This window comes from Arthrobacter sp. 05T423 (genome assembly GCF_056396245.1).
Window position 1 is genome coordinate 1 of record NZ_JBFTLC010000027.1, and the last position, 57,671, is coordinate 57,671.

47 protein-coding genes and 8 pseudogenes (1 of these 55 running past the window's edge) are annotated in these 57,671 nt (G+C 64.1%); 28 read left to right on the plus strand and 27 right to left on the minus strand.

The features are described 5' to 3' along the window. The coding region (locus AC1DFE_RS17635) for a hypothetical protein (RefSeq protein ID WP_476907231.1) at positions 1-162 on the minus strand (162 nt) is incomplete at its 3' end. A 245-nt stretch (positions 163-407) separates the two neighbouring features. Here AC1DFE_RS17635 and AC1DFE_RS17640 point away from each other — a divergent pair. From AC1DFE_RS17640 to AC1DFE_RS17655, 4 genes are all read left to right on the plus strand, one after another. Next, a complete protein-coding gene (locus AC1DFE_RS17640) occupies positions 408-788 on the plus strand; it encodes an ArsR/SmtB family transcription factor (RefSeq protein WP_476907174.1) in 381 nt (126 codons plus the stop codon). Beyond that, positions 785-2,494 (plus strand): SulP family inorganic anion transporter, encoded by a 1,710-nt coding sequence (locus AC1DFE_RS17645; RefSeq protein ID WP_476907175.1) that lies wholly within the window; start codon positions 785-787, stop codon positions 2,492-2,494. Before AC1DFE_RS17640 ends, AC1DFE_RS17645 begins: the two co-directional genes overlap by 4 nt. Further along, complete coding sequence (locus AC1DFE_RS17650; RefSeq protein ID WP_476907176.1) at positions 2,491-2,715, plus strand: hypothetical protein; 225 nt, start codon at positions 2,491-2,493, stop codon at positions 2,713-2,715. Before AC1DFE_RS17645 ends, AC1DFE_RS17650 begins: the two co-directional genes overlap by 4 nt. Before the next feature lie 86 nt (positions 2,716-2,801). Beyond that, positions 2,802-3,824 (plus strand): beta-ketoacyl-ACP synthase III, encoded by a 1,023-nt coding sequence (locus AC1DFE_RS17655; RefSeq protein WP_476907177.1) that lies wholly within the window; start codon positions 2,802-2,804, stop codon positions 3,822-3,824. Between the two features lie 265 nt (positions 3,825-4,089). Here the strand turns inward: AC1DFE_RS17655 and AC1DFE_RS17660 are convergent. Together AC1DFE_RS17660 and AC1DFE_RS17665 are read right to left on the minus strand one after the other, a co-directional pair. Then, a pseudogene (locus tag AC1DFE_RS17660) lies at positions 4,090-4,809 on the minus strand (IS30 family transposase); the annotation flags it as partial. A 60-nt stretch (positions 4,810-4,869) separates the two neighbouring features. Further along, entirely contained in the window at positions 4,870-5,769 is a 900-nt protein-coding gene (locus tag AC1DFE_RS17665; protein ID WP_476907178.1) for a helix-turn-helix transcriptional regulator, read from the minus strand. 310 nt (positions 5,770-6,079) lie between these two features. Here AC1DFE_RS17665 and AC1DFE_RS17670 point away from each other — a divergent pair. The 4 genes and pseudogenes from AC1DFE_RS17670 (at position 6,080) to AC1DFE_RS17685 (ending at position 12,454) form a co-directional block, all read left to right on the plus strand. Next, positions 6,080-7,104, plus strand: a pseudogene (locus AC1DFE_RS17670) (aldo/keto reductase). A gap of 45 nt (positions 7,105-7,149) precedes the next feature. Beyond that, positions 7,150-8,595, plus strand: a complete 1,446-nt coding sequence (locus tag AC1DFE_RS17675) for an MFS transporter (RefSeq protein ID WP_476907179.1) — start codon at positions 7,150-7,152, stop codon at positions 8,593-8,595. 69 nt (positions 8,596-8,664) lie between these two features. Next, complete coding sequence (locus AC1DFE_RS17680; RefSeq protein WP_476907180.1) at positions 8,665-9,888, plus strand: MFS transporter; 1,224 nt, start codon at positions 8,665-8,667, stop codon at positions 9,886-9,888. 2,050 nt (positions 9,889-11,938) lie between these two features. Further along, positions 11,939-12,454 carry an adenylyl-sulfate kinase gene (locus AC1DFE_RS17685; RefSeq protein WP_476907232.1) on the plus strand — a complete coding sequence of 172 codons (516 nt, stop codon included), beginning with the start codon at positions 11,939-11,941 and terminating at the stop codon, positions 12,452-12,454. Positions 12,455-12,474: 20 nt separating this feature from the next. Here the strand turns inward: AC1DFE_RS17685 and AC1DFE_RS17690 are convergent, their stop codons facing one another. Beyond that, positions 12,475-12,873, minus strand: coding sequence for a GNAT family N-acetyltransferase (locus tag AC1DFE_RS17690; protein WP_476907181.1), 399 nt, complete (start codon positions 12,871-12,873; stop codon positions 12,475-12,477). A 55-nt stretch (positions 12,874-12,928) separates the two neighbouring features. Here AC1DFE_RS17690 and AC1DFE_RS17695 point away from each other — a divergent pair, with 55 nt between their 5' ends. Next, complete coding sequence (locus AC1DFE_RS17695) at positions 12,929-13,363, plus strand: GNAT family N-acetyltransferase (protein ID WP_476907182.1); 435 nt, start codon at positions 12,929-12,931, stop codon at positions 13,361-13,363. Between the two features lie 128 nt (positions 13,364-13,491). Here the strand turns inward: AC1DFE_RS17695 and AC1DFE_RS17700 are convergent. After that, positions 13,492-13,770: pseudogene (locus tag AC1DFE_RS17700) on the minus strand (substrate-binding domain-containing protein); the annotation flags it as partial. 3 nt (positions 13,771-13,773) lie between these two features. Here AC1DFE_RS17700 and AC1DFE_RS17705 point away from each other — a divergent pair. Then, positions 13,774-14,019: pseudogene (locus AC1DFE_RS17705) on the plus strand (UDP-glucose 4-epimerase GalE); the annotation flags it as partial. Beyond that, complete coding sequence (locus AC1DFE_RS17710) at positions 14,003-14,878, plus strand: LacI family DNA-binding transcriptional regulator (RefSeq protein WP_476907183.1); 876 nt, start codon at positions 14,003-14,005, stop codon at positions 14,876-14,878. The pseudogene AC1DFE_RS17705 and the gene AC1DFE_RS17710, both read left to right, overlap by 17 nt. Here AC1DFE_RS17710 and AC1DFE_RS17715 read toward each other — a convergent pair. After that, positions 14,820-15,938, minus strand: coding sequence for an ROK family protein (locus AC1DFE_RS17715; RefSeq protein ID WP_476907184.1), 1,119 nt, complete (start codon positions 15,936-15,938; stop codon positions 14,820-14,822). The genes AC1DFE_RS17710 and AC1DFE_RS17715 overlap by 59 nt on opposite strands. A gap of 140 nt (positions 15,939-16,078) precedes the next feature. Here AC1DFE_RS17715 and AC1DFE_RS17720 point away from each other — a divergent pair, with 140 nt between their 5' ends. The 5 genes from AC1DFE_RS17720 to pyk all read left to right on the plus strand — a co-directional run bounded on the left by AC1DFE_RS17720 (position 16,079) and on the right by pyk (position 23,296). Beyond that, the gene (locus AC1DFE_RS17720; RefSeq protein ID WP_476907185.1) at positions 16,079-18,292 is read left to right on the plus strand and encodes an alpha-galactosidase; all 2,214 of its coding nucleotides are present in this window, start codon (positions 16,079-16,081) and stop codon (positions 18,290-18,292) included. A gap of 3 nt (positions 18,293-18,295) precedes the next feature. Continuing rightward, a complete protein-coding gene (locus tag AC1DFE_RS17725; RefSeq protein WP_476907186.1) occupies positions 18,296-19,582 on the plus strand; it encodes an ABC transporter substrate-binding protein in 1,287 nt (428 codons plus the stop codon). Continuing rightward, on the plus strand, positions 19,579-20,442 hold the full coding sequence (locus AC1DFE_RS17730; RefSeq protein ID WP_476907187.1) for a carbohydrate ABC transporter permease: 864 nt from the start codon (positions 19,579-19,581) through the stop codon (positions 20,440-20,442). Before AC1DFE_RS17725 ends, AC1DFE_RS17730 begins: the two co-directional genes overlap by 4 nt. Further along, the gene (locus AC1DFE_RS17735; protein WP_476907188.1) at positions 20,442-21,332 is read left to right on the plus strand and encodes a carbohydrate ABC transporter permease; all 891 of its coding nucleotides are present in this window, start codon (positions 20,442-20,444) and stop codon (positions 21,330-21,332) included. The genes AC1DFE_RS17730 and AC1DFE_RS17735 overlap by 1 nt, the downstream gene beginning before the upstream one ends. Positions 21,333-21,805: 473 nt before the next feature. Further along, positions 21,806-23,296 (plus strand): pyruvate kinase, encoded by a 1,491-nt coding sequence (pyk, locus tag AC1DFE_RS17740; protein WP_476907189.1) that lies wholly within the window; start codon positions 21,806-21,808, stop codon positions 23,294-23,296. Between the two features lie 315 nt (positions 23,297-23,611). Here pyk and AC1DFE_RS17745 read toward each other — a convergent pair whose 3' ends face one another. The 6 genes from AC1DFE_RS17745 to AC1DFE_RS17770 form a co-directional block, all read right to left on the minus strand. Then, entirely contained in the window at positions 23,612-24,580 is a 969-nt protein-coding gene (locus AC1DFE_RS17745) for a 2-hydroxyacid dehydrogenase (RefSeq protein ID WP_476907190.1), read from the minus strand. Continuing rightward, complete coding sequence (locus tag AC1DFE_RS17750) at positions 24,577-25,932, minus strand: MFS transporter (RefSeq protein ID WP_476907191.1); 1,356 nt, start codon at positions 25,930-25,932, stop codon at positions 24,577-24,579. Before AC1DFE_RS17750 ends, AC1DFE_RS17745 begins: the two co-directional genes overlap by 4 nt. A 253-nt stretch (positions 25,933-26,185) precedes the next feature. Next, on the minus strand, positions 26,186-27,502 hold the full coding sequence (locus AC1DFE_RS17755) for an MFS transporter (protein ID WP_476907192.1): 1,317 nt from the start codon (positions 27,500-27,502) through the stop codon (positions 26,186-26,188). Between the two features lie 5 nt (positions 27,503-27,507). Beyond that, entirely contained in the window at positions 27,508-28,656 is a 1,149-nt protein-coding gene (gene dgoD / locus AC1DFE_RS17760; protein WP_476907193.1) for a galactonate dehydratase, read from the minus strand. A 47-nt stretch (positions 28,657-28,703) separates the two neighbouring features. Beyond that, entirely contained in the window at positions 28,704-29,318 is a 615-nt protein-coding gene (locus tag AC1DFE_RS17765) for a 2-dehydro-3-deoxy-6-phosphogalactonate aldolase (protein ID WP_476907194.1), read from the minus strand. Between the two features lie 9 nt (positions 29,319-29,327). After that, positions 29,328-30,350 (minus strand): 2-dehydro-3-deoxygalactonokinase, encoded by a 1,023-nt coding sequence (locus tag AC1DFE_RS17770; protein ID WP_476907195.1) that lies wholly within the window; start codon positions 30,348-30,350, stop codon positions 29,328-29,330. A gap of 59 nt (positions 30,351-30,409) precedes the next feature. Between AC1DFE_RS17770 and AC1DFE_RS17775 the strand changes: the two genes are divergently transcribed. Then, a complete protein-coding gene (locus tag AC1DFE_RS17775; protein ID WP_476907196.1) occupies positions 30,410-31,213 on the plus strand; it encodes an IclR family transcriptional regulator in 804 nt (267 codons plus the stop codon). A gap of 513 nt (positions 31,214-31,726) precedes the next feature. Here the strand turns inward: AC1DFE_RS17775 and AC1DFE_RS17780 are convergent. Further along, a pseudogene (locus AC1DFE_RS17780) lies at positions 31,727-32,373 on the minus strand (IS110 family transposase). 739 nt (positions 32,374-33,112) lie between these two features. On the opposite strand from AC1DFE_RS17780, the gene mscL reads away from it, so the two are divergent. Further along, the gene (gene mscL / locus AC1DFE_RS17785) at positions 33,113-33,520 is read left to right on the plus strand and encodes a large conductance mechanosensitive channel protein MscL (RefSeq protein WP_476907197.1); all 408 of its coding nucleotides are present in this window, start codon (positions 33,113-33,115) and stop codon (positions 33,518-33,520) included. A 179-nt stretch (positions 33,521-33,699) separates the two neighbouring features. Next, on the plus strand, positions 33,700-33,921 hold the full coding sequence (locus tag AC1DFE_RS17790; protein ID WP_476907198.1) for a hypothetical protein: 222 nt from the start codon (positions 33,700-33,702) through the stop codon (positions 33,919-33,921). Between the two features lie 729 nt (positions 33,922-34,650). Here the strand turns inward: AC1DFE_RS17790 and AC1DFE_RS17795 are convergent. The 4 genes and pseudogenes from AC1DFE_RS17795 to AC1DFE_RS17810 form a co-directional block, all read right to left on the minus strand. Further along, positions 34,651-35,094 carry a YncE family protein gene (locus AC1DFE_RS17795; RefSeq protein WP_476907233.1) on the minus strand — a complete coding sequence of 148 codons (444 nt, stop codon included), beginning with the start codon at positions 35,092-35,094 and terminating at the stop codon, positions 34,651-34,653. Between the two features lie 107 nt (positions 35,095-35,201). Beyond that, a pseudogene (locus AC1DFE_RS17800) lies at positions 35,202-35,306 on the minus strand (hypothetical protein); the annotation flags it as partial. 475 nt (positions 35,307-35,781) lie between these two features. Continuing rightward, entirely contained in the window at positions 35,782-36,966 is a 1,185-nt protein-coding gene (locus AC1DFE_RS17805; protein ID WP_476907199.1) for a cation:proton antiporter, read from the minus strand. A gap of 39 nt (positions 36,967-37,005) precedes the next feature. Continuing rightward, positions 37,006-37,401: a hypothetical protein gene (locus AC1DFE_RS17810; RefSeq protein WP_476907200.1), complete on the minus strand. Its 396-nt coding sequence runs from the start codon at positions 37,399-37,401 to the stop codon at positions 37,006-37,008. 313 nt (positions 37,402-37,714) lie between these two features. On the opposite strand from AC1DFE_RS17810, the pseudogene AC1DFE_RS17815 reads away from it, so the two are divergent. Then, a pseudogene (locus AC1DFE_RS17815) lies at positions 37,715-37,825 on the plus strand (CsbD family protein); the annotation flags it as partial. Between the two features lie 74 nt (positions 37,826-37,899). On the opposite strand, the gene AC1DFE_RS17820 reads toward AC1DFE_RS17815, so the two are convergent. Together AC1DFE_RS17820 and AC1DFE_RS17825 are read right to left on the minus strand one after the other, a co-directional pair. Continuing rightward, positions 37,900-38,271 (minus strand): CUE domain-containing protein, encoded by a 372-nt coding sequence (locus tag AC1DFE_RS17820; protein ID WP_476907201.1) that lies wholly within the window; start codon positions 38,269-38,271, stop codon positions 37,900-37,902. Positions 38,272-38,362: 91 nt separating this feature from the next. Beyond that, complete coding sequence (locus AC1DFE_RS17825; protein WP_476907202.1) at positions 38,363-38,611, minus strand: hypothetical protein; 249 nt, start codon at positions 38,609-38,611, stop codon at positions 38,363-38,365. A 240-nt stretch (positions 38,612-38,851) separates the two neighbouring features. Here AC1DFE_RS17825 and AC1DFE_RS17830 point away from each other — a divergent pair, with 240 nt between their 5' ends. Then, positions 38,852-39,790 carry an endonuclease/exonuclease/phosphatase family protein gene (locus tag AC1DFE_RS17830; protein WP_476907203.1) on the plus strand — a complete coding sequence of 313 codons (939 nt, stop codon included), beginning with the start codon at positions 38,852-38,854 and terminating at the stop codon, positions 39,788-39,790. Between the two features lie 112 nt (positions 39,791-39,902). Here AC1DFE_RS17830 and AC1DFE_RS17835 read toward each other — a convergent pair whose 3' ends face one another. Further along, complete coding sequence (locus AC1DFE_RS17835; protein ID WP_476907204.1) at positions 39,903-40,364, minus strand: universal stress protein; 462 nt, start codon at positions 40,362-40,364, stop codon at positions 39,903-39,905. 285 nt (positions 40,365-40,649) lie between these two features. On the opposite strand from AC1DFE_RS17835, the gene AC1DFE_RS17840 reads away from it, so the two are divergent. Further along, entirely contained in the window at positions 40,650-41,273 is a 624-nt protein-coding gene (locus AC1DFE_RS17840; RefSeq protein WP_476907205.1) for a GIY-YIG nuclease family protein, read from the plus strand. Positions 41,274-41,347: 74 nt separating this feature from the next. On the opposite strand, the gene AC1DFE_RS17845 is transcribed toward AC1DFE_RS17840, so the two are convergent. Both AC1DFE_RS17845 and AC1DFE_RS17850 read right to left on the minus strand, forming a co-directional pair. Then, entirely contained in the window at positions 41,348-42,862 is a 1,515-nt protein-coding gene (locus tag AC1DFE_RS17845; protein WP_476907206.1) for a CYTH and CHAD domain-containing protein, read from the minus strand. A 136-nt stretch (positions 42,863-42,998) separates the two neighbouring features. Then, positions 42,999-43,232: a three-helix bundle dimerization domain-containing protein gene (locus AC1DFE_RS17850; protein WP_476907207.1), complete on the minus strand. Its 234-nt coding sequence runs from the start codon at positions 43,230-43,232 to the stop codon at positions 42,999-43,001. 232 nt (positions 43,233-43,464) lie between these two features. On the opposite strand from AC1DFE_RS17850, the gene AC1DFE_RS17855 reads away from it, so the two are divergent. Continuing rightward, complete coding sequence (locus tag AC1DFE_RS17855; protein WP_476907208.1) at positions 43,465-43,860, plus strand: hypothetical protein; 396 nt, start codon at positions 43,465-43,467, stop codon at positions 43,858-43,860. 118 nt (positions 43,861-43,978) lie between these two features. Continuing rightward, positions 43,979-44,185: a hypothetical protein gene (locus AC1DFE_RS17860; protein ID WP_476907209.1), complete on the plus strand. Its 207-nt coding sequence runs from the start codon at positions 43,979-43,981 to the stop codon at positions 44,183-44,185. 512 nt (positions 44,186-44,697) lie between these two features. Here the strand turns inward: AC1DFE_RS17860 and AC1DFE_RS17865 are convergent. After that, positions 44,698-45,047, minus strand: a pseudogene (locus AC1DFE_RS17865) (UBP-type zinc finger domain-containing protein). Positions 45,048-45,088: 41 nt separating this feature from the next. Next, the gene (locus AC1DFE_RS17870) at positions 45,089-46,081 is read right to left on the minus strand and encodes a DUF5996 family protein (RefSeq protein WP_476907210.1); all 993 of its coding nucleotides are present in this window, start codon (positions 46,079-46,081) and stop codon (positions 45,089-45,091) included. Between the two features lie 638 nt (positions 46,082-46,719). On the opposite strand from AC1DFE_RS17870, the gene AC1DFE_RS17875 reads away from it, so the two are divergent. Continuing rightward, complete coding sequence (locus AC1DFE_RS17875) at positions 46,720-46,923, plus strand: hypothetical protein (RefSeq protein ID WP_476907211.1); 204 nt, start codon at positions 46,720-46,722, stop codon at positions 46,921-46,923. A 621-nt stretch (positions 46,924-47,544) separates the two neighbouring features. Here the strand turns inward: AC1DFE_RS17875 and AC1DFE_RS17880 are convergent. Beyond that, positions 47,545-49,416 carry an O-antigen ligase family protein gene (locus AC1DFE_RS17880; RefSeq protein WP_476907212.1) on the minus strand — a complete coding sequence of 624 codons (1,872 nt, stop codon included), beginning with the start codon at positions 49,414-49,416 and terminating at the stop codon, positions 47,545-47,547. 281 nt (positions 49,417-49,697) lie between these two features. Here AC1DFE_RS17880 and AC1DFE_RS17885 point away from each other — a divergent pair, with 281 nt between their 5' ends. The 3 genes from AC1DFE_RS17885 (at position 49,698) to AC1DFE_RS17895 (ending at position 55,680) form a co-directional block, all read left to right on the plus strand. Continuing rightward, the gene (locus tag AC1DFE_RS17885) at positions 49,698-54,161 is read left to right on the plus strand and encodes a carboxypeptidase regulatory-like domain-containing protein (RefSeq protein WP_476907213.1); all 4,464 of its coding nucleotides are present in this window, start codon (positions 49,698-49,700) and stop codon (positions 54,159-54,161) included. Further along, positions 54,137-54,322 (plus strand): hypothetical protein, encoded by a 186-nt coding sequence (locus AC1DFE_RS17890; RefSeq protein WP_476907214.1) that lies wholly within the window; start codon positions 54,137-54,139, stop codon positions 54,320-54,322. The genes AC1DFE_RS17885 and AC1DFE_RS17890 overlap by 25 nt, the downstream gene beginning before the upstream one ends. Before the next feature lie 956 nt (positions 54,323-55,278). Further along, the gene (locus AC1DFE_RS17895; protein ID WP_476907215.1) at positions 55,279-55,680 is read left to right on the plus strand and encodes a hypothetical protein; all 402 of its coding nucleotides are present in this window, start codon (positions 55,279-55,281) and stop codon (positions 55,678-55,680) included. 294 nt (positions 55,681-55,974) lie between these two features. Here AC1DFE_RS17895 and AC1DFE_RS17900 read toward each other — a convergent pair whose 3' ends face one another. Together AC1DFE_RS17900 and AC1DFE_RS17905 are read right to left on the minus strand one after the other, a co-directional pair. Further along, positions 55,975-56,610 (minus strand): DedA family protein, encoded by a 636-nt coding sequence (locus AC1DFE_RS17900; protein ID WP_476907216.1) that lies wholly within the window; start codon positions 56,608-56,610, stop codon positions 55,975-55,977. Positions 56,611-56,754: 144 nt separating this feature from the next. Continuing rightward, positions 56,755-57,671, minus strand: the 3' portion of a protein-coding gene (locus AC1DFE_RS17905; RefSeq protein ID WP_476907217.1) for a sensor histidine kinase. 67 nt of this gene lie beyond the right edge of the window; 917 of the gene's 984 nt are visible here — the last part of the coding sequence; the start codon falls outside the window, past its right edge; the stop codon is at positions 56,755-56,757.

Genomic DNA, 57,671 nt, shown 5'->3' on the forward strand with positions numbered 1-57,671 from the left:
GACGAGTTCGTCAGTGAGGCGGGTGTTTTCTTCCTCTGAGCCGTCGACCCAGTGAATCCGGTCCGGCTGGGTAAGCCCAGCGACCTCTTCAACCCACGCCAGCAGACCGGGATGGGTGGTGGGTGCTTTCTCAAGCAGCGGCAGTCGCGTCAGGTGGGCCATTGCAGTTCCCTTCTTCGGGTTCAGTGGTGTGTGCTAAATGCTAGGGGCGCCTGGACTCGACCCAATTCCCCGTCAGACATGGGATCTGCGAATGCCAAGCGCGGCAAACCCCGCCAGTTCAGGGTTTCATCTCACAAATGGCGCATTTCTCATGACCGAGATCACATAGACCGGTCTAGTCGCCACTTGTTATATTGGATGATGGATCCATAAAATAGTGAAGCAAGCGGCGGATAGGAGGTACGGTGGAGGGTCTTTCGGATTTCCGGGCACCGTTGTATGAGGTGAAGGCCAACCTGTTCAAGGGGCTGGCCCATCCGGTCCGGATCCGGGTGCTGGAGTTGTTGTCGGCGGCCCCGGAGGTATCCGTGACGGAGATGCTGGCCACAACAGGTCTGGAGGCCTCGCACCTGTCCCAGCACTTGATGGTGTTGCGCCGGTACCAGCTGGTCACGGGTGAGCGCCGGGCCTTGCAGATGTTCTATTCGCTGGCGTATCCGCAGGTCGCCGAGCTGCTTTCGGTGGCCAGGCTTTTGCTGAACGACATGCTGCGCACGACGCGGGACCAGCTCGAGTCGTCTCAGGAAGAGTCCTCCGGGTCCGCCACCGAAGCCAGCACGCGGTGAAGGCTTTGGCCGCGGGCCTTGCATTGCTGCCTGGCCGGCAAGACTATGCCCAGCTCCCGCGCACCTGGCAGGGGGATCTGGTTGCCGGTGTCACGGTGGGCATCGTCGCCCTGCCGTTGGCGCTGGCGTTCGGGGTCAGCTCCGGCGCGGGTGCGGCCAGCGGCCTGATCACCGCCGTTGTTGCCGGCGTGGTCGCGGCGGTTTTCGGAGGTTCCAATATCCAGGTCTCCGGGCCCACCGGTGCCATGGTCGTGGTCCTGGGCCCGGTGATCGCCGCCCATGGGATCGGCGCCCTGGCCGCGGTCTCCGTCATGGCCGGGGTGATCGTGCTTGCTGCGGGGCTGCTCAAGCTCGGCCGGGTGGTCACGTTGCTGCCTTGGCCGGTGATTGAAGGGTTCACGGTCGGTATCGCCGCGATTATCTTTCTCCAGCAGTTTCCCGCAGCGTTCGGGTCCAGTTCCGGGTCCGGCGGCAATGCTGCAATCTCGGCCATCCAGGCGCTGGGTACTGTTTCTGCTGCCTCTGCTTTGGCTCCGGCTGCGCTGGTTGCGCTGGTGGTGCTGATCATGGTTGCGGCACCGCGGATCCACCCCCGGACGCCCGGCTCGCTTATCGCGATCATTGTGGCCAGCGTCACAGCCCAGGTCCTGGATCTTCCCGTGGCCAGGATCGGCGCCCTGCCCCAGAGCCTGCCTTCCCCGGTCATCCCTTCCCCGGACTGGGCAACACTGGCCACCCTGGCCGGACCGGCGGCGACCATCGCGGCCCTCGCGGCGATCGAGTCCCTGCTCTCGGCACGGGTTGCCGCCTCAATCTCCGATACCGGCCCCTACGATGCGGACCGTGAACTTCTGGGCCAGGGCCTGGCCTCGGTCGCTTCCGGCTTCTTCGGCGGCATGCCAGCCACCGGAGCCATCGCCCGCACCGCGGTGAACATCCGCTCGGGCGGCAGGACCCGCCTGGCCGCCATCACCCACGCCCTGCTCCTGTTGGCCGTGGTGTACCTGGCCACCGGACCGGTTTCCCGCATTCCGCTCGCCGCCCTGGCAGGGGTGCTGATGGTCACCGCGACCCGCATGGTCTCACCCACCGCGCTGCGCGGCGTGATCGGATCGACCCGGGCGGACACGGTCGTGTTCTTCGTCACCGCGCTCATCACCGTGTCCTTCGACCTGATCGAGGCCGTGGAGATCGGCATCGCCGTCGCTTCCTTCTTTGCCCTGCGCGCCCTGGTCCGCTCCAGCGGCGTCCACCGGGAGGAAATCCCCGGCCCGGTCCACGACGGGGACGAGCACATCGCCATCTTCAGGCTCGACGGTGCCCTCTTCTTCGCCGCCGCCGAACGCGTACTGGAGCGCGTCAGCGCAATCCAGAACGTCGACGTCGTCATCATCCGCATGTCACAGCTACAGACCCTGGACGCAACCGGCGCCAGGGTCATCACCGACATCGTCAACGCCCTTGAACGCCGGGGGATCACCGTACTCATCAAAGGCATCCAGGACCGCCACCTTCGCCTCCTCACCCGGGTAGGAGTCCTGGAATCCCTGCGCCACCACAAACACCTCTTCACCGAACTGGCCCCCGCAGTAGAACACGCCCGCAGCCACGTGGCTCGCGCGGCCAGCGCGCGTGCCACCCGAACCCACGGCCCGGGCCCTGGATCCGCTCCGGCCCCGCCGACGAATGAAGAATCCGCCGAATGAAGAAGATGGAACGACACCTGGCAATCATCCGGACCGCCTCCCTGGAACTGGACACCTCCTTGGTACTGGACAGGCGTCCAGCCCGGCACGCCCAAGCCCACGCCAAACTCATCCAGGTCTTGTGCGAGGCCATGGCAGCACAGATCCCGGCCGCCGATGCCGCGGCGGCCGCCAACATGAGCCTAGGCGAGCTGTTCAACACGCTACGAAAACACGGCTAAGGAAAGTTCACCACCGCGGCTGTGCAGCACTCCACCCCACGACGCCTGACCGCACCGACCACCTGACACCCTTCCAGGAGCAAACCATGACCACAACCCCGCACGCCCCGGCAGAAACCGCCTTGACCCGCGGATCCCGCATCGCCGGTGTCGGTTCCTACCAGCCCGAGAGGATCCTGACGAACGATGACCTCAGCCGACTGGTGGACACCAACGACGAATGGATCCGCACGAGAGTCGGGATCCAGACGCGGCGCATCGCCGACGCCGAGTCCGTAGCGGACATGGCCATCAAGGCCGGCGTCGACGCGTTGCAGGACGCCGGCATCGACGCCGGAAACCTGGACCTCATTGTCGTGGCGACCGTGACCGCGCAGGACCGCTCCCCAAGTACCGCCGGGCGGGTCTCCGCGGCAATCGGCGGCAGCAACCCCGCCGTCTTCGACATCAACGCCGCGTGCTCCGGCTTCACCCACGCCCTCGCCGTGGCAGACCAGGCCATCCGGGCAGGAGCCGCCGAAACGGCCCTCGTCATCGGCGCGGAAAAACTCAGCGACTTCACCGACTGGACAGACCGGAGCACCTGCGTGCTCGTCGGCGACGGCGCCGGAGCTCTGGTCCTGAAAGCCTCAACATCCCCAGGCGTGGGGCCCGTGCACTGGGGCTCGGTCCCGGAACTGGCCCACGCCGTGAGGATCGAACATCCCGAACTGCGCTTCCAGCAGGAAGGCATGTCGGTTTTCCGCTGGGCCATCAGCAAAGCCGCAACGCTGGCGAAGCGTACCTGCGAAATGGCCGGGATCCTGCCGGAAGAACTCGCAGGCTTCGTCCCCCACCAGGCAAACCTGCGCATCATCGAACCCCTCGCCGACCAACTCGGCATCCCCCGCGCCATCACGGCACGCGACGTTGTCACCTCTGGGAACACGTCCTCGGCCAGCGTACCGATCGCGCTGGCCAAACTCGTCCGCAGCGGAGAGCTGCCGCCCGACAGTCCCGTGCTGCTCTTCGGATTCGGCGGCGGATTCTCCTACGCCGGCCAGGTAATCCGGACACCCGCCACCGCGGCAGCGCCACAACCGGTGGATGCCCGAAGCGCTGTGGGGTGACCATGCCCGAGATGTCGTCAGGATGCATAACGCCACCTTCTCATGACGGCGCTCTCGCCATTGCCTTCGCTTCTTCAGTGAAGAGGTGGCCGTGGACCCTCCACACCCCCTGGAGCAATAGCTGTGCACACTGGGGACTGACGTCGGCATCGAATTGAAAGAAAATTACAGTCGCAAGTCAAGCCGATAATTGAATTCTCACGAGTGCGGTTCTGCTGCTGTCCCCAAACTTCAGTCGCATATGACGGTCGGCGGATTCAGGCGGTCATTGCAACAGGAGGTTTTCGATCAGTTCGATCGGTTTCCTGAACTCTAGTCGTTTGCGTGGCCGGTCGTTGAGTTCCTGGGCTACCCAGTCGAGGTCGGCGGCGCTGTGGATGCTCAGATCCGTGCCCTTGGAAAATACTGGCGCAGCAGGCCATTGGTGTTTTCATTGATGCCGCGCTGCCACGGCGAGTGCGGGTCGCAGAAGTCGACCTCGATGCAGGTGTCGATCTTCGGTTTTCCAGTCCTGCATCTCGATGCCCTGATCCCAGGCAAGGGAATGCCGCAACGACTCGGGGAGCGTCTTGATCTTCGCGGACAGTGCATCACGCATCTGCTCGGCCCTGTAGCCGTCCGGCAGGTGCACGAGCATCGTGTGATTGGTGGCCCGCTCGACCAGCGTCCCGATCGCGGACAGGTTTCCCTTGCCGATGATTAGGCGCCCTTCCCAATGCCCCGGCACGGCCCGGTCCTGAACCTCAGGAGGGCGCTCGGAAATATTGATCATTCCCGGGATCCGGTTCTTGCGCTGACCGATCTTGCGGCAGGGCTTCCTCATAGCCCGCCCGGTGCGCAGGCACGCGGTCAGATCACGCTTCAGCGCCCCGCGGAACTGCACATAGAGGGACTCGCAGATCATCTCGGGTGACAGCCTCAGGTCCGGCCCATGGGGGAACTCAACCCGGAGTCGTCCTGCGATCTGCTCGGGTGAGTACCGTTTATTGGACCACTTTTCGCCACCCGCAAGGCAGACTGCGAAGGTCCGACAGGTGGAACGGGGTTAGTCGGCGTGGTCCATCCGGCTGTCTTTGCGGGTCAGGGGAATCCGGTTGGCGGGGGTGACCCAGCTTGCGAGAAGTGTCATCGCCTGCGCGGTGGGCGAGTTGGTTTCGTATGTGTAGGTCAAAAGGGCAAGGTCTTCGTCTTTTGAGAGGTCGAAGGATTCCGCAATGAACTGGATGTCACCGACGAAGGGGTGGTGGTAGTGCTTGAGTCCTTCGCGGTATTTCAGTACGTCGTGGGACGCCCACAGTTCGCGGAACTGTGATGAACGGGTGGAGAGTTCGCCGATGAGCGTCATCAGCTCCTGGTCGTCCGGTGTGCGTCCAGCTGCGGAGCGCAGCAGCGCAACCTGGTTGCGGGCGGCGCGGGCCCAGTCGTCGAAGAATTCGGGCGTGCGTGGATCCAGGAACAGGAACCGGGGCATGCTGAACGGCAACTCCAGGGTGTGGGCACCTTCAGCGTCGGCGTACAGGGCGAGACCGAGTGAGTTCGCGGCGAGGATCTCCAATCGACTGTTCTGCACGAACGCGGGGAGATCGATCGCGTCGAGGACTTTCTGCACTGTCGGTCGAATCGTCTGGCGGGTTCGGGGCTTGGGTGCCCGGACCTGGGCGGGGCGGACGGCGCGGAACAGGTGGCGAAGGTGTTCGCGTTCGACATCGTCGAGTTTCAGGGCGCGGGCGACGGCATCGAGAACTTCCGGGGAGATCCCCGCGGCTTTCCCGCGTTCGAGCCGGTTGTAGTAGTCCACGCTTACCCCGGCGAGGTGCGCGACTTCCTCACGCCGGAGTCCGGGGACACGTCGAACCCCGCCAAATGTTGGTACGCCTGCCTGTTCCGGCGTGATGCGGGCTCGGCGGCTGACGAGAAAGTCCCGGATTTCTGCCCTGTTGTCCATTCCGTTAACGGTATGCGGTTGTTTTCGAAACAGGGAGGTCCTGTCAGGACACCGTTCGCCGGAGGGGCTCGACACAGGGTCTTTGGGACCTCCTGCTTCCTGCGTTGGGTGTTTGTGGGCCGGAACGGGACTCCATCACTGCCGGGACCATTTTTGGGACCGTCCCGAGGTTCTGAGCGGTCTGGGGTGCACTGGCAGACCCTGGTTCGGGGGGAACCAAGGCTGATCCCGGTCTGCCACCGTTCCTCACAGTCCGGTTTTATGAATATGGACGCACCGCACGGGGCGCTGGAGAGACGAGGAGCGAGTTATGGAGTATCGATTGCTGGGCGGCACCGGGGTGAAGGTGAGCAGGCTCGCCCTGGGCACGATGATGTTCGGGCCCTGGGGCAACCCGGATCACGATTCCTCGATCGAGACGATCCACCGTGCCTTGGATGGCGGGATCAATTTCGTTGATACTGCTGACATTTACTCGGCTGGCGAGTCTGAGGTGATCGTCGGGAAAGCGATCGCCGGCCGCCGTGATGACATCGTGCTGGCCACGAAATTTTACGGGTCGATGGGCGAGGATGTGAACCAGGGCGGGACTTCCCGCCGGTGGATCATCCAGGAGGTCGAGAACTCGCTGCGGCGCCTGGGCACCGACTGGATCGACCTGTATCAGGTGCACACCCCGTCCCGGGAGACCGACTACGAGGAGACCCTTGGCGCACTGACCGATCTGGTGAGGCAGGGCAAGATCCGCTACTTCGGCTCCTCGAAGGAGACGGCGGCCGGGATGGTCGAGGCCCAATGGGTAGCCAGGGATCGGCACCTGAACCGCTTCGCGACCGAGCAGCCGTCTTATTCCATCCTCGCCCGCGGCGTCGAGAACGATCTCCTGCCCACCGCCCAGCGGTACAACATGGGAGTGCTGACGTTCAGCCCGCTGAACGGCGGGTGGCTGTCGGGCCGGTGGCACAAGGGCGAAGCCCAGCCGGAGCAGTCCCCGTCGCGGCGTCGCCTGGTGGAGCGGTTCGACATCACTCTGCCCACGAACCAGCGAAAGCTAGACGCCGTCGAGCAGCTCGGAGAGCTGGCCGAGGAGAGCGGGCTGACCTTGATCGAGCTCGCGGTCGCGTTCGTGCTCAACCATCCAGGAGTGACCTCGGCGATCATCGGACCGCGCACCACCGAGCATCTGGAATCGCAGCTGACCGCTGCCGAAATCGTGCTCGATGAGCGGTATTGGACCGGATTGATGAAATCGTCCCTCCCGGCGTGAACCTGAACCCCGCCGACATCCACATGCCCCCTGTTGACCCGTCGGCCCGGCGTCGCCGCTCGAACTGATACCGACCCGCTTCCGCAGCCTTAGAAAGCAGGAAGAAGCACGCCGTGACCACGACTCCCACTCCGCCCCGAGGGCGGGTGAACACCACCGCGATCCTCGCGATCGTGCTGGTGAGCTACTTCATGATCATCCTCGACAACTCGATCATCTTCACCGGCCTGCCCCGCATTCAGGCCGAACTCGGATTCGATGAGCTGGGCCTGTCGTGGGCGACGAACGCGTACACACTCGTGTTCGGCGGCTTCCTCCTCCTCGGCGCCCGGTCAGGCGATCTGCTCGGGCGGCGGCGCATGTTCATCGTCGGACTGGTGATCTTCGCGGCCGCGTCGCTGCTGATCGCCGCCGCCCCGTACGGATGGTGGATGATCACAGCGCGCGCCCTCCAAGGCTTCGGCGGTGCGTTGATCGCACCACTGTCCCTGTCGCTGCTGACAACGAACTTCGCGGAAGGACCCGCCCGTATTCGCGCGGTGTCCTACTACGGGGCGACCGCCGGCATCGGGGCGGCCGCGGGAATGGTTGTTGGCGGTGCACTGGCAGAATATGTGTCCTGGCGGGCCGGGTTCTTCATCAACGTCCCGATCGGTATCGTCCTGGTTATCGCTACGCTCAAGTGCGTACCCGAGACCGCCCCGGAGCGTGGCAGCTTCGACCTCACTGGGGCAATCCTGTCCACCCTGGGCGTCGGTGCCATTGTCCTGGGCGTCATCAACTCCGCCGACTTCGGCTGGGATGCCACTTCGGCCCACATCGCCCTCATCGTCGGGATCATGCTGGTGACAGTACTGATCGTGAACGAGAAACGCGCAGCCCAACCGATCATGCCGCTAACGCTGTTCCAGTCGCGCCAGCGCAGCGGCGCGTACCTCGGCAGGTTCCTGTTCGGGGGGTTCATGATGTCGTACTTCTACTTCCTCACCCAGTTCCTCCAAGGCGTGTACCACTTCACGGCCTTCGAAGCGGGGACGGCATTCCTACCAATGACGCTCGCCTCCTTCGCTACCGCCGTCAACGTCCCTCGACTGACCCGCCACGTCCCCTCCTCGGCCCTGCTCTCGATCGGTTTCGCGCTACTGACGGCCGGGATCGGATGGCTGTCCCTCGTCCGCCCGGACACTCCCTACCTGATCGGGGTCGCGTTGCCGCTGCTCGTGTACGGAATCGGGCAAGGCCTCGCGATCGGCCCCCTCACCGGGGCCGGCGTCGCAGGTGCTACCGGTCAGCTGGCAGGAGCGACATCCGGGATGATCAACACCGCCCAGCAACTCGGCGGCACGGTCGGCATCGCCGCGCTCGTGTCGATCAGCACCGGCAGCGGAGCCCCTCTTTCCCAGCAAGTAGCCACTGCGTTCACCGGCGGCACGATCCTCGCCGCCACCGCCTTGGTCATCACTCTCGTGCTGATCATTCCCGGCGAACGTGCCAGCCGCCGCGCCCAGCACACAGAGTCGCCGGCCCGCACGCCGGAACCAACCGGAACAAGCTCGTAACAGCCGCCCGTGCAGCGGCACGCCGCCGCGCCCGGAATGTCCACCCTTCGTCACGAAAGCAACTCCTCCATGACCGAAACCACATCCACCAAGTTGCCCTTCGTCGTCCTCTTGCTCGCACTGGGCACGTTCCTGATGAACACCACCGAGTTCGTCATCGCCGGACTGCTCCCGGCCATCGCCACCGATCTCGGCGTCGGTGTTGCCCAGGCGGGTCTGCTGATTACCTTCTTCGCCGTCGGCATGATCATCGGCGCCCCCACCATCTCGGTCGCCACCGCGCGTATCCCTAAACGCGTCACCCTTGTCCTGGCGCTGGTGCTGTACGCGGCCGGACACCTCGTCGCCGCCACGAGCGGATCCTTCGAGGTCGTCCTGGCATCCCGTGTGGCCACAGCGATCGCCACCGGCGCTTTCCTCTCGGTCGCCGCCATCGTCGCTACCACCGCCGCCGGCCCTGCCCGAGCTACCCGCGCCATGGGTGTGATGATGAGCGGGATGGGCCTGGCCATCGTTGCCGGCGTCCCGCTGGGGTCCTGGCTGGGCCAGTCAATCGGATGGCGCGGGATCTTCTGGATCCTCGCCGCATTGGCAGTCCTCGTCGCCGCCGTCATCTGGCGCCTCGCACCCCGTGAACAGGCGAGCACGGAACCCGTCACGATCCGTTCACAGGCGAGCATTCTTCGCAGCGGGCGCATGTGGCTTGTCCTCACGGCGACCGCGCTCATCTCCGGAGGCCTACTCGCCGTTTACAGCTACGTCTCCCCACTACTGACCGACGGAGCAGGCATTCCCGAGGCCCTCGTCCCGCTGGTTCTCGTCGGCTTCGGCCTCGGAGCACTCACAGGCACCATACTCGCGGGCCGTTTCGGGGATCGCCGACCGCTGACCACGTTCCTCGCCATCGGCGTTGCCACGACCGTCGTCGTCGCCCTCATCATTCCCTTGACGAGCATCGCCGCCGCCGTGATCCCCCTCATTGTGCTTCTTGGCCTCACCGGCATGGGCGTCGCCTCGATCGCCACGCCTCTCGCCGTCAGGTTCGGCCACCGGGGTCCCGCCCTCGCCGCAGCACTTACCGTTTCCGCTTTCAACGTCGGCATCGCCGCCGGCACATGGCTCGCCGGCTCCGCCCTCGAATCACCGCTAGGCGTCACCGGCCCCGCCCTTGCCGCCGTGGGCATGCTTATTCTCGGCATCATCCCGCTGATAGTACTCGCCGCCCTGCGCGCCACCACCGAGCCAGCCGCCACGCTCACCACGAACGTAGCGCAGGAGACCCCCGCCGCATAACAGCACTACAGCCGTGGGCCGTCAGTCGAATATCTCGTCAATCCAGTTGTTCGTTGGGGTATCTACGACGTCCCCCTTGCGAACGGAGCCCATCCCATACTCATTGCTCTTGGTTAGCAGCCCTGCGTTGTGCTCGTTAAAGTTTTGAGCGAAACTCTCGCCTGCCCAGATTGGATCTGCCCAGCCTCGGCCGGCTTTGTTGGCAAGATGAGCGGCCCGATTGATCACGTCGCCCATGTAAATAACGTCGTTGATGCCGCATGCTCCGCTTGGGCTCAGTCGCAGGAGCTTACGGCTGACCGATCAACGATTTAGCCCGACATATGGGATTATCAGTCTGGGACCCCCATTCCGCTAAGTGTTGCAATCACCGCAAGAACCCAAGGGTCCTTGAGGGCGACACCTCGCAGCTGCTCCCCTGCTGGAACAATCCGCGAGAACACTGCCCTCTCGATAGCCATATGCCCTGCCCTATTTCAGCCGCACTAGGGGTGCCCTTAGGGCTAACACTGGCGGAGATAAGCGCGCCATCCGGTCGTACGTCAGGCATGTCCATCAATTCGCAGGAGCTAACTTCCCGACGGAAGGGACTCATGGCACCCGGAATACCCGCCCACGAAAAGCTTGACCATGCCCTGCAAAATAAATCCGCGCCGCATCGGCCGTCAGCGAATGCCAATGCAGACAAATAGGTTCTCGTCGACTTCGGTCATGCTGTTGTGCAAAGCGTGAGCAATGAAGGGATATGAACAACCAGCAAGGCAGCAGGCACCACCGCCCGGGACGGCTCGCTCCAACCCCCAGCGTCATGTAGTTGGCCTACACGGAGGCAATGGACAGGTATGAAGACAAACAGCGCAGCCGGCCGCCTCACGTCGGAACACCCATCAAAATGCACAGCGTCATTCATTAGACGCCGGAGCTAACGATGAAGAACCAGGAAGACACGACGAACCGGACAGGAGGATCCCAGTGAAAAACCAACGACACGGCAAAGGAATCAGAGCAACATTCTTCTCGGGTCATGTTGCCCAGGCCACGGGCGCCCATGAACAGGTAACCGACGACAAACGATCGACCAACGAAGGCAAGGAGGCAACCGGCCACCAATGAAAAAGGCCCCCGAAGGGGCCCTTCACAACACAAATTGTGCACACTCAGAGGCCTAAAGCCCCTGAACAGGGAAAACACGTGCCCAAGGTGGGACTCGAACCAGCCGCTCCCCCTGAAAATCCGCCACTCCCCCAAAAACCTCCCCAATCCGGCCCAGTCCGAAGCCGATACAACCGAATCCGAAGCCCAAGGTGTGGACACTGTCCACACCCTCCTTTTGTGAGCATTTTGATGCGCCGTATGGCGGCGTGCGCAGCCATTGAGGCCTGGACAATCCTTCTCCACGCCCTCGCTCATTCGGGCCATCGGTGGTGTTTCCGGCAGCCGAAATCCGACGCAGGGCATTGGCTTTGCAGTGGTGTGCGAAGCAGCCCGGGGACTGGGCAAGAGCGAAAATCATAGTGTTTCGACCTCCTTCGAACATCTCATGGGCGGAGACAGTAGAAGAGAGCATGACCAGGACTTCGCCCCCTAGAGCACGGAACATCCATAAGGCCCGCGCCCTTCCAGCACGACGAAATCACAATTATCGGCGTACCAAAACTGGCGGGGGAGTGCTCGCAAAGGGTGCTGTTTCCTGCCGTCGTTCGTGGCGTTTTCTACCCGTGACTTCGGAGGTCAGAACTCTGCTCAGCCAACACCCGGTTCACGGCAGGGATGTCCAGGAAAGCAGGGTCAAAGGGCTCATCCGATCGGGTGATTTCGGCCACCCATTCGGAGTGTTCGGCGTGGTCGGGACGAGCCGGGTCGGCCAAGGCGTCCATGATCTCCTCGTACGGCGCAGTCCGCGGCCGTCCGACCAGCTCTCAGTCGGCCGAATGGCCACATGCGGGGCCTGAGCTTGCCCCGGCCTCCCGACAAGCGACGCTCCGCCACCGGCTTTCAATCCAGATGATTCTGCTTCAGCCAATTTCCTGACGATACTGGAGAGGTGAGCATGCAGAGCGAGGTTCTATTCGTTGGGGGTCGGTCGGGGGTTGGGAAGAGCTCAGTGGCTTTTGAACTGCATGCCCAGCTCAGTGCTTTAAAGGTCAAACACTGTGTGATCGAAGGCGACAACCTCGACTTGGCCTTCCCTCAACCTTGGGAGCACCGTTTGGCGGAGCGGAACCTTGCAGCGATCTGGGCAAACTACCGCGCTCTTGGCTACCGGCGGATGATCTACACGAACACGGTCAGCGTCCGATTCACCCAGGAATTGGCAGCAGCCATGGGAGACAGTCCCAGTATTAGTGCTGTTCTGCTGACCGCCACCGACGAAACATCCTCAGCCAGACTGTCCCGGCGAACCCAGGGCAGCGACTTTCAGGAACATCTTGACCGCAGCAAAGCCGCCGCCAGGCAGCTCGAACTCCTCACACCACAATGGGTCCATCGATGCCCCACGGACAACCGCAGCGTGCAGGAAATTGCTGCTGACCTTCTTGGGCTCACCGGATGGGCAGCCAACTAAGGCGTCCTGCGCCCGGCCAGCTAGCGAAGTTGAATCAGACCAGCATTGGTTGGACGAAACCCGCATGCCTCCAAGTAGAAATTCTGCAGGTGCTCGTCAAAGTCAACATGAAGCCATTCGCAGCCCGCCTCCCGTGATTGCTCCGTTGAAACGGACAGGAGTCGTTTCCCAATGCCCTGGCGGCGCGCCCGGTGTGCCACCAACGTGTCTTCGATGAACGCGTGTGCCTGTCCGTCCCAGATCACGTTGACGAAGCCCACGAGTCCTTGGTCATCGCGCGCCGTGACCCATCCCAGACTCAGGCGCGAGAGAACATCAGTCCAATCGACTTCAACCAATGCATGATCGAAGCCTTCTGCATGCAGCTGGTTGAGCTCTTCGTTCCGAACCATTCCGCGCCATTCAAAGGTGATCGTCATGACGAACAGCATTGCAGATGCCGCCGGCTGCGGAGCGCCCGGGTAATGTAGCCAGATGCCAAACCTCACCATGACGATCAGACGCGCCGCCATCAACGATGCGGACAACGTTTGGCTTCTAGTTCAGGATTTCGCGCCCGCGTTCGCGCCGAAGCGGGAACCCTTTGACCTAGCCTTCCGTTCGCTGCTCCAAGTGCCCCAGACGCTCATTCTGGTAGCCGAACAGAGTGACGGATCCGTCGTCGGCTACCTTCTAGCCCATTGCCGGGCCACCTTTCTTGCCAACGGCCCTGCTGCCTGGGTCGAGGAGGTAATGGTGGCCGAGCGGGTACGACGGCATGGTGTGGGACAGGCGTTGATGGCTGAGGTCGAGTCATGGGCGCAGGCGCAGGGCGCTGCATATATATCGCTAGCGAGCCGACGGGCTGGCGATTTCTATCGTGCCCTTGCATATGAGGACGCCGCGACATTCTTCAAGAAGCCCCTTTGACCCAGTGATGTGGCGACAGCCGAACGTCTGGGTGACCCCACTCGAGTTTCGGCCGGCCGCACGCGATTAGTGGGCTCCGGCGGCGATCCCGGCATTCGGCCGTGTGGACGCTTCGGTGGTTGCGCCTTTTACTGGCAGCCGCAGGAGTTCCGGACGCGCAGGTGCGTGGGGAAAGTCCGGTGCTCCGGTTTTTCTCCGCGTCGGGCTCCGATAAGTGCCGTGACGGCCGCTTCGGCCATGGCCTGTGCGGGCTGTTCCACGGTGGTCAATGACGGCCAGCTGTATTCAGCCTCCGCGGAGCCGTCGAATGCGACCAGGGCCATGTCCTCGGGCACCGACACGCCGGCTTCGTGAAGCGCCCGAAGAATGCCAATGGCCTGCATGTCCGAGCTGGCGAAAATCGCGGTCTCCGCTGGAACCTGGGTTCAGGCAAAGGCTCCTCGGTGCTGGAAGTCATCAGGTCCTTCGAGAAGGCGGCGGGCCAGCCCGTTCCCTACGAGATCACCGCACGGCGACCCGGTGACCTTCCCGCGTTCTGGGCTGACGCCACCTCCGCCCTTGCGGATCTCAGCTGGGCCACCACCAAGACCCTGGACCAGATGTGCGAGGACCACTGGCGCTGGCAGAAAAACAACCCCAATGGCTATGGCAGCTGAAACTGGGAGTCCCGCGGCCAACGCCGGCACCCCTGCGGCCAGCGCAGCGGACACGCACCCGGTCCAGGCTCAAGAGCCCACGGGCATCCGGGAGGTTGCGGCGGCCGCTGGGGTTTCCACCGCCACCGTCTCCCGTGCCCTGCGTGGACTCCCCCGGGTTTCGCGCTCCACACGCGAGAGAATCGAGGCTGCCGCAGCCAACCTTGGCTACGTTGTTTCTTCCGCGGCGTCGGAGCTTGCGCGGCGCCGGGGCGACCGCAGGGCCACGCTCCCGGAGCAGTTGAAGCAGGTAGAACCTTCTGCGTCGGGCACCGCAAAATTCTCCCTGGCCGGCCCCGGCCCCGTGGCAGCTTCCGGACACCCGGCGACACCGGGCCGGGGCACCATCGTCGATGTCAACGGGCCCTTGTCCGATCCGGGCACACCGGATGAACGCAGCGTGCCCGCGCCAGCCGGCATCGAACAAATTGTCCAGTCAATCGCGTCAGCACACGGCTTCACTACGTACGTAAAGTCCTGCAATATCGCAGACATGCCGGATAGTGTCCGGACCGCCGCTGCCTCTGCCGTCGGAATTATCATCAACACGGGCGGCCTCAGCGCCGTATCAACCGAGCTGCACGCTGCGCTGGCCTCCGCGTCCGTTCCGACTGTCGAGATTCGCACCAACAACATCCACCCTGAGCAAATCGACAGCGCTCCTCCGTCCTTCGCCTGCACGGTCCTGATTACCGGCGCGGGTACCTACGGCTACAAACTGGCCATCGACTACCTGGCCTCAGCCGTCCACCCATCCGGATTCAGCCGGACACAGAACGCTGGATGGCGACGGCAGCAGCGCCGCGCGCCCACTGATTGAACCCGAGCGATTCCAGCCGGATATCGACTGGCCCGGCCTCAGGATCCCGGTCGGCGGCCAGGGCTTCGTGCAGGGGCCCGTCAATCAGCTCCAGGATGCCTATTCCTTCTCCGGCCAGGACAACCGTGTTCACCATGGCGAGATTCGCGACCGCGGCTATCATCCTGCCCAATCCGCGTCCTGCCGAGTTCACTACGTAGGCGGCAGCAGGATGGCCTTCCGCGGCCAGACTGAGCACCTCCTGGTATTCCACGGCCCGCCCCAGGGCGGAAGCCGCTTGCGAACAGATGCTGTGGGTCGACAGCAAGGCAGTGGAACAACCCCTGTGCCCGGCCACGCACAGGGGCCCGGCCGGATCGAGCGGAAAGTGCCCTCCAAGTCCCAGACCGGTGTCAGGGACGCTGATAACCCGGTTGTTGATGACTAAGCCGTAGCCAACTCCGGCACCGATGGTGATCAGGGCAAAGCTCTCGACTCCGCGGCCCACACCAAACCACTGTTCAGCAACGGTCAGGGCGACGACGTCATTTTCGATGATTACCGGCAGCCCGAGCTCCTTCTCCAAGGCCGGCCGCAGCGGCACGTAGCGCCACTCCAGAAATGGAGCGCGGAGCACAGTTCCGCCACCGTCGACATGTCCGCCAATGCTGATGCCAATCCCGGATACCGCAATCTCCCCCGATCGCGTCAGGCTTCGGACGCCCTCCACCAGGGCGTGGATCACCCCGTCCAGGCTTCGGTCAGCGAGCTGAAATTCTGCACTTTCCAGTTCTTCGGCCCTCATGTCGGTGAGCACCAAAGCGATCCCGTCGCCAGTGATTTTCGCGCCGATGAAGTGCTGGGACGCCTGCCGGATATCGAGGAGTCGAACGGGGCGTCCCACCGTGCCGTCATTCACGAGCGGGCCCTCAACCAGGAGGCCCGCGTCGATCAAAGGTTTCCCCAACCGGGTGAGACTGGCCATCGACAAGCCGAGCCGTTCCGCCAATTGCCCACGGGACATCGGCCCGTTCACGAGGACGGTACGGGTGAGTTCCCGTACGGATTCTTCAAGTTCCACACCAGCTCCTTAGCTGCAGCACCCCCGACTAGTTTATTTCACTCTGAAGCTAATCAGTTTTAAATGGGGAGTTCTGGCCGCACTTCTACCCAAAGTATATGACCTTTGACACGTAATTTGTTTTGCCGTAAAAATAAAGCATGTCGTCTCCCCTCTATCACCTCCAAGCAGGCGGAACCTCCGTCGTCGTCGATGCATCGGTCGCCGGAATGCCTGCAATCCTTCACTGGGGCCCGGAGCTGGGTCCGCTCGGTCAGGATGAGCTGGACGCACTCAGCACAGCTGCCAAACCCCAAAGGGTTTCCGGAGGAATTGATCACCCGGCGCGGCTGACGCTGCTGCCGCAGGAAGCCCAGGGCTGGCAGGAGACCCCCGGGCTCTCCGGCCACCGCTCCGGTACCGGCTTCGCGCCGGACTTTCAGGTGACCGACATTTCCGGGACCGGCTTCTCACCGGACTTCATGGTCACGGAGACGGCAGGGGCAGGCCGAAGCCTCACCATCACTGCAACGGACCCGCACACGGCAATGAGCCTGACCAGCCGGCTCGAAGTGACGGCATCGGGACTTTTCAAACAGCAGCACACGGTGATCAACACCGGAGAGGGCGCCTATGACCTTGGCTCCCTCGCCCTGTTCTTTCCGTTGCCGCCCGACGCTGCGGAAATCCTGGACACAACAGGGCGGCACCTGAAGGAACGTTCCCCGCAACGGCGGGATCTCACCGTCGGGGCACATGTGCGGGAAAGCCGGCGCGGGCGCCCCGGCGCCGACGCATCACTGCTCATGGCAGCCGGAACCAAAGGCTTCGGCTTCCGCACCGGCCGGGTCCACGCGGTGCATCTGGCATGGAGCGGAAACCACCGCCTCAGCGCCGAGCGAAGCATCAACGCACAGAACTTCCTCACAGCCTCCGAGCTCCTGCTGCCAGGCGAAATGCGCCTGCAGCCAGGCGAGAGCTACAGCACCCCGTGGGCCATCGGTTCCTGGGGCAACGGGCTGGACGAACTGGCCGCGCGCTTCCATGAGGACCTCCGGGCACGCCCGCACCACCCCAACTCTCCGCGTCCTGTCACGATGAACAGCTGGGAGGCCGTCTACTTCGACCATGACCTCCCCCGGCTGAAGGCAATAGCCACCGCCGCGGCTGCGGCAGGAGTGGAACGCTTCGTTCTCGACGACGGCTGGTTCCTGGGGCGCCGCGACGACACCGCCGGTCTTGGCGACTGGATTGTGGACAAGTCCGTCTGGCCCGAGGGTCTCAGCCCGATCATCGACCACGTCCGCGGCCTCGGAATGCAGTTCGGGCTCTGGTTTGAGCCCGAGATGGTTAATCCGGACAGCGAACTGGCCCGGAGCCACCCCGAGTGGATGCTGCAGGTCAACGGTCGGATGCCCGTTTCAGCCCGCCAGCAACAGGTCCTGAACCTGGCCCTTCCCGCAGCCTGGGAGTACATTTTCCAGGCCATGCACAGCATTCTGGATGAGTACCCGATCGACTACATCAAGTGGGACCACAACCGTGACCTGCTTGACGCCGCCAGCGCGGCATCGGGCCAGGCAGCGGTGCACGCCACGACGCAGGCCGTGTACCGGCTGATGGAAGCCCTCAAGGAACGTCACCCCGGCCTGGAAATCGAGTCCTGCGCCTCCGGCGGGGCACGGGTCGACCTGGGCGTGCTGGACAGGACGGACAGGATCTGGACAAGTGACTGCATTGATCCGCTGGAACGGCTGGACAACCAGGCCTACACCGGGCTCCTTGTCCCCTACGAACTGTTGGGAGCCCACATCGGCGGGCCTGCCTCCCATTCCACCCGTCGCAGCCTCAGCCTGGACTTTCGTGCCGCCACCGCCCTGTTCGGCCACTACGGCATCGAATGGGACATTTCCGGTCTCCCACCGGAGGAACTGGCGGCGTTGCGCGGCTGGGTGGACTTCCACAAGGCGAACCGGTCCCTCTTCCACACCGGCGTAAGCGTGCATTCGGATCATCCGGACCCGTCCGCCGACCTCAGGGGTGTGGTGGCCAAAGACCAGCAACGGGCCGTCTTCATCTACACGCAGCGCAGTGCCAGCGTCACCTACCCGTCCGGCATGTTCACGCTGCCGGGACTGGATCCGGACACCCTCTACTCGATTGCCCTCAGCGCCCCGCTGACCGACGCGGCAAGCCCGGGACAGTCCGCACTGGAATGGGCCCAGAAACCTGTACTCCTCAGTGGCCGTCTCCTCGAGACCGTCGGGCTGCAGTCACCTGTGCTCTTCCCGGAAACCGCCGTCATCATCACCGTTGAATCCACGGGCGGCCAGGCAGCTCCGCTCACCCCGCCCTCCATCAGGACCAAGGACTAACACATGTTCCAGCTCAAGCAAGGGCGGGCTAAAGCCCTCACCGCCGCCGCACTTGCCGCAACGTTGCTGGCCGGCTGCGCCCCGCCACCGGCGGGAAACGAGGTGACGCTGAATTTCTTTCAGTTCAAACCCGAAGCAATACAGGAATTCGCCGGTCTCATCGACGAGTTCGAGGCCGCGAATCCCGGCATCCGGGTGCTGCAGAACAACGTCCCCGACCCGGATACGGCCATTCGAACCCTCCTTGTGAAAGACAAGACACCGGATGTGCTGACCCTCAACGGAAACGCCAGCTTTGGCCTCCTCGCGAAGGCCTGCGTGTTCGCCGACCTCAGCCAGGAACCCTCCGCAAAAGAGGTTTTGCCCGCTGTGCAGGACATCCTCAACGCCAACGGGCGGTGCAATGACTCGGAGATCAATGGTCTTCCCATGGCGAACAATGCCAGCGGCATCCTCTACAACCCCGAACTTTTCGCCAGGTACGGGGTTTCCGTTCCCCGGACCTGGGACGAGCTCATTGCGGCGGCCGAAACGTTCAAGGCCCATGGGGTCGCGCCGTTTTACTTGACCCTCAAAGACGCCTGGACCACCTCTCCGGCCCTGGTGAATCTTGCCGCCCAGCTGCAGCCCGAAAGATTCTTCGACCGGCTGAACGCGGCCGGCGCGGACCGGGCCAACAGCCCAGTTTCCTTCAGCAAGGATTACCAGGAAGTCGCCGACAAGCTGCTCGAGCTCTTCAAGTACGCCCAGCCGGGCGCGATCGGGGTCGACTACGCCTCGGGCAACAAGGCCTTCGCCGACGGCAAGGCCGCGATGTATCTCAATGGCAGCTTCGCCGTGCCGGCCATCAGAGCCACCAACCGGGACGCAAAAATCGCCTCCTTTCCCTACCCCGTAACGAATGATCCGGCAAAGACCACGGTGGTGTCCGGTGTTGACGTCGCACTGGCCATGGGCAGGGAGACACCGCACCGGGCTGAAGCGCAAAAATTCCTCAACTTCCTCATGTCCAAGGAAGTGATCGACAGGTACGCCAAAAACCAGAGCGCCTTCGCCCCCATCAAGTCAGCTGCCCCGCAACAGGACCCGGCCCTGAAAGGCCTGGCCAGCTACTTCACCGCCGGGAAGGTCGCCGGCTACATGGACCACCGATTGCCGCCCAGCATCCCACTGGTCAACATCACCCAGCAGTTCGTCCTGGACGGAGACAAGTCCCGCTACCTGAACACCTTGGACAACGAATGGTTCAAGATCGCCGCCCGCACACCCAAACAAGGTGACCAGCAATGACGCATTCCCCCAAGGCCTTCTACTGGATGGCCGTTCCCGCGCTGGTTCTTTTCGTTACCCTCCACACCGTCCCGGTGGTCACCGGCATGTTCTTCAGCCTCACGGACTACGCCGGCTACGGAAAATGGAACTTCGTGGGCCTCCAGAACTACTTCAGCCTTTTCAAGGATGACCGGGTCCTGGCCTCCTACGGATTCACCTTCCTGTTCGCCATCACGGCGACGGTAATCGTCAACGTGCTGGCACTTGCCCTCGCCATGCTGCTGAACGCCAAAATCAAGTTCCAGACGGCATTCCGGGGCCTGTTCTTCATTCCCAACGTGCTCGCGATCCTCGTCATCGGGTACGTCTTCAACTTCATCTTCTCCAACTCGCTCCCCCTGCTGGGCCAATCGCTGGGGATCGACTGGCTTTCGACGTCAATCCTGGCCAACAAGGACCTCGCGTGGCTGGGCATCGTGGCGGTCTCGGCCTGGCAGTCGATCGCGTTCAGCGTCATCCTGTACCTCGCCGGACTGCAGACCATCCCCGCGGAGCTGTACGAGGCAGCGGGCCTGGACGGAGCCAGCTACTGGCGGCAGTTCAGCTCCATCACGTTCCCGATGATCGGGGCGTTCTTCACCATCAACATGGTGCTGGCGCTTAAGGGCTTCATGCAGGCCTTCGACCAGATTGTCGCACTGACCGGCGGCGGCCCCGGCACCTCCACCGAATCAGTCTCCATGGTCATCTTCCGCGGAGGCTTCCAAGGCGGGGAATTCGGCTACCAGATGGCCAACTCCGTTGTTTACCTGCTGGTGATCGTGGCGGTGTCCCTGATCCAGCTCCGGACACTCCAGCGCAAAGAGGCGGACTTCTAATGACTACAACCGAGACCGCATCATCAGCCCGAACCGTACCGGATACCCGCGGCCTGCGGCGCCGAGGCCGGCTAAGGGACGGCGTGAACTGGCCGCTGACAGCCCTGGCAGCGGTCCTCGCGCTGACCGTGCTCATTCCGCTGTACCTCACGGTCGTCACCGCGCTCAAGACCCCGGACCAGCTGGGCGGCTCCGGCTTCGAGTTGCCCACCCGCGTCCGGCTGGAAAACTTCTCCGATGCCTGGAACCTGACCAACTTCCCCCGCGCCCTGCTGAACTCCGCAATCGTCACCGTGGGCGCGGTCGTCCTGACCATCCTGTCCAACTCCCTGGTGGCCTACGCGATTGCACGGAACCTGCACAAGCGCTTCTTCAAGTTCCTCTACTACTTCTTTGTCGCGGCACTCTTCGTGCCGTTTCCGATCATCATGCTGCCGGCCACCAAGGAAACCGCACTCCTGGGCCTGGACAACCCGGTGGGACTGTTCCTGCTCTACACGGTCTACGGGCTCAGCTTCAACGTCTTCGTCTACACAGCTTTCATCCGCTCCATCCCCCGCGAGCTGGAGGAAGCGGCGACCATGGACGGGGCCTCCACCTGGGGCATCTTCCGCCGCATCATCTTCCCGCTGCTCACGCCGATGAACGCCACCGTAGGAATCCTCACTTGCCTCTGGGCCTGGAACGACTTCCTGCTGCCCCTCGTCATCCTCTCGGACCCCGCAACGCGCACGCTCCCCCTGGCACAGTACGTGTTCCAAAGCCAATTCAACACCAACTACACAGTCGCTTTTGCTTCTTACCTGATGGCTCTGGCGCCCTTGCTGCTGGTCTACCTCTTTGCACAACGCTGGGTGATTTCCGGCGTCATGCGAGGCTCCATCAAATGACACCGGCCGCTACCCAAGCGGCCGGACTCAAACCCCGCGCGGGCAGCCCCACGCTCCTTGCTTCTCCGCCATAGCCAAGGACCCGCCACCAAGCCACTACTGCACTGCCCCCTTTGTAAATACCGTCAAACAACCAACCACCTGTTCACAACGGCAGGAAGCGAACAAGCCCCCGAGAAAGGACACAACCGACATGGGACCCCAACTCGCACGCCGGGAAGTACGGATTTCTTGCCCCAGCCAGCTCGAAGAGCTATTGAACGCCGCGGAGAACGACTTGCGAACGAGTGCCATTTGCCGTGGAACGCAGGGCATTTTGGTGACCAGGCGCCGGCCCGACCGGTATTTGCTCGAACTCAGTGATCAAGTTCCTTATGGCCTCACTTACGAAAAGGACTCAGCGCTCTAGGGTTCACGGGACGCTGCAGAGAAACAACCTCGAACTGCTACAAGCAACAGACAAAGGAACGTATATGAGACGCGCAAAGATCGTGGCTACGTTCGGCCCGGCAATTGCCAGCTATGAAAACACCCTCGCGGTGCTGGAAGCCGGCGTTGATGTCGCCCGGATGAACATGAGCCACGGCGACTACACAGTGCATGACAACACCTGCGAGAACGTCCGGAAGGCAGCCGCGGAACTGGGTAAGCCAGTTGCCATCATGGCGGACCTCCAGGGTCCTAAGATCCGCCTGGGCCGGTTCACCGACGGCCCGCACGCCCTCGCGGTCGGTGACACGTTCACCATCACCACCGAGGACGTACCCGGCACCAAAGTCATCTGCTCCACCACCCTGAAGAGCCTCACCGAGGACGTCAACGTGGGCGATGCGCTGCTGATCGATGACGGCAAGGTGGCGCTCCGCGCCGTTGAGGTTGACGCCGTCAAGGTCGTCGCCGAGGTGACCGTCGGCGGCATGGTGTCCAACAACAAGGGCATCAACCTTCCAGGTGTGGCCGTCAACGTTCCCGCCCTGAGCGAAAAGGACGAGGACGACCTCCGCTGGGCCATGCGCCGCGGTGTTGACCTGGTGGCCCTGTCCTTCGTGCGCGATGCGTCCGATATCATTCGCGTGCACGAGATCATGGATGAAGAAGGCCGCCGCGTGCCGGTCATCGCCAAGATCGAGAAGCCCCAGGCCGTGGACCAGCTCCACGAAATCATCGACGCGTTCGACGCGATCATGGTGGCCCGTGGCGACCTTGGCGTGGAGCTGCCGCTCGAGGAAGTGCCGATCGTTCAGAAGCGCGCCGTCGAGTTGGCACGCCGCTGGGCCAAGCCGGTCATCGTGGCAACCCAGGTCCTGGAATCCATGATCGACAACCCGCGCCCAACCCGCGCCGAGGCCTCGGACTGCGCCAACGCAGTGCTCGACGGCGCCGACGCGGTTATGCTCTCCGGCGAGACCAGCGTGGGCAAATACCCCATCGAGACGGTCAAGACCATGGCCCGGATCATCGAGTCCACCGAGGAACACGGACTGGAGCGGGTCCCCCCGCTGGGCACCAAGCCCAAGACCCGGGGCGGTGCCATCACGCGTGCCGCCGTCCAGATCGCCGACCAGCTGGACGCCAAGTACATCTGTGCTTTCACCCAGTCCGGTGACTCCGCCCGCCGTCTCTCACGACTGCGCCCGATCAAGCCGGTCTTCGCCTTCACTCCGGTGGAGCAGGTCTGGAACCAGCTGGCGCTGACCTGGGGCATCCAGCCGGTGCTGGTGAAGATGGTGGACCACACCGATGAGATGACCGCGCAGGTTGACCGCAGCCTGCTGGAAATGGACCTCATTGAGGACGGCGACCTCGTAGTTATTGCCGCCGGTTCGCCTCCCGGAAAGGCCGGCTCCACCAACTCGCTGAAGGTGCACAAGGTGGGCGACCTCGCCGACTCAACCCGTGTCGGCGGAACCACCAACAACAAAGAAAAGCTCGGCCCCTGGCCAGAAAAGAAGAAAAGGCCCTAGCCTTCAAAGAACACAAGAGGAGGATCCGATTACCCGGATCCTCCTCTCGCAATGCGAGGAAAGCATACCTGCGTCTGCGAAGGGCATGGTACCTGGCCCGAACCATCGGATGCCGCTCTACGGTCGGAGTCGGAGGAAGGCCAAAGGCATTGCTGATCCCCGGCTAACATCAGACCCAACAAGCGCCGGCGTTGGATCTGGAAGCCTGTGATTCGCAGCGATAAGTGGCGGCGATTTCGCGGCGCTAGGTGTCACCCCCTGGTGCCCGCAAACGGATTCCCCAACAGGAACCGCGACCAGGCACGGGCCGACGTGTTAGCCGACAGGGGTTGCGAGGCGTTGTCCTCGTTCAAATGCTCTGACGTTCTCTACGACGAGCTTTGACATGGCTTCTCGTGTTTGTCGCGTCGCGCTGGCCATGTGTGGAGTGAGTACTACGTTTGGGAGGCCTTGCAGCTCTTCGGGAACCCGTGGCTCGTCGGTGAAGACGTCCAGCCCTGCGCCGCCAAGTTCGCCCGCATGGAGCGCTCGAATGAGCGCGACCTCGTCGACGACCGATCCGCGGCCGACGTTGACGAGGAAGCCATGCGGGCCGAGGGCCCGCAGGATCTCAGCGTTGATGAGCCCGCTGGTTTCCTTCCCGCCTGGGGTGCAGAGGATCAGGGCGTCCGCCCACGTGGCCAGTTCTACCAATGATGGTTCGAAGCGATGGGGGAGATCCGGCTTGGGATGACGGGAGAAGTAGCGGATGGGCATGTCGAAGGCCGAAGCCCGTCGTGCGATCGCTTGTCCAATCCGCCCCATGCCGACGACGCCTAGCCGCGAGCCGGACACCTTGCGCGTCCAGGGGTAACCTCCGCCGGCCCATGCTCCGGACTCCAGGAAGTGTTGGGCTGCCGGGATCTGCCGCGACGCCGCCAGCAACAGGCCCATGGCGAGGTCGGCGACGTCGTCCGTCAACACGTCCGGAGTGTTGCTTACCTGCACGGCATGGTCCGCCGCTGCCTGCAGGTCGATGCCGTCATAGCCGACTCCGAAGTTGGCGATGAGTCCGAGCGCGGGCAGCGACTGGATCCGCTCGCGCGTCACTGTGTCCTCGCCGTTGGTCAGCAAAACCTCAAACTCCGGTGCCCGCGTAGCGAAGTCTGTGGCGGAGAGGCTGTGGAAGTTGACGATCTCGTGGTTCTGGCCAAGCGCGTCGAGCAGCATGTCCGGGAGGGGCGCGTGTTGGAGCAGGGGTGTCCTCCGCGCAGCATGCGACCGGGCCTCGGCTTCGGGGGTCATCGCGTGGGCATCTCATCGTTCGCCGTCTGGCAGTGCGAGTCCGGCACCGCGGGGCCGACCGGGATGGTGGGCTGGTTGTGCGAACGGTGGTTGCGGGTGATCAGGAGCCCCAGCACGCCGCCGACGATCAGCGCAGCCGCGATCAGGAGCAGACCGCCGTTGTAGTTGCCGGTGCTGTCCTTGATGGCACCGAGGACGGGCGGCAGGCCAAGGCCCGCGAACTGGGCGACGGTGTTGATAACGGCGATGGAGGCGGCAGCTGCGACGCCAACGATCTTCTCGGTCGTTACGGCCCAGAACACCGGAGTCAGGGCGAAGGTGAGGCCTACCGCGAGGATCAGCAGGATGTAGGCGACTACCGCTGGGCTGTACGGAGCCAGGGCCATGCAGAGGCCGGCGGCGATGAGCGGCAGCGCGAGGTGCTTGGAACGCTCACCGGTCCGGTCGGAGCTGCGGCCGTTGAAGTGCATGAAGAAGATGGCGGCCAGGAACGGCACCGCGGAAAGCACCCCGACCATGACGCTGCCGGAGCCCGGGACCAGCCCCTTGAGGATCAGCGGCATGAACAGGGTGACGCCGATGGTGCAGAAAGCCTGGAGCAGCCAGACCGCGGAGAGCCCGAGGACGGTACGGTTGGCGATCGCCTTGTACCAGGGCACGTGGGCGCCGATGGTGGCGGTGCCGCGCTCGGCGTCGAGAACGGCGACCAGGTTGTCCGCCTCGTCACGGGAGAGCCACGGCGCCTTGTGCGGGTTGTCACGCATGACGAAGAGGACGACGATGCCCAGAATGACGGCGGGGATGCCCTCGATCAGGAACAGCCAGCGCCAGCCGGTCAGGCCCAGGAGGCCATCCATGTTCAGGATCATGCCGCCGATGGGAAGGCCCACCACGGAGGCACCGACCGAGCCCATGTAGAAGAAGGACATGGCGCGGGCGCGGTTGGCCTGCGGGAACCACTGTGAGAGGTAGTAGATGATGCCCGGGGCGAAGCCGGCCTCCGCGGCACCGAGGAGCAGCCGCAGCGTGTAGAGCTGCCAGGGTGCTTGGACGAGAAACATCAGGGAACTGACCAGACCCCAGGAAATCATGATGCGGGCAATCCAAATTCGGGGCCCGACCCTCGTCATCAGCAGGTTGGAGGGCACCTCGAAAATCATGTACGTGATGTAGAAAACGGAGACGCCGAGGCCGTACATCGTGGCCGTCAGGCCGAGGTCGGCGTTCATATCGAGCGCCGCGATGGAGATGTTGGACTTATCCAGATTGGCGATGAAATAGCAGATGATCACCAGCGGGATGATCTTCAAGTTCAATTTGCGCAGCGTCGACGGCGCGAGTGTTGCATTCATGGGTCACCTCATCGTGAAGGGGAACAAATTTTTGTAGGGCTTGCGATCATTTTTGTAGGGCTTGTGACGGAGAGAAGTTGGGGGAAGTGAGTTACCACTCCGCGACCGAGCCCTCGCGTGACGCCGATGGGACCCTCCCGGACCACCCGATGACGTAATCCGTGTTGATGTCCGAGCCCAGGCCAGGCACCGATGGGATTTTGACGGGGGCGTCTGGGGCGTCGAAAACGTTTGGGGTGCGCGCTAGCAGCAGTTACTCTTTGACGCGCTCGACCTTGCCGACAAGCAGCAGGTAGGAAATGACGCCGAGTACAGTGATCACGGTCATGTAGATGAACGCGGGGGCGAAGCTCGTCTTTGAAACCAGCAGCCCGATGGCGATCGGCGTCGCGATGGACGAGAGGTTGCCTATGAAGTTGAACATCCCGCCGGTCAGTCCGATCAGGCGTTGGGGCGCCAGCGCCGACACCAGCGACCAGGTGATCGACGCCAGGCCGTTACCGAAGAACGCGACCGACATAAACACGATGACCAGCGTGGTGCTGTCGGTGAAGTTCGCACCGATCATGGCGGTCGAGAGCAGCAGGCCGGCAATGATCGGGGACTTGCGTGCCACGCCTAGGCTCTTGCCGCGCTTGATCATCCAGTCCGAGAGCACGCCGCTGACCAGCACTCCGACCAAGGCCGCGATGAACGGCAGCGAGGCCAGGAAACCGGACTTGATGTAGTCCATACCGCGGTAGCTCACCAGGTAGGTGGGGAACCAGGTCAGGAAGAACCAGAGAGTGGAAGTCAGGCAGAACTGGCCCAGATAGATACCCCAGAGCTTGCGTTTGGAGAGCACTGTGCGGGCGTCGGTCCAGGCGAACTTGCGCTTCTCGGTGGCGGTGTTCTCGAGGTCCACCAGACCGCCGCCGCTGCTGATCAGGTCGATTTCGGCCTGGTTGACGAACCGCATCTGCTTCGGTCCCCGGTAGCTGATGTACCAGACCACGCCCCATATAATGCCGACGGCGCCGGTGACGATGAAGACCCAGTGCCAGCTGAGTAGGGTCTGGAGCCAGGAGAGGACAGGCGTCAGCAGGGCCAGGCCGATGAACTGGCCGGAGGTGTAAAAGGCGATGGCGGTGCCCCGTTCCCGCTCGGGGAACCAGGAGGTGGCCACTTTATTGTTGATTGGGTAGGCAGGTGCCTCGAAGCCGCCGACGAGCAGGCGCAGTATGATCAGTGCCGCGAAGCCGCCGACCATGCCCATGAAGACTGTCGCCAGGGACCACAGTATCAGGCAAGACGCGTAGAGCACGTGGGGGCGGACCCGGTCGACCAGCCATCCGCCTGGCAACTGCAGGGCCGCGTAGGTCCAGCCGAAGGCGGAGAGCAATAGTCCCTGTTCTGCCGGGTTGAGGCTGAACTCTTGGGCGATTGACGGGACTGCGATGGAGAGGTTGGCGCGGTCCATGTAATTGATGACCACGGTGACGAAGAGCATGACCGCGATGAGTACTCTGGCCCTGGAAGCCTTAGGGGTGACCGTCAGCCTGGGTCCCTGTGTCTTATTGGCTGTTGTCATTGTCTTCACCATTCCGCGAAGGAGCCGTCGGAGTGCCGCCAGACCGGGTTGCGCCAGCGGTGGCCCGTGGCAGCTCGTTCTATGACGTAGTCTTCGTTGACTTCGATGCCCAGGCCGGGTCCGCTCGGGATCTTGACCATGCCGGCCTCGTAGGAAAACACGGAGGGGTCCTGGATGTAGTCGAGCAGGTCGTTGGATTCGTTGTAGTGGATGCCCAGGCTCTGTTCCTGGATGAAGGCGTTGTAGCAATTGGCATCGATCTGCAGGCAGCTCGCGAGGGCGATCGGACCGAGCGGGCAGTGCAAGGCGACCGCCACGTCGTAGGCCTCGGCCATGTGGGCGATCTTGCGGGACTCGGTGATGCCTCCGCAGTGCGAGGGGTCCGGTTGGATGATGTCGACTGCCCCACTGGCAATAATGTCTTTGAAGTCCCAGCGCGAATAGAGGCGCTCACCCAGGGCGATCGGCGTCGGAGTGTTTCGCATGACGTCCAGCAGAGAAGTGGCGTGCTCGGAGAGCACGGGTTCCTCGATGAACATCAGCTTGTAGGGTTCGAGTTCCTTGATCAGCACCTTGGCCATTGGCTTGTGGACGCGGCCATGGAAGTCCACGCCGATGCCGATGTTCGTCCCGACGGCTTCGCGTACGGCTTGGACATTGGCCAGGCACCGTTCCACTTTGTCCCAGGTATCGACGTACTGGAGTTCCTCTGTGCCGTTCATTTTCACCGCGCTGAAGCCGCGTTGAACGGCGTCCTTGGCCGCGGCGGCTGTCTCAGCCGGGCGGTCTCCGCCAATCCAGGAGTACACGCGGATGCTGTCGCGGACCTTGCCTCCGAGCAGTTCGTGCACGGGCACGCCCAGCGCTTTGCCCTTGATGTCCCAGAGTGCTTGGTCGATGCCCGCGATGGCGCTCATGGTGATCGGTCCGCCGCGGTAAAAACCGGCCCGGTACATCACGGTCCACAGGTCCTCGATGTTCCTGGGGTCTTCGCCAACGAGGTAGTCCGAGAGTTCCTCGACTGCGGCGGCAACGGTAGCTGCCCGACCCTCGATCACGGGCTCACCCCAGCCGGTAATTCCCTCGTCGGTCTCGATCTTCAGGAAGAGCCAGCGTGGGGGCACTGCGTACGTCGTCAATGACGTAATTTTCATGTTTTCTCCTATAGTTCGCCTCAGCCTGTGGCGGAGGCGGTTCATGGTCAGGTGGTGGCGTTCCGCCAGGCGGCTATGAGTCCGGCGGCGCGGTCGGCGACGTCGTCGGCACTGCGTTCGGGCTTATATAGGGTGGAGCCGATGCCGGCACCCCCGGCACCAGCGGCAGCCCAGGCAGCGATGTTCGAGCTGTCGATGCCGCCCACCGGCAGCAATTCCACATCGGCCGGCAACACTGCCAACCACGCCTTCATTCCGGCAATGCCGACGGCGTCGGAAGGAAAGAGCTTGAGGCTGGTGGCGCCGGCCTGCACGGCGGTGAAGGCATCGGTGGGCGTGGCTACGCCCGGGTAGCTCCGCATCCCCGCGGCCACGGTGGCCCGGATCACCTGGGCATTGGTATTTGGCGAGACGATGATGTCTGATCCAGCTTCGCGGGCCCGCAGGACGTCTTCGACGGTGAGCACCGTCCCGGCCCCGACAGAACAGTCTGCAGGCAGCGAACTGCGCATCCGCCGGATGGACTCGAACGGGGCAGGGGAATTGAGCGGAACTTCCACGGAGCGGAAGCCGGCGGTATAGAGGACGCGGCCGATTTCGGGTGCCTCCTCGGGGGTGAGACCGCGCAGGATGGCGATGAGTCCGGTGGAGGAAGAAGACATGACGATCCTTTAGACGGAGGGAATGGAAGTAGCAGAGAGAGTGGCCGGGAGAAGTCCCCAGGCGCGGGCCACAGCGCGCAAGCCGTCGAGCGCGGTGTCCTCCAGCAGCGGCACTGGCACGCCCTGGGCGGACAGGGCCCGCTGGTATAGGGCGCCCAGAGGACCGTCGGCGCACAACGCCATCGGGGCCCCGGAGGCAACGGCCCCTGTGACCATCGCTGCAGTCTCGTCGCCGATGAGCAGACCGGACAGGTAAGACGAGATGCGGGCGGGGACCAGTTCGCCTGAGAGGTAGCGGGTGCGGGCGCTGAAAAGGCGTGCGGCGAACGGTTGACCGGGATGAGTGAGCGAGTGCGCCACGCCGGCGTCGAACGCCGCGGCGTTCGACGCCGTGTCGGCCACGCTGGCCGGATCGGCGCGGCGGGCCGGATCACCCAGAATCGTGGCGTCCAGCAACGCCGCGTGCAGCTCGCCGGTCATGGCCGTGGCGAAGTCGGCGATCTCGCCGCCGGACACGCGCAGCCACTTGGTGTGGGTTCCGGGAAGGATGAGCGTAGCCTCCGCGGGGCCGCCCAGGCGGGCAAGTGCCCCGATGACTTGCGTCTCCTCCCCGCGGATGACATCGCACGATCCCGTCGCATCCGGCGCGGTTCTTAGCCCAGGAACGATGCCGACCGCTGGTGAGGCATCCTGAACCATCATCGGCTCCAAAGCCCAGGCCATGGCCGGGATCGGGAGCTCGAGGCGCGCGGCCGTCATCCAGCCGCCGTCAGCGCCGACCATGCCACAGGCCAGCGCAGGCACGCCGGGTGCACCCAGCCGGGCGGACAGCTCGGCCAACGTCTGGGCGAACGCCTGTGCGGCGTCCATTCGCGAGGCGGCCGCGCGGGCACCGACAGTACGGAGGCCGTCACGGGAGGTCGTCACCGACAGGACGGAGCCGTTACGGTCGAGCGACCACGCGCGGAGGGAAGAAGTGCCCCAGTCAAGCGCCACGAGAGCGGGCAATCCGGGGGAAGTGGGGTGTTCCATGTCACGAAAATAGACAGCGCGTCCCACATTGTTCAACTACAACCCATATAGTGGGACATATGGGTTCCACGACGAAGTCCGATGGCACGCCGAAGGGCGCCCAAACGTTGCTCAATGGCTTATCGCTCGTGCGCCTCGTGGCGAACGGCGCGAGGGACGCCCCGGAGCTCCAGCGAGCCACGGGACTGCCGCGCAGCACAGTGCACCGCCTCCTGCAGGCTCTGAGGAGCGAGGGCTACCTGCGGGAGACGCCAGCGGGCCTTGGGCTGGGGGCCACCCTGATCGAGCTTGGGTTCGGCGCTCTCTACGCCAACCCGTTGCCCACGGTCGCAGGACCGCACTTGGAGGGCCTCGCGGCCCAAGTGCTTGACACCGTACACCTGGCAGTCCGCGAGTACGGGTCGGTTCTCTACCTGATGAAGATCCCGGGCCAGCGGGGCGCGGAGATGCGCTCACGAGTCGGCCTGCGCATGCCTCTGACGCGCACGGGCATCGGCAAGGCGATGTTGTTGGACGACGACGCCGCGGGATGGGTGGAGCGTTGGCGCGCGGAGACCCCAGCAGACGCGACGGCGGCCTCTCCTGCGGCCCGCAAGGCAGGCGCCAAGGCAGAGGAAGACTTCGTCGCGCGCATGAACCACTACCGCAAGGGCGGCTACTCGTACGACATGGAGGAGAACGAACCGGGAATCCGCTGCGTGGCGGCCCCAGTCCGCGACGGCTCAGGGTCCATCGTGGGTGCCATCAGCGTTTCAGCAACGGCCCCCTACATGCCGGCGGACCGCATGCGCGAACTCCTCCCGCCGGTGAAGCAAATTGCGGCAGCAATTTCAGGGGAGATGGGCTACAGACCGGCACGGTAATCCGTCGCCTGGTTCTCTCGTGTCGAATTTGTCCAGCAGTGCGCACCGAACATCGAGTAAGCGTCGACTTCGAGTGCAGTGGCCGTGGCGACCTCGCTTCGGATGTCGTTCGACGGGTCGCCGGCAGGGACATCACTTCTGACCTCGACTCTTGAGACCTGCCCTGCTCATCGCGGGCTGGCTCCATTCCCTTACGACCCGCCCGAGAACAACCCCAACCGATCTGAAGTCCTGCTACCAGTAGTCTAGAAAAACAACAGCTTTTAAAGACATTTCATCCGGCTCGCCTGGAGCCGGGCAAGTCGGCGGAAACTGTGACTTTCGGCGTTATTTGGCGGCGTTCTGTGATCGATAGATGGCGCGTAGAACCACCACGGAGCCAGGCCACGTCATCGAGGCAGCCGCCAGCACCCTGGTCATAGGTAACTGACGACAAAGAGCGCCACCAGAACACCGCCAAAGAGCTCCGAAGTCCACACTGGAAGCCGGTAACTTTGGCGCCGTCAGCCTGAACTATACCCAAACCTGACACCAAAAGCGCCTGACATGCGCTTGGAATAGTCGAAATAGCCCTACGAAACCGGACTTGGCGAAGTCGATTGGGGCAATGAGCGTGGCAATGTCACATGTTGTGGCTGGGTCGCGACCTCCGAGAACGAGGCGAAGCTCCGCCTGTAGACCAATGTCCTCCCCTGAGTCCTCGAGCATCTTCTCCAGCCGCAGGACCTCTCGGGAGCGTTCATCGATGATCGCTGTCCGTGCCCGGGTTAGGTCGCGGATCCGGCGAATATCGGCCGGCGGAACAAAACAGCCGCGGACCAGCCCGTGAGCGCCGAGTTGGGCCAGCCACGCCGCGTCCGAGACATCGTCTTGTGACCGGGCAGGTTCCTGGCATCCCGGGCGTTGACCAACTGCACGTTGAGCCCGGCCTCCTCCAGGATGAAGTAGAACTGACGCCAGTAATCGCTGGTCGCCTTAAGCACGAGCCGGCCCACGCGTTCGGAAAGCAGGTGACGGGCCAGTTCATGTACCTGGTTCGTCATCGAGGTCCATGTCGTGATCGTCTGCATGATCTTCGGACCGTCCGCAATACGCACGCAGGCCTTTGCGTCGCGCTTGGACACATCCAGTCCCGCGCACCGTTTGAATAGAACATCCATGATTCCGGCCCTTCCGCCGTTGTCGGATCGTAGTGTGTGTCCCGGACGAGAGGGCAAGGAAAGGCAGAAATCTAACGTTCGTGCTCGAGGCAACAGTCCACGGTCCCCGCGGACGAAGGGCCCTCCGCCACCAAGCTAATACACGGGCTCACAGGCACCATAGGCAGACCAGGGACGCATCCGGAACACGCCACAAGTATCAACCCGCCTGCTTCTGCCCGGAAGGTCTGAAGTAAACGAAACGGCGAGGCGGGCACTCGTTTTCTCCTTCCACGGAGGGCCGCGGCAGCGGACCTGGGGAGCTAATACGGATTTCTGATTTCAGCAGGAACCCCTACGAGACCCGTTGCCCCGAAACGTTGCGCCCATCCCCCGGTCTGGCGTCGTCGAAGATCGTTTCGCAGTCAGACGCGGGACCGGCCACGGACGAAGTCGATGATCAGCACGACCACGCGACAACCAACAGAATGTGAATAAGCCCGCCCCCGATGTTGGCAAGCAGGGCACCTGAGAGCTGGCAAGGTCGCCGCGGCCACTCAGCGGCGGTCACTGCACAGCCAAGCGGAAAGACCACGACACCGGACGCAAAGCGGGATCCGTCCCGGCAACGGCCTCTCGCAGCTGCTCGACTGTCGGTTACGGGACTGGTAGATCAGCAGTGGCCGCCCGGGACAATGACACAGGTGAAGATTTGATAATTGCTGGTCACAAACGGCTTACCTTGCGGTAGCTTGAGCTCATGCTGACAGGTTTCAAGAATTTCATCATGAAGGGCAACGTCGTAGACCTTGCCGTCGCCGTCGTGATCGGTGCTGCCTTTGGTGGGGTAGTTACCGCCCTCGTTCAAAGCGTCCTCATGCCCTTCATTGCAGCCCTGGTGGGCTCACCGAACTTCGACAGCTTCGGTGTCGTCACCCTTAACGGGAACGACATTAAATTCGGTGTGCTGCTCACCGCTATCGTCAACTTCCTGCTGGTGGCAGCAGCCATCTATTTCGTCATCGTCATGCCTATGAACCACATGATCGAACGACGCAACCGCCGCCTGGGTATCAACCAGGATGTAAAGGAAGAAGCAGCAGAGGACCCACAGATCGCCTTGCTCACCGAAATCCGCGATTCCCTCCAAGGCCAATCCCGCAACTAGTCCCCGACACGGGCCGTTGACCATAACTGTTGAACTTACCGGCAGCGCAGGCCCGGATAAGACGGTGGAAAACCGCGTGGGACACCTCTCCGCGGGAACCACCGTTACCGCCCACCACCCCAAACCTTGGGGCCACGGCGGACTGCGCACCCCCATCCGCCGATGAAAGGACGAAAGACATGGCTGTCTCGATTGAACTGGGCAAAGCACTCGATAAATCGCTTGAGAATGCAACACTGGACGAGGTCCTAGCCGCGCCGCCGTCAGCCCTCGCAGGTCTCACCGCAAAACATGACGAACTCCTGGCAGGCCTGGGCATCAAAACGATCCGCGACCTCGGAAGCAACAAATACTTCGCTACAGCCGGGGTGCTCGTCGCCCTCGCCGGCAAAGTCGGTTAACCACCCAACGAAACGAGCCCGGCGGCTGAAACCGCCGGGCTCGTTGCGCTTTCGCAGGAAGTAACTTCACCTGCACAATGAAGATCTCGATTGATACTAATAATGATCGACCCGATATTGCCCATAGCCGAGGCTTCCACCTTGCCCTACGCCCTTACGTTCATCGGAACGCTTGTAGTGGCCCTCCTGCTTTTCCTGTTCCAACTGGCCGGCCTTCATGGTGCTTTTGTGCATGGCCGCGGGAGCGAAAGCTCTCACTTTTGCGTTGCACACGGCGAGGCGGCGGGTCAGACCCTGAAATCTGGTCACAGCACACAGCACACAGCACACAGCACACAGCACACAGCACACGCCCCGACCCTACAAGCCACTGCTGTCGCTAGCCGTTGGTTTTGAGGGCTTCCATCATCAGCTAGTCCGGACGGTTAAAGTCGACGTTAGGCGATCCCGTCATTGGGTTTTGCCACCCTTTACGTCTTTTCAGCAGCTCAATGTCCTCCAACTCCAGTTGCCCCGGGTCGATGTCGGCAGTGCGGTACTTGCATCGCCATATTCCCCGCCTTTTGCCGCGCCAGAAATTTCTTCCACCGGACGAGGTACGAGGGATTAAGTCGATGTTTTGCCGCTGGCCGGCTCGGTTACGGCGAATTCCGTGTACTGGTTGGGTTGGCCGACGAGTAGGCCGCCCCACATCGTGTAGATGTGCTGTCCGGATGGGTCCAGGCGGGCTCATTTCCCGGCCGTGCCACGCTCAGGTACGGGACGTGTTCGTTGATGTGAGACGACTGCGAAACTCTTCGATCCGGTTTTCCCGACGAAGAGACGCGGTCCGGATGGGTCGAGGGCTATGCCGCCCGGGACGAATGGCGTGTGGATCCGGGCCGCCAAGGTGTTCTTCGTCGTGTCGATGACCTGGATATCGTCGGCGTTGCCGCTTGCCGAGGTGAAGTACAGCCGCGTGCCGTCCCGGTTGAGGAGGTTGTTTCGGGGGGTCGTCGGCAGGCTTAGCTGGGCGATGCTTGTGCCGGTGGTTGCGTCGGTAACCGAGAGCCCAGAGCGGCGGGGAATGTACAGCCGAGTGCCGTCCTTGCTGACTTCCATTGGACCGTCGGCGTCGGGGCCGACCTTGACGGTGCTGGTGACGACGTTCCTGCCGGCATCGATGATCGACACGGTGTTGCGGCTGATCGCGTCCCCGCTTCTAACATAGACACGGGTACCGGCGCGGTTGATGGCGACAGCGTTCGGGTGCGGTGCCAGCGGGATCGTTTGGTGACCGTCCTGGTCCTCGTGTCGATCACGGAGAGCGATGCGGACCCTTCGTTCGCCACGTAGGCACGGGTTCCCGCCGGATTGATCTTGAGGTCAGTAGGGTTCTTCCCCACTGGGATATGGGCCGCAAACGTCCCGGTCGGGCTATGTAGGCCTGCGCAGGGGCCGGCAAGGCTGGGGTGCTTATCGCAACGGCAAGTCCCGCAACAGGGCAGTGAGCGTACGGACCCGTCGGCGCCTGCGTTCGCCCAGGGCTTGCCATTGCAGCGTTTCTGCAGGGCCGATGGTCAGTGATTCCACTATGGTCGTCCGTTCTGGTTGCGCCAAACAGGACGAGAAGAAGCCCACAGTCCCCCATAAGACGTGAAGCTACCACCGTCGGCCGGAGATTCCCTTCGTTTCGTGAACTCTTCCTGGCGCCTATCGATAGCAATTTCAAGACCGCGGCCGCGGAGGGCTGCCCTGAGGGGTCCGATCCGAACGGTGAGCGCTTCAGTTGCCGCATCATGGTGGGCTTGCGGAGCACGCGGTGAGGGAAAAGCCGTTCGGCGTTACGAGCTGCTTGCTGGGCTGGCCCGGCAGGGACGTCTATGTAGCCGCGTGCGGGCCGCCATCGGACGGTTTGGCCGCCGTCGCCGGGGCGGGCTGGGCAAATGTGCGGGCGGCCCGTGAGCCGGCGATGGTGCTTGCCGTGATGGTGATGAGGGCTCCGAGGATCATGGCCGCGGCTTCTCCGGGTTCCAGCAATTGCAATTGGGTGCCGATGGTGGCCGCGGCAACCGGCACCCCTAGCTGGGATGCTGCAAGCACCGCCAGTGGCAGGGGCTGGCCGTGCAGCCGCAGGCTAGAGTGGACCAGCAGGGCTCCGAGCCCAAGGCAGATGCCGAGGAGAATCATTCTGGGGCTTCCGGCGAGGGTGCGCAGATCCAGTGATGCGCCCAGCCAGACGAAGAACACCGGCCCCAGAAAGCCGTCGCTGACGGCGAAGAGTTGATGCGCCAGTCGCCGGGGTTCGCCCACGGCTGCGACCACGAGGCCGAACGAGAAACCGGCGAGCATGATGGACACGTGGCCAGCGACGGCAAGCCCGGCGAGTGCGAAGAGCAAGGCCAACTGGATCCTCAGCTCCAGGGCGAACTTCCGGTCCTCAGACACATCATGCACCCGCGCCCGTGTGCCGCTGCGCTCCAGCCAGCGGAGCACGACGAACAACACCCCTGCACACGCTGCGACAACGGCTGCCCCGAGGGCTGCCCTCGGCGCATTGGGTGGGTCCACGGCAAGGGGAAGGGCCACGATGCAGGCGATGTCTGCTGCCGCCACTTGCGCCGTCGTCGTCAAGACCTTTGGTCCGGTCAGGCGTAGCGAATCGACGATCGGCAGGACCAAGGCTGCCGAAGAGGAAGCGAGCAGAACGATGTAAAGGGGAGCATGTCCGGTGCCAAAGGCAAAGGCAATGAGGCTTCCGACGGCGGCCGCCAGCGCCGCTGCGATGCCGGCACGCAGGGCGCCGCGGCCAAGTGCAGGGCGGATGGCCCGGTCCCGCACGGGGACGTGCGTACCGGCGACGAACATGATCAGGGCGAACCCGACGTCAGCGACAAAGATGAACGTGGGATCCGAGGAGTCCACCAGGCCCAGGCCGGTGCGCCCGATGGCGATACCAGCCAGCAACTGTCCCAGCACCACGGGAAGGTGCCATGCCCGCGGCAGCGCCAGCAGCGGCCCGAGGAGCCCGACCGCGGCGATCAGCGCAAGCTGAAGGAATGACACGTTCCTCCTTCTGCCGGCAGTGCGGTTGACTTGGGTCGGTTACCGGGGCGCGTCGGCCAGTTTGAGTGGAATGCCGGTGTTTTCGTCCGTGTAGTAGCTTGCGCAGACCCGGTGGTAGCCATCGGCCACCTGCGCGGGTATGCCCCGGGTCAGGTCGCCCCTGACCATCAGGATGGGAGCGAGCTTCTTGCCGTCCTTGATTTTCTTCAGGTCCGAGGCCACGTGGGCGTTGTCCTCGGGCAGCAGGACCAGCCGCGCGGCACGGAGAATGTCCTTGGCCTTGCGATGCTGGATCGGGGCGTCCATGAGCGAGGCGACAATGGTGGCAACGACGTCTTCAGAAACAAGTAACGAAAGATACTCCGCCGCGCCGGGATAGTCTTGCACCTCAGGTTCCGGCAACCAGCGGACCTCGCCTTTGTTTTCGTCAGGCATGCGTTGCGCTCCTTGGCCAGCGGTATCGGCGTGCCCTGGCGGTGCGGAATCCGCGGTCAAAGCTGCTCGCGGAATTGCTGCCCATATTTCTGCCTCCATGGCGCGGATGGATAGTAGGCTCACAGTACTCATGCCGTTTGCACACGGTCAACGGCGTCGTGCGCAGTGGGTTCCACAGTCAGCCGGGGCCGCCACGGATGCCGGCTGCATCAGCCCCATCCACATGAGGTGCAGCCTCCGGTTCTCCTTGGCCGGCACTGGATCCACCGGCGGTTACCCCACCTTCCGCCCTCGCTAGTGAGCGGGTCCTGGCGCCCGGGCGGCGACAGGCGATGAAAGCCTGAAGGCCGAAGGTCAGGGCGACCAGGCCAAGTCAGATGTGAAGCAGGCCGGCGAAAAGGTCAAGGACGCTTTCAAGGAATAGCCGCCGTTAAGCCGGAGGGTGCGATCCGGGTGCGGGTCGCACCCTTTCCTTGGCACTGAGCGCAAAACCAACAGCTATCCCCCGGTGCAGGGAGTTTGTGGCGAACGGGAATGAGAACCGAATGGACCGGCGGCGAACGCCAGGATAAACCACGGCGGCGATTTCGTGGGGGAGCCAGTCTTCCGCGACTGAGTTAGCTGCCCCTCAGTTTTTCCGTCGGCGAAGACCTCCGCTGACGGGAACAGGGGCCGGGGTAAAAGCGCGAGACCGTCACGGGCGGCGTGTTCGACAAGGAGTGGGACAAAGTCCCTCACCCTTCCGCTGTCCAGTGAACGGTGCTCCTGCTGGACGACGTCCTCGATCTGTTCCTTGGGCACTTGGGGGAACTTCTCCGCGAGCCGGTTTACAACGCCAGTCAGGGCCCGCAACTCTTCAGTGGCTCCCATGGTGAATTTTCGGCCCGGCCCTCGGTACGGTCAACACTTGACCTTTTGGTGCTCCTTCGACGCCGCGATCGTAACGTGCGATGTGGCCGTGCTAGAAGGCGTCGGGGGTTTCCAGTTCCGGGAGGATCATGACGGGGTCTCCGGCCAAAAACATCCTGCGGGGGGCCTTCCCGTCGACCCACACCCATACTACCGAGCCGTCCGGCGTCATGTCGTCGATGACCCCGGTGCCGGGGGCATGGCCGGCCTCCCTGACCTGGACTTCCTGTCCCCGCTTAAAAGTCCCCGCCCAGCCGGGCGGAGGCACAGCGTCAAAGTCGTTGCCAGCGTTCGTGTCCATACCCCAATAGAACCATCCCCGGACGAACAGCCGGTGAAGGCGGACCGTGGAAAGAACGTGCGCCCACGGCCACCAGGCTGGCTTCTGGCCCGGTCACCTGCGTTCGTCAGCAACTGCCGACGATGACAGGGATCGTCACGATGCTGTGCTCCCGAATCCACAGGAAACGCTCACCCGCCGTTCACCGGGCGGCGATAGCGTGGCAGGTGCCAGCGACACCGAAGTGGAGGAGCGAATCAGATGCCGGTGATCACGACGTGGAATCTGGAGAACTTCTTCCGTCCCGGAAACCAGTACGGCCCCCGGACCCAGGCCGTCTACGAGGCGAAACTGGACTACCTGGCCGGCCGGCTCACCGCACTGGCCCCGGACGTGGTCGCCGTGCAGGAAGTGGGCGACCCCTCTGCCCTGGATGACTTGGCCGGCAGGCTCGGGGTCGGCTGGCACACCGTCCTGTCCCAGCATCCGGACACCCGCGGGATCCGCGTCGGGTTCCTCAGCCGCACACCGGTCACCGCCGCGCTGGACCTGACGGCACTTCCGGCGCCGCTGGTCCCGGTCCAGGTCGGAGACGCGCCCGCCGACACCGCGGCGTCGATGGGCCGCGGAGCCCTGCACATCAGAACCACCGCCGCCGGTGGCCGGGACCTGGACCTGATCACCGCGCACCTGAAATCCAAGCTCCTGACCTACCCGGGCGGAAGGTTCAACCCCTCCAGCGAGGATGAACGCGCCCGCTACGGCGCTTACGCGCTCTACCGGCGGACCATGGAAGCTGCTACGGTGCGGATCTACGCGAACAGCGTGCTGGCAGCAGGAGCCAGGAACCTCATCGTCCTGGGCGACATGAACGACACGGAACTGGCCGCCACCACCCAGCTGCTGTACGGGCCGGACGGGTCCCAGATCGGCACCCCGGGATTCGACCGGCCCGACGCCGGCGACGCCACACGGCTATGGAACATCGCCGCAAGGATCCCCGCGGAACACCGCTTCTCCCGCCGCCACGGCGGCGAGAAGGAACTCATCGACCACATCCTGCTCAGCCACGACCTGATCCAGAACCTGGCCGGCGCCGACACCTACACCCAGGACATCACCACCATCGGGAACACGCCCTCCAGCCGCCGCGACGCGACAGTACCCGATCACGCACCCGTCACCGCCACCATCAACTAAAGACCTGTCGCACCCGAACCGGCTGGGGCCTGCTTAAGAAGACGGGGCCGGCCTAAGAACACGGGTATCTGGCCTGCGGCCGGCGGCTGGACGTCCTTCTCTCGTGGCGCCGTCACCGTAGCTTGTGGGATGGGCCGTTGCCTGCGCTGCAGGGGACGATGAGGACCGGCAGATTCTGCTGGCGGGTAAGGACCTCGGATACCGAGCCTTCAAGGAACCGTTCCATGCCTGCGAGGAGACCGGTCCGGGGACCACCGACGACAAGAAGGGACGCGCCGGAGCTCCTGGACAGGCGGGCAAGTGACGGCGCGACGGCGCCGTTGAGTACCCGGAAAGTCCATTCCCTCCCGGCCGGACCGAGGACCGTTTCAAGTCTTTGCCGCAGCATTCCCGCCGGGAAGGCGGCTTCGTCGCTGACGGTCGGATCGAGGGATTGGGCCTCCCGCGGCCCGTCCTGGTCCAGCTCGGTCAAATAACTGCCCGGGTCCACGAACGCGCACACAAGATGTACTCCCAGCGCAGCCGCGAGCCCGGCGGCCGCAGCCACCAGTTCCGCCGAAAAATTCCATGCCACGCCCAGGACCAAAGGCCCCCTGGGCCAATACTCACCGTCCATGAATCCGGTGGCACGCAGCCGACGCAGCAGGCTGTTCGCACTGCACGCCCGGTTGAACAGGTTCCATACGCCACAGGATAGCGATAACCGGAGACACCGGGCCCGGTGGTGGCGTTCGGGAACGGAGGCTCAGGCGCTCCTGCGCTCACCGCCAGCAAGGAACCCGCTCAGGTCACCGCCTGGCAAGGCTCCGCCGTCCAACCCGCGGCATGAGTCGCCGGCCACGGACTGTACATTCAAAGGGTGGCTGATGTTCCCTACCGTTCCCTGCTGGACCCCGGACAGCGAGTCCCCTTTACCGGCCGGCTCGCCCTTCCGGAGGCTCCTGGTGTCTATGCATGGTGGGAAATCCGGGACACCACGGAGGCTGAAACCAGCCCTGAGGGCACTGACCGTCCGCTCTATCTGGGAGCTGCGACGAATATCGCTGGGTCCGTTGAAGCTGACGCGACCGGCCGCCGCACGTCAGCCCTCCGAAAATCCCTGGTGGCAGTCCTGGCCGCCCGGCTCAGGCTCCGGCCCCGGACGGGTTCGAACAGGCCCCCGCTGAACCGGGACGAAAACGCCAGAATGACGGAATGGATCAGCACCCACCTGCTGATCAGCTGGAGCGAACTCCCCCAGCCCGACACCTACCACCGCGCCCTGACCAGCGCCCTGGACCCGTACCTCAGGCCCTGGCGGCGCGTCAGGAACCATCCGGCAGACCGGCGCCGCTCACCGCTCCTCCCGGTTCCCGCCAGCCCTGTTCTTTGGCAGGAGGAGCCAACACCTCCGACTGCCGGAGCGCGCCGAACCATCCAGCCGATGGGAGCAGGAACAGGAGCAGGAGCGGCATCGGCTCAAGGCCATCGGGAGGAAGCTTAGTCCGGACAGGGTGACGACGGCGACGCCGGTTTACACGGGCCCAGTTCCGTGCAGACCGGCGCGGGTTGTGGTTTCTAGAGCTTTGGGGATGGGAACTTCTTCCATTCCGTGTGGAATGTGGCCTCCGCTTCCAGGGCTGCTGTTTGTTCCAGGGCGTGCAGACGGCCGTAGCTGAAGCCGTTCTCGCCTTGCAGGAAGGATTCCGCGCCGAGGCGGCGCAGCAGTTTGCGGGTGACGATGCTGTCCTGGTGGTCGCCGAGGATTTTCTGGACGCTGTGCGCTGCGTCGGCGAGATACGCAGCCTTCTTTCGGTCAATAGGGGCGGCGGCTTCGGCGGCGTAGCGTAGGCGCTTGCCGTCTTTCCGTGCCTCGTGCAGTGCCGGGTGGTCGGTGATGCCGGCGGGATTGTCCCGGGCTTCCAGGACGGCAGCGGCGAGCCGCTTGACGTCTTTGTGGATGAGTTTGGGGATGACCTTGTCAGCCCGTTTACCCGCCAAGGGTGTGAGGCCGGGTGTGGCGAGCAGTGCGTCCAGGGTGTCGAGCAGCCGGAAGTAGCGCTGCCCGTTAAGGGCCTCGAGTACGTTGGCGTGCGCTTTTTGGTAGTCGGCTCCGAGCTCAATATCGATCCGGCGGGTGACCGGGCCCAGGATGAGTTCGGCCGGTTCCTGGGCGATCATGTCCTTGAGGCGGGCGTGCATGACCTCGGCGTCCCGTGCTTCTCCCAGGACTCCGGCCAGCCACCGTAGCTCGTCGCGCACGAACCTGATGCTGTCGGCGTCGCGAAGGAGTTTGCGGTAGGTGGCCAGGACGGAGCGCATGCGCCGGGTCGCGACGCGCATCTTGTGCACTGAGTCGTGGGTATCCAGCCGCACCAGCGGGTCCTGGTCTTTGAGGGTCTGGACCTGCTCGCGCACGTAGGCGAGCAGGACAACGCCCGCGGTGTCTTTCCGCTTGGGCTGTGGTGGTTTCTGCGGGCCGGTGGCCGGTTTGATGCCCAGGGCCCGTGCCAGCTTGGAGCCCTGGGCGGCTGGCCTGACGCCGGCGGCGGCGAGCAGCTTGTCTCCGGCGTCCAGGAGGTCCCGGTCCCCGTCGATGAGTTCAATTTCCCATTCCCGCCAGCGGCGGGTCGCCTGCGGAGGCAGGAGAGTTTCGGCCTCCACCCGGTCATCACACACTTCCGCGAGCAGGCCGTCTTTCTTTCCGCGAAGGCGGTGCACTGTGCGCTTGGTGGTTAGCCGCGCGACGGGGAGCAGCTTCCGGTCCCTGGTGTGCACGCGGATCAGGTCAAGGAGGGCGTCGGGAATGGTGTCGGTTTCCTTGCCGAGCGGTTCGGGGTGTTCGTGCCGTTCGTCCACAGTTGAGGGAAGTTTTAGGTGCCACCCGGCGTCGTCTCCGCCGGTCCGCCGTCGCAGTGTTATGTGGTGCGATACCAGTCGGAGGTCTTTGGTATCGAAATACTCAGCACTGAGCTGGTGCTCTACCGGCGGCCCAACACCTCGGACCCCGGGCAGGTCCTGTAATGGCGGCAGGACGGCCGAGTTTTCAACGTCGTATTTGCGTTCGATTTCAACAACTGGTGCGGTGCCCATGGCCGCATTTTACGTCCGGCCACACCCGGCGTCAGTAAGAAAAACATGTCCCAATTTTTCATGCCGCGCTGGTCGGGGAGACGGGATGGCAGCCCGGTCAGGGGCGAGTGCGCAGGGAGCAGGCCTGGGGTGAGGGTCAGCTCTCGGCGGGCCGGCGGGCGAACTCGCGGTCCAGGCGGTCCCGGGCGCTGTGTTCGACAAGCGTGGGAATGTAGGTGCGGATCCGGCCCCCGTCCAGGGCGTCATACTCGTCGTCAACGACGTCGGTGATGTGCCTCCGGGGGGCTTTCGGGTAGCGAAGGGCAAGGCGGTCAACTACGCCTGAGACGATGAGTTCCCTGTTTTCAGTGCCCTCTGTTTCCACGTTCACCCACCCAGTGTCGGGTCGGGAAGCCGGAGGGTCAAGACCGGGGCCGGACCTGATCCGGCCCCGGTAATCCGATGGACCGTATCCCACCCGTGCGCTCCGGCGTATCATCGGCCGCATGCACGGGAACGACGACGTTCTGTTGCGGCGTCGGCTGGACGAGCTTGGGGCGTTCTTTCGACGTCTGGGGGATCAGACGCGTGGGACCTACGAGCGGGCAGGGATACTCGCGGCCATGCCCGACGTGTCGTTCCCCATTGCTGATGCACGGTTCACTCGCCGGGAGGACCGCATCTCATACTATTCGCGCGGGGCGGTGTACTTCGGCGTCACCCGCGGTGGTGAACTGACCCTTTCCGGCCAGAAGGACGGTGCCCCGCTCGCCAGTGCCCTGATCCCGTACGTGCAGATGGGACGCCTTCAGGATCTTCAGGGCAGCAGGCCCGAGGACTCCCCCACGGAGTGGTTTCCGCCGCCACGGCTTCTTCTGGACACGGAAACCTCGGACCTCTTCATCGCCAGTGTGGGACGAGGGCGGGGCCCCGACTCGAGAACGGTGTTCGTGCCGCTGGAGCAGTACATCAATGAACGTGCCCGGCTCTTCGTCGAAGCCTTCAAGGCGTCGGACTGACCAAGGATCGCGGATGCCCTGGCAGCCCGCGCGGAAGCTGCACGGGAACCCTTTCTGTGGGCGGCGCGACAGTGCGCAGGCCACCTGACGTTCAACTTGCACCGGTAGCGTGGATGGGGTGCGTTTCTTTCAAGCCGAAGTACTGATTAATGCCCGCGCCTCCACGGTGTGGCACGTCATTACCGACGGCACGAACTTCGGCGTCTCGGAATCCGGCATTCTGGAAGCCGACGGTCCGGTACGTGCCGGCGATACAGTCCACATCACCCCGTCCGGCGGCCGAAGGCCCGTCAAGCTGGCGTGCAGCAAATCGAGGGCGAAGTGATGACCTGGAAGCGCAGCCTGCCCTTCCGCTTATGGGCCAGGACCCGGACCTTCACCCTGACCCCAGAGGCCGCGCACACACGCCTGAGAGTCACCGAAGACCACCGGGGACTGCTGATTCCCTTCTCAAAGCACCCCGACGCCGATCCGTTCCTGGACAAGTTCACCGAAGCTGTCAGGACCCGCTCGGAGATACCCGACCGGGCCTCCTCAGGACCACAAGGTACGCGGCCGCGCAGCACATCGCCGCGGCGGAGGCCGCAGACCGGGACCTGCACGCGGAACACGCCGCAGCATCCAAAGGATCCGCCAGGCGCGCGGTGCCCCGGACTGAAACGCACGTATCAGGTGCTTGCCACGGTCGAGGCCACCGGCCGCTACCCGTCGCGCAGTGCCCAGGACAAGACGGAGAGGGATCTCGCGCAATGCCTCAGCCGCCGCCGTGACGCCGAGGCAGGCGTCCTGAACCCGTCACCCAGAAGGCCTCGCCGCAGGCCCCCGCTTCCCCAGGTGTCAGTGCAACTGGTCCTCCCAGTCGTCAGGCACGCGTGGGGCGGGTCCGGGGGCCGTTTGGTCCGCCGGATGATGCGGCGGGGGCTCGCCAGTTCCGGGCCGTCAAAATAGGTGGAGCTGCGGTAGTCCCAGAACCAGTCCTCGCCCGGTTCGAAGCTGCGGATGACCGGGTGCCCCGTGGAGCGGGCGTGGCCGGTGGCGTGCCGGGAGGGCGAGTTATCGCAGCAGCCGATGTGGCCGCACTGCGCACACCGCCGCAGGTGCAGCCACCAGCCCCCGCCGGCTTCACATTCAAGGCAGCCGGTCCCGCTGGGCGGCACCGAAACGTCGATGCCGGGGGTATCACCCATGGCCGCCTCCTCGCTCGGGTGCGCGTGGAACAGGGCCAACTTTACGCCCGCGGGCCCGCCCCGGGGAGCGGCCCCCCGGGTCCACGGGCCGGCGAACGCCGCAACCTGTCGGGATTCGTCTCGAGCGCGGCCCAGTCCCAGCGCCCGGCTTCCGCTGCGGCAATGTAGGTGGAATGCAGGAACTGCAGCACATGCTGGTCGGGGTCGGCCGCGCGGCGGACGGCTTCATAGGGCAGCAGATAGAGTCCCAACTCGTGGTCGTAGACTGCGTCGGCTGGTTCCACCGGGTACCCGGTGAACCCTGCCGGCTCCGGGTAGGCGTAGGCATAGAACGCACCCTCGTCCCCGCCGCCGGGCCAGAAGCCGCTGCTGCTGACTTCGTGGGAGTAAGCCTCCTCCATGACCCAGTCGGCGCAGTTCGGGACCCGTCCCGGGTGTCTGGGCGCCGGCCGGCCGGAGAACCACGTGCAGGCCAGATCCATTCCTCCCCAGAAGAAGTGCACAGGGCTCACCTTGCCCCGGAAGTGGGACCGGAACACGGTGAGCAGGCGGTCCGCCTGGATCAGTTGGTGCCAGAACAGCCGGACGGCCTCGCTGTCATAGGAGGCATGGAGGTAGTCCTCGGCGAACGGTATGGCCGGTTCGACCTCGTTCGGCACTGCCCGGATGGCGGTTTCGATGCCGAGCCGGCCCAGGGCATCGAAGGTCTCGGCATGGAATTCGGCCACAGGCTTCGGGCTGAGGTTGACGTTGGCGCTCAGACCGTTGCTGGTGCGCAACCGCAGGACGTGCTCGCAGAAATCGAATTCCATGTCGAAGGCGTCATGGCCGTAGGGGATGGAAGACGTCGTCAGCCCGCGCGGGGTGACGTAGAGCGTCACCTGCCACCAATGGTTCAACATCGGCGCGTGGGCCATGCGGATCTTGCCGACGATCTGGGTCCACAGGTGCAGGGTATCCCGGGTCCCGGCCCAGTCCTGAATCCTGAGTTCCGGCCACGCGCTGCCGGCACCCTTCAGCGCAGGGACTTCCATTGCACGGCCTCACTTCCGGTCCTGCCCGCGGCCGCCGCCCCTGCCGGAGGTTCATCCGGCACGACGCTGGCGACGCGTCCGCTCTCAGGCTATCTCCCGTCCGCGGCCGCAGCCGAGGAGCGATCCCCGGCTAGAACGGGAACTCGCGCAATGATTGCGCCGGCGGCGCAGGGACGCCGACCCGCCGACATCACCCGCCAGAAAAAATGGCACGACCGGTTCCAGGAACTCATCGCTTACCGGGCCGCGGGGAACCCGTGGCCGCGCAGCACACCCGCCGTCACCGGGCAAGAACGTGAACTCGGGATCTGGCCACTGCCAGTTCCACCCCGCAAGGGCGCAGTCGCTCGAGGACGCACTGCCAGGCTGGACCACCGGCCGGAAACCCTCCACACCCCGCAGCGCCATTAACCCCACACTCCCCATCAGTGGCGCCCCGGACAATCGGGAAACCCCGGCACTGTCGGGCGAAGGCGGCGGCTCCCGGTCAGTGGCGTGGCCGGGCGGCGTGCCGGGTTTGACATCCGGAGCCAGACCCACTGAACTGGGTCCATCCGTGCGATGACGCAGCCCGTTGGCGGTCCACAACTTCCGTCCCGTCAAACCATGAACGGGCCGTAGAGAACGAGCCGCGCACGATGAATAACGACGCACACAATACAACCCGGCTCAAGGCCGTGCGCCCCGGGGACGTCCTCACCCTGCAACGCCAGCGCTTCCGGGTGCTGACCTCCCAGCAGGACGACGGACTGATAACCCTGGAACTCGAAGACACGCCCGACCACCCAATAACGCTCATCGGAGTCGCCAACATGCACGTGGCCATTGAGAGCCGGCACTGAACGGAACAGTTGGCTTCGCCGGGTCGATGGGTGACCGGACAGCCGATTGCGGTTGCCGTGTCAGCGACGACTCGTGTATAGGGTCCGCAATAACCTAAGAGCACGTTGTGCTCTTGCATTGGCTGACTCCATGGTTACGAACGCTGATAGCCGATATTATGTGAAGCTGTTAATATGACCGGACATAGTGTACGACTTCCAGTTTACCCTTTTCTTTATGGTTCTGGCCATCCCCGATCGGCCAGGGCCCCGCCCTCGGGTCTCCGTCGATGCTGTGGGAGACACGGCAACCACGCCGAGCGCGACGGCGAGTCTCTGGACCAGTGGGCCAGCCATCGTGTTTACGGTCTCCGGCGGAAAAGTGACCGAGGCCCTCGAACTGCAGGAAGACACGGCCTAGCTGGCTGACTTGTGGTCCTGACTATCTCAATCTAGGCAGCCTGTTAGCTAATTGATGGCAACATATTCCCTTGGCGAATTCCAAGGCACTTGGCATGGACAAGGAAGACAGTCAGCGCCAGATGAATATGAAAAGCAGCGCGTATTTCCTAAAACTGCGTTGATCTTGATCTTTCCCTGCGGCATTCTTGAGCATAAAACTATATGGGCGGAAATTGTGAACTAAGGGTTCGCCAGCGCGTCCGCACGCCGCGTTGCAGTAAAAGCCTCTTGGCTATTGCCCAAGCGCTGATAAATGTTGGCCAGGACCCTCCATGGGGTGTCCAGTGCAGGGTCAAGCGCTGCGGCATGTTCCAGGTCACTGATTGCCTCCGCCGGATGGCCGAGGCCGAATTGTGCCACCCCGCGGTGAATGTAAAGCGCCGTCGCATCGGGAGCTTCGGCGATCAGCGCATCCAGCAGATCCTTGGCTTCATGCACCTCACCGCTGTAGAGATGGCCAAGGGCCAGGGCCGTGCCCGCTTCCTGGGAGTGCGGCGTCCGTTCCCGTGCGAGGGTCCCCCACTCCACGGCATAGCGCGCTGCCTGCTGCTCCCCCTCGGTGGCCGGCCCGGCAAAGGCTTGGGCCGCAAGCAGAGCCGTGTCGCTGTCCCAGGACCTGAGTTGCCAGGCCTGCTTGAACGCCTGCTCGGCCTGGGCATAGTTCCCTCCTGCGGCCGCCCTGGCTCCGGCGCCCATGGGCCATTCCGCTGCCGTGGCGGGAACAGCAAGCCCGAGTCCGGTCAGAACCAGCAACGCCCCCGCCAGCCGGGGAACGGCCCGCATTTTCCCGTCGGCAAACGTTGGGAGGAAACCGCTAGCGGTTGGAGTTCCGGCAGCCGACTCGTGCCCCGCGAGCCCGCCGCAGAGGAAGGCCACAAGCGCCGTGGTGCCGATGGATGTGAAGTGCGTCAGCAGCGCCACTGCGTACGCCGCCACCGTTACGAGCATCACGGCCAGGTAGCGCCGGTCGGAGGCAGATTGCGAGTCCCTGATCCTGCGGACCACCGCCGCCACGGAAACCGCGATCAGCAGCACCACAAATAGCAGCAGGGGAAGGCCGCCTGCGGCCAGCGCCTGCAGCGGCCAGTTATGGGGCGAGTCCGCCGGGTAGCTGTCCCCCACGGTACGCGCCCATTCAGTCACCAGATATCGGGGCAGGGTATCAACAAAGCCGCTCGGACCGACACCGGAAAGCGGGTGGTCGGCGATCAGTCCAAGGGCCTGGTCCCACAGCAGCCACCGCCCGTCCACGGTTCCGGGTGACAGCAGCCGTTCGCGGGTGCCCGGGGCCAGCAGGACGCCGACGGCGGTGGCCGCCACCGTGAACGCGGCCCCGGCCGCGATTTTCGGCCATGTCCATGACCTGCCCTTCATCCAGGTGCAGGCGCTGAACAGGGCCACGATCAGCAGCGCGGCCAGCGCAGCCCGGGAGCCGGAAAGAACAGCTGCCCCGGAACCGGCGAGCAGTCCGAACCTGCGCAGCCACACCTGCCACGCCCTGTCCGGCTCAGCCTGGGCGGCCAGGACTCCGGTGATAACGACGCCGATCAGCCCCTGGTCGGTGGCGTTGCCCAGAGTCGCTCCGGGCCGGACATCGACAGCCCCGCCCAGTGGCCGCAGCCCGGCGCTTTCGAGTACCGCGATGACGAACACCAGAATTCCGGCAGCTGCCAGCGACATGGCAAGAAGGGTACGCCGTCGACTGCTAGAGTGGCCGCCCAGGACCTTGGCGCCCACGGCGAAAACGGCCACGTAAACGCCGAGCATCAGCAGGCCCTCGTACCGCGGCCAGCGTCCGGCCATGCTGACCAAAGGCGCGTCGGAGAGAAGCATTGCGACGACGATCCACACTGCGCAGGCGGCAAGCGCAGTCTTGACTGCCAGCGGAAGCCGGGCACCTGGCGGCGAGAACAGGCCAGCGAGGACGGCAATCATGACCACCAGGACCTTGATCCAGACAAACCGGAACAGCCCGCCCGGCTGCACGGCCAGCAGTGAAGCCGCCATCAGGATGGTGCAGAGGCCCGGCAGCCGGGCAGCCAATCGTTCCATGCGCATACTGCAGCCCTCTCCCCCAACATCTTTCAAACCAACCCTATCCGTTGAGCTGCATTCGACTGGATCAATAAAAACTTCATGTATGTCCAGCATCTTTAGTAAAGCATTGGGGAAATGTGAATCCGCGGTTAGACTGAGGCGTTCTTTGATAATTTAAAGTAGCGGCCGGGCCGTTTGCTGACCCATGGGGGGTAAAAATGCTCGTTAAGAGCAGGCGATTCCATTTACGGATCGCGTTATTGTTATCGGTTCTTTCGGCGTTCATAGTTTCAGGTTTGGCGCCTGCCAGCGCCGCGGACCTGTCCAACGCATCCATCAACGGCAAGCTCACCGCACCGGCAGGCGTTAACCTCGCCGCTACCCAGGTCTACGCGTACACCGCCGACAGCCACTCCTGGGCCAGCTCCGGCCAGGTCAACGATGACGGCACGTACTCCGTGAGCGGGCTGCCGGCAGGAAGTTACAAAGTCCAGTTCAGCGGAAGCAACGGAACCGGTGCACTGGACCAGTGGTATGCGGGGGCCACATCGTACGAAACGGCCACCCCTGTCACACTCGGGGCAGGCCAGAGCCTGACCGGAATTAACGCCGCCCTCGTCAAGGGCGCCTCGATCGGCGGCCGCGTCACGGCTCCTGCAGGCGTTGACCTCACCGGCGTGTACGTCTCCGTGGAGAGCACCGGGACCGACTGGTTTTCAACATCCGGGTCTGTCAGCCAGGATGGCAGCTACAAGGTCCTCGGGCTGCCGGCAGGCAGCTACAAGGTTCAGTTCAACGGCGGAAACTCGGGCGCCGTCACGCAGTGGCACCCTGGAGCGGCATCGCGTGACACTGCTACACCGGTAACGGTCACCGCGGGCCGGGACCTCACCGGTATCAACGCGACACTGGTGCGCGGCGCTTCCATCAGCGGCACCGTTTCGGTGCCGGCCGGGTTTGACCCAAGCACCATTTATGTCAACGCCGTCCAGGACGGCGGCAGCAGTGTGGGCTACGGCTTTGTCAGTGCCGGGGGCGCCTACACCGTTAACGGGCTCCCTGCGGGAAGCTACAAGCTCGAATATTCCGGCTACACCAGCGGGCTTTTGAGGCAGTGGTATCCCGCCGCAGCAAGCATTGACAGCGCCACCCCCGTGGCCGTCACGGCAGGACAGGACCGCACCGGGATCGATGTCACCCTCGTCGCGGGCGGTTCGATCAGCGGAAAGGTCACAGTCCTCGCCGGAACCGACGTTTCGTCCCTTCAAGCCACCGTGTACGAGGCCGGTGGAACAAACCCCAACTACGTGGCATCCTCATCACTGCAGGCTGATGGAACCTACAAGGTGAACGGGCTCCGCTCCGGAAGCTACAAAGTGCAGTTCCTCGGAACGGACACCGGCCTGCTGGAACAGTGGTACGAAGCTGCCTCATCGTTTGGCACAGCTACGCCCGTGGCTGTGACGGAGGGCCAGGACCACGGCGGGGTAGACGCTTCCCTGGCGAAGGGCGCGTCCATCAGCGGCAAGATCTCCTCCGCCGCCGGGGTGAACCTGGGCGGAGTCCAGGCCTACCTCTACCGCGCAGACACCCTCTCCTATGTGTCCTCCCACCCGGTCGGTCCGGACGGGTCCTACCAGTTCGCAGGCCTCACGGCAGGGTCGTACAAGGTCCAGTTCAGTGCAGGCAGCTCAGGCGCCCTAAGTCAGTGGTACGGGGTCACCGCCACGTCGCCTGCCGGCGCGGATATCGCTGTCAGCAACAGCCAGGACCTGGTCCTCGCTGACACCGTGCTGGTCAAGGCTGCGTCCATCAGCGGTAAGGTCACGGCGCCCGCCGGCGTGGATCTTTCCGCGGTGTCGGTCTATGCGTACAACGCGGACAGCTACAGGGCGTACCCCGCCTCCGCCGCCGTTCAGGCTGACGGCACCTACAAGCTCACGGGGCTGGCACCAGGCAACTATGTGGTCCAGTTCACGGGGTACAACTCCGGAGCGCTCGATCACTGGCACGCGAACGGTACGTCCCGGGAAACGGCGACCGTGCTGGCACTCACTGCCGGTCAGGATGCAACCGGCATCAACGCCGCCCTGGTCAAGGGCGCAAGCATCAGCGGAAAGATCACTGTCCCGGCCGGGGTCAACCTGTCCGGGGTGAACGTGTCCGCCGCCGGAGAGGGAGGCCCGTACGGCTTTTTTGGCAGCGTTAGTCCTGACGGCACGTACAAGGTCAAGGGCCTGACGGCCGGAAGCTACAAGGTCAAGTTCTCCAACTACAATTCCGGAGGGCTGGACGAGTGGTACGACAACGTCCAGACGGAGGCCGCGGCCACCCCGGTGGTGCTGACTGCAGGCCAGGACAAGACGGCCCTTGACGCGACGTTGGCCAAGGGCGCAGCGATCAGCGGCAAGGTCACACTTCCGGAGGGCGTGAGTGCCTACAGCGTCCAGGTCAGCCTGTTCAAGGCGGCAGATAATGCGCCGGTGAACTCGGTCCAGCTCAACGCGGACGGCACGTATGCGCTCCGCGGACTCCCGGCCGGAAGTTACAAGCTGCAGTTCGGCGGGTACGGTTCGGGCACGCTGACGCAGTGGTACAACAAGGCCGCCTCCCTCGCCACCGCCACTCCGCTGACCCTCACGGAGGGGCAGAGCCTGGCAGGCATCAACGCCACCCTTGCCAAGGGCGGCGTGATCAGCGGCAAGATCACGGCTCCGGCCGGCACAAACCTGTACGCATCCCAGATCCTCGCCACGAAGACCGGAACGGTCGATGCCCAGTCCGTCTACGGCAACCTCAGCGGGGACGGAGCCTACAGCATCATCGGGCTGGAATCAGGCACCTACAAGCTCCGCTTCCTCGGAGGCCAGAGCGGAGCCGAAGACCGGTGGTACGGAGGGGCGACGGTCGAAACGGCCAAGGCAGTAACAGTCACGGCCGGGCAGACCGTCATCGGCGCGGACATGGACGTCACGACGGGCGCGACCATCAGCGGCAAGATCACCGGCACGGGATTGTCCAGCTACTACCCACTCAGCATCCTGGACGGCACTGGCAAGCTGGTCAAGAACGGCTACACGGACGGGACCGGCAACTACAGCGTCGTCGGCCTGGCAGCGGGCTCCTACAAGGTGGCGTTCAACCGCTCCAGCGGGTTCACCCAGGACGAGGCGCAGTACTACCAGAACCAGCCCGAATCCGTCGGCGCCGGGCAGGCCAGGGCCGTCCCCGTAACCGCAGGACAGGCGGTGCAGAACATCGACGCCACCCTCACCGCGGGCGGTTCGGTGACCGGTACCGTGCTGGACAAGGCCGGGAAACCGGCGGTCACTGCCTTCATCCAGGCCTACACCCCGGACGGTTCGCTGGTCACCCGCAGCGCGTCCACCGACGCCGCCGGCAAGTACACCCTGAAAGGCCTCACCACCGGCAGTTACACCATCAGGGTCCACGGCGGAACCCCCGAACGCGGTGACCTCTACTCCGGCAACGCGACCACCGAGGCCACGGCCACCAAGGTCAGCGTAGTCAGGGGCAGCACCACAACGCACAACCTGTCCTACGCCGCGGTGGTGCAGAACCTCACCGCGCCCACCCCGACGGTCAAGGGAACGGCGAAGGTCGGCTACACGCTGACCGCGGTCCCGGGAACCTGGGGCCCGGCACCGGTCACCCTGAAGTATCAGTGGAAGGCCAACGGCGCCCCCATTACCGGTGCCACCGCCACCACATTCAAGCCGACGTCCGCCCAGGTGGGCAAGACCCTGACGTTCACCATGACAGGCACCAGGACCGGCTACACCACCGCCACCAAGACCTCTGCGGCCACCGGAACGGTCATGGCGCTCAACCCTGTCCTGACGGCGCCGATCCCCAAGATCACCGGAACGGCCAGGGTCGGCTACACGCTGACCGCGGTCCCGGGAACCTGGGGCCCGGCACCGGTGACCCTGAAGTACCAGTGGAAGGCCAACGGCATCGCCATCACCGGTGCCACCGCCGCCACGTTCAAAGCCACCGCGGCGCAGCTCGGCAAGAACCTCAGCGTCACGGCCGCCGGGTCCAAGGCCGGCTACAACACGGCGGCCAAGACCTCGGCACTCACCCCAAGGGTCGCCGTCGGGACCCTCACTGTAGCCGTCCCGAAAATCACCGGAACGGCTAAGGTGGGCTACACCCTGACGGCGGTTCCGGGTACCTGGGGCCCGGCCCCGGTCACCCTGAACTACCAGTGGAAGGCCAACGGGATCGCCATCACCGGTGCCACGGCCAGTTCCTACAAGCCGTCGGCGGCAGTGATAAGCAAAACCCTGAACGTCACCGTCACCGGTTCCAAGGCCGGTTACACCACGGCGGCCAGGACATCGGCAATCACCGCAGGGGTCGCCGTCGGAACCCTCAGCGCCCCGGTCCCGGTACTCAGCGGCACCGTGGCGGTGGGCTCGGTCCTCACGGCCACGGGTGCGTGGGCGCCGGCTCCGGTCACGCTCAAGTACCAGTGGAAGGCAAACGGGGCCACCATCACCGGCGCCACGTCAAGCACCTACACGCCGTCAACGGCGATGCTGGGCAAGACCCTGACAGTTACCGTGACCGGGTCCAAGTCCGGCTTCACCACCGCAACCAAGACCAGCGCGGTTTCGGTCAAGGTCGCGCCCGGGGTACTGACAGCACCCGTTCCCACCATCTCAGGCACTCCGACGGCAGGATCGGTTCTCACCGCCGTGCCCGGGACATGGGGGCCGGCACCGGCACCCTGACCTACCAGTGGTACGCCAACGGCATGCCCCTCAGCGGGGAAGTCAACAGCACCTACACGCCGATGCTCCCCGGCTACGCGATCAGCGTCAGCGCGGCCGGTACCAAGTCCGGCTTTACGACGGCGGTGAAGACCTCCGCGGCGACGGCACCCGTGACCTGACCCACGTCCAACAACGCCGAGCCTTCAACCGGTCAGGCCGTTGCAACTCCACGAGTAGCAACGGCCTGACTGCGCTTAGCGGTCAGCGGGCCACTGCCATCCACGACGCCTGCCGTGACCACGGCCAAAAAGGGCCAGTCCCGCCATAAGCAAGCGCTTGCAGTCGGCGTTGCCGGGCGTGGGTCGGCTGGCGCTGGCCCGGCACCACGTCAGTGCAAGTGCAACTGTTATGCCGGGTGCATAGATCGCAAAAGTACTGGCAGTGTCCCGTGTAACTCCCCCGGGATGTCATGAACAGCGTGCCGTGATCGGTTTCCGTGGGGGCGCTATAGCGACATGGCTGCGAAAGCGCGTGAGCACCGTTCCTTCCGCGGATCCCGACCGTGACGAGCCCCGAAAAACCCTGACGGGGTAGGGAAAAGAACATGGGTGCTCCTATCATCATCTTGAGGTCTCGTCTCGGTCGCCGGAATAACCCCGGGGCTATCAGCTTTTGGGGGATGCTGGTTTGTCAATTTTCATGAGTGTTCCGCGGCTTGTGGGCCGTACGGTTTTTAGCATCCTTTCCGTCGTTTTGGCTTTGTCGATGGTTCTGGCAGTTATTTCCGCCGGGCCTGCCCGGGCGAACGTCCCGGTCGCGACCTCGACGTCCGCCGCGGCCATGAGCGTGCCTGGTTCGGCGGGTTTCGGTGAAGCCGAGATCGACCGCACTATTGCTGACGCACGGAATCTCTTTGGTGTGACCTCCACAGATGATGACCTTCGGCGGGTCTTTAACTCCCCGCAGGGAGCCGGGCTCAAGGCGTACGCTGTCCACGTGGGGGTAACCCGGGGCATGACCAGCCCGAGCGCAAGCGAGGACCGTTGCGGCGCACGCCGCCGGCCGTGGGCCTGGGACCGGCCACAGGCCGTGAGGTTCCAGGCCCGCGGCTTACCCAAGGGGAGGGACCCACATCATGGCAGCACCACGTAAATCAGCGCAGCAGCTGGCGGCCCGGGAGAAGGCCCGGGCCAAGGCGGCGGCGTTGACGGAACGTCACGAGAAACTGATTGATCTGGCGGCGGAGTTTTTCGAGCAGCAGGAGCAGGCGGACTTCATCCGCACTGACGCGCGGCAGAAAGCCGATGCGCTGCTGGCCAAGGCCGAAGCGGATGCCGAGAGCGCCGTCCGCGGTGCAGCCCAGAAGGTTCGGGCGATGTTGGAGGCCGGTGAAGGAAAAGCCGCTGTGGCCGCCCGTCTGGGGTTGAGCGGCGCCGAGGTGAAGCGGATGGCTGACCTGGTCGCCCGGCACGCGGAGGCCGCCACGGAACCAATCGAGGAACCGGCTGAGGAAGAGGTTGAGGAACAGGCCGCCTGAGGGCGCGGTCGTGTGACTTAAAAGTGAAGGGGCCGGCGTACGCCGGCCCCTTCTGGTTTTCCTCGGACAAATGGCTGACCGAGCAAACAACCGGCACAGTGAGTTGATGGCCAAATGATCAGCTCTCCTGACCTCATCTCGGCTCTAGACAAGATCCGGGCCCAACACGCGGGGCTGACCAGGGCACGAGGCCTTCGGGTCATCCGGCAGATCCGGCATATGTATGCCTCCTGACCGTGGCTGCCATTCTGGACCTTGCGTCAGAGGGGATACTCGGGGCACCCAGGCTCTCATCTAGCCGTGCTCAGGCGGTTCAGGTGTGGGCTGGCTTTTCCTGCGTGCGGAGCGGGCGCGCCAGACCACCACGGCAATAATCGCGACCACGACGGCGACGGCGGTGATGTCCCGGCCCACGGTTTTGGCAACAGCTTCGTACGAATTGCCGGCCAGATAGCCCAGCAGCACAAAGCCCACACCCCAGGTCAGTCCCCCGACGGCGTTGAAGGCCAGAAACCGGGGATAGTGCATGCGGGAAATGCCGGCAAGCGCAGGCATCACCGCCCGGAAGAAAGCGATGAAGCGGCCCAGGAAAACGGCCGAGCCGCCGCGCCGGCGCAGGAAGTCCTGTGCCTTGTCCACTTTCTCGCGGTGGCGGTTCAGTGCTCTGGTTTCAAGGAGCTTTGTCCCGACGTGTTTGCCGACCTCGTACCCCACGGAGTCGCCGATGACCGCGGCCAGGACCACCAGGCCCATCATGAGCCCCAGCTGCACCGGGCCCCGGCTGGCAACAACACCGCCGAGCACGGCAGCCGTTTCGCCGGGAATGACGAAGCCGATGAAAAGGGCGTCCTCGGCGAACACGAGCAAGACAACCAGGGTGTAGGCCAGTGCCGGGCTGACGCCCAGAATTCCATCGATGAATCCGCTCACGCAACTGCCTCCGTTCAGGCTGCCGTCCGCAAACCTTGCTCGACGGCCCTGGTTCAAGTGTGAAGGCGGAATGCCAAGAATTTTCCAAGAAAATTTGAGTGCCGGCGGCAACTGGCACCCGGGGGGCATGCTGTTGCCGCTACGCTAGGTGGCCGGCAGTTCCAGGCTGATCGCTGTTCCTTTGGCCCCGGTTTCGGCCACTGTCACGTTGCCGCCGTGGCGCAAGGCGGCGTCCTTCACAAGTGCCAGTCCGATTCCGTAGCTGTGCCGTGCAGAGTCGTGCGCGGCATGCCTTCCGCGCGCGAACCGCTCGAATACGCGGTTGGGCTCGATCCCGATGATGCCCGGTCCTGTGTCCCGGACCATGATGCGGACTTTCCTGCCGCCGGCTGACACAGTGATGTCGATCCGGCCGGACTCGGGGGTGTGGGAGATGGCATTTTCCACGAGTGCCGTGACCATTCGCCTCAGCAGGTGGGCGGGAATGCGCACGCACGGCGGTCCCGCAGCCCCAGTGGTAACCGAACACTCCAGCCCGACCCGGGCCTCGCTCGCGAGGAGCCGAAGGTCGTCCGTCACGGCCGGTACCAGCGCGGCCACGTCTGCGGGTTCCAGGTTGTCTGTGGTGGCGGGTGCGGACATGAGCAGCAGGTCGTCCACCATTTCCGCGAGCCCGGCGCTGTCTTGGCGGAGCCGGGCCAGCGTCGGGGCGGCAGGGCTGTCCGGCCCGGCCTTGCGCTGGGCTAGCTGCAGACGGGCGTCGAGTACTGCCAGCGGGGTCCGCAGTTCGTGGCTTGCATCCTGGACGAAGCGCCGCTGGACGGCCAGGGCCTCGCCCAGCGGCTTTACAGCACTCCTGGCACTGACCAGGCCGGCGGCTGCTGCGAGCACCACGCCCAGCGCACCGCCAAGGATCATTGCCAGCAGGCCGTCGGCTTCATCAATGTAGATCCGCCCGGCACCGGCAGGGTGCTGCACGAGTTCGGCGGGCTGGGAGCGGTACAGCGCGAACAGCACCAGCGCCAGGATGACGACGGCGACGCTCGCCGCGCATACGAGGG

Excerpts from the sequence above, each read along its gene's own strand:
- AC1DFE_RS17845 (WP_476907206.1), bottom strand. The coding sequence starts at position 42,862 with ATGGGCACCGCACCAGTTGTTGAAATCGAACGCAAATACGACGTTGAA.
- AC1DFE_RS17755 (WP_476907192.1), bottom strand. The coding sequence starts at position 27,502 with ATGACAACAGCCAATAAGACACAGGGACCCAGGCTGACGGTCACCCCT.
- AC1DFE_RS17820 (WP_476907201.1), bottom strand. The coding sequence starts at position 38,271 with ATGGGAGCCACTGAAGAGTTGCGGGCCCTGACTGGCGTTGTAAACCGG.
- AC1DFE_RS17745 (WP_476907190.1), bottom strand. The coding sequence starts at position 24,580 with ATGACCCCCGAAGCCGAGGCCCGGTCGCATGCTGCGCGGAGGACACCC.
- AC1DFE_RS17830 (WP_476907203.1), top strand. The coding sequence starts at position 38,852 with ATGCCGGTGATCACGACGTGGAATCTGGAGAACTTCTTCCGTCCCGGA.
- AC1DFE_RS17665 (WP_476907178.1), bottom strand. The coding sequence starts at position 5,769 with ATGGACAACAGGGCAGAAATCCGGGACTTTCTCGTCAGCCGCCGAGCC.
- AC1DFE_RS17720 (WP_476907185.1), top strand. The coding sequence starts at position 16,079 with ATGTCGTCTCCCCTCTATCACCTCCAAGCAGGCGGAACCTCCGTCGTC.
- AC1DFE_RS17775 (WP_476907196.1), top strand. The coding sequence starts at position 30,410 with ATGGGTTCCACGACGAAGTCCGATGGCACGCCGAAGGGCGCCCAAACG.
- AC1DFE_RS17735 (WP_476907188.1), top strand. The coding sequence starts at position 20,442 with ATGACTACAACCGAGACCGCATCATCAGCCCGAACCGTACCGGATACC.
- dgoD (WP_476907193.1), bottom strand. The coding sequence starts at position 28,656 with ATGAAAATTACGTCATTGACGACGTACGCAGTGCCCCCACGCTGGCTC.
- AC1DFE_RS17770 (WP_476907195.1), bottom strand. The coding sequence starts at position 30,350 with ATGGAACACCCCACTTCCCCCGGATTGCCCGCTCTCGTGGCGCTTGAC.
- AC1DFE_RS17825 (WP_476907202.1), bottom strand. The coding sequence starts at position 38,611 with ATGGACACGAACGCTGGCAACGACTTTGACGCTGTGCCTCCGCCCGGC.
- AC1DFE_RS17730 (WP_476907187.1), top strand. The coding sequence starts at position 19,579 with ATGACGCATTCCCCCAAGGCCTTCTACTGGATGGCCGTTCCCGCGCTG.
- AC1DFE_RS17810 (WP_476907200.1), bottom strand. The coding sequence starts at position 37,401 with ATGCCTGACGAAAACAAAGGCGAGGTCCGCTGGTTGCCGGAACCTGAG.
- AC1DFE_RS17690 (WP_476907181.1), bottom strand. The coding sequence starts at position 12,873 with ATGACGATCACCTTTGAATGGCGCGGAATGGTTCGGAACGAAGAGCTC.
- AC1DFE_RS17685 (WP_476907232.1), top strand. The coding sequence starts at position 11,939 with ATGCAGAGCGAGGTTCTATTCGTTGGGGGTCGGTCGGGGGTTGGGAAG.
- AC1DFE_RS17855 (WP_476907208.1), top strand. The coding sequence starts at position 43,465 with ATGCCCGACGTGTCGTTCCCCATTGCTGATGCACGGTTCACTCGCCGG.
- AC1DFE_RS17710 (WP_476907183.1), top strand. The coding sequence starts at position 14,003 with ATGGCTATGGCAGCTGAAACTGGGAGTCCCGCGGCCAACGCCGGCACC.
- AC1DFE_RS17875 (WP_476907211.1), top strand. The coding sequence starts at position 46,720 with ATGAATAACGACGCACACAATACAACCCGGCTCAAGGCCGTGCGCCCC.
- AC1DFE_RS17650 (WP_476907176.1), top strand. The coding sequence starts at position 2,491 with ATGAAGAAGATGGAACGACACCTGGCAATCATCCGGACCGCCTCCCTG.
- AC1DFE_RS17725 (WP_476907186.1), top strand. The coding sequence starts at position 18,296 with ATGTTCCAGCTCAAGCAAGGGCGGGCTAAAGCCCTCACCGCCGCCGCA.
- AC1DFE_RS17680 (WP_476907180.1), top strand. The coding sequence starts at position 8,665 with ATGACCGAAACCACATCCACCAAGTTGCCCTTCGTCGTCCTCTTGCTC.
- AC1DFE_RS17890 (WP_476907214.1), top strand. The coding sequence starts at position 54,137 with ATGGGGGCCGGCACCGGCACCCTGACCTACCAGTGGTACGCCAACGGC.
- AC1DFE_RS17655 (WP_476907177.1), top strand. The coding sequence starts at position 2,802 with ATGACCACAACCCCGCACGCCCCGGCAGAAACCGCCTTGACCCGCGGA.
- AC1DFE_RS17880 (WP_476907212.1), bottom strand. The coding sequence starts at position 49,416 with ATGGAACGATTGGCTGCCCGGCTGCCGGGCCTCTGCACCATCCTGATG.
- AC1DFE_RS17750 (WP_476907191.1), bottom strand. The coding sequence starts at position 25,932 with ATGAATGCAACACTCGCGCCGTCGACGCTGCGCAAATTGAACTTGAAG.
- AC1DFE_RS17895 (WP_476907215.1), top strand. The coding sequence starts at position 55,279 with ATGGCAGCACCACGTAAATCAGCGCAGCAGCTGGCGGCCCGGGAGAAG.
- mscL (WP_476907197.1), top strand. The coding sequence starts at position 33,113 with ATGCTGACAGGTTTCAAGAATTTCATCATGAAGGGCAACGTCGTAGAC.
- AC1DFE_RS17790 (WP_476907198.1), top strand. The coding sequence starts at position 33,700 with ATGGCTGTCTCGATTGAACTGGGCAAAGCACTCGATAAATCGCTTGAG.
- AC1DFE_RS17870 (WP_476907210.1), bottom strand. The coding sequence starts at position 46,081 with ATGGAAGTCCCTGCGCTGAAGGGTGCCGGCAGCGCGTGGCCGGAACTC.
- AC1DFE_RS17695 (WP_476907182.1), top strand. The coding sequence starts at position 12,929 with ATGCCAAACCTCACCATGACGATCAGACGCGCCGCCATCAACGATGCG.
- AC1DFE_RS17765 (WP_476907194.1), bottom strand. The coding sequence starts at position 29,318 with ATGTCTTCTTCCTCCACCGGACTCATCGCCATCCTGCGCGGTCTCACC.
- pyk (WP_476907189.1), top strand. The coding sequence starts at position 21,806 with ATGAGACGCGCAAAGATCGTGGCTACGTTCGGCCCGGCAATTGCCAGC.